This is a genomic window from Mycolicibacterium sp. ND9-15, assembly GCF_035918395.1.
In the GTDB taxonomy this organism is placed as follows: Bacteria; Actinomycetota; Actinomycetes; order Mycobacteriales; family Mycobacteriaceae; genus Mycobacterium.
In genome coordinates this window covers 4,429,650-4,487,320 of sequence record NZ_CP142362.1, presented here as the reverse complement: position 1 = coordinate 4,487,320, position 57,671 = coordinate 4,429,650, and the positions used below count along the sequence as shown (strand labels likewise).

Annotated in this window: 44 protein-coding genes, 1 tRNA gene and 3 pseudogenes (1 of these 48 only partly in view); 23 read left to right on the top strand and 25 right to left on the bottom strand. The window is 66.7% G+C overall.

Going from position 1 to position 57,671, the window contains the following annotated elements; translation table 11 throughout:
• The first annotated feature begins 456 nt into the window (after window positions 1-456).
• Both QGN32_RS21235 and QGN32_RS21230 read left to right on the top strand, forming a co-directional pair.
• Window positions 457-579: a helix-turn-helix domain-containing protein gene (locus QGN32_RS21235; protein WP_235629913.1), complete on the top strand. Its 123-nt coding sequence runs from the start codon at window positions 457-459 to the stop codon at window positions 577-579.
• Window positions 580-740: 161 nt separating this feature from the next.
• On the top strand, window positions 741-2,135 hold the full coding sequence (locus QGN32_RS21230; RefSeq protein WP_326546209.1) for a site-specific integrase: 1,395 nt from the start codon (window positions 741-743) through the stop codon (window positions 2,133-2,135).
• Window positions 2,136-2,833: 698 nt separating this feature from the next.
• Here the strand turns inward: QGN32_RS21230 and QGN32_RS21225 are convergent.
• The 4 genes from QGN32_RS21225 to QGN32_RS21210 all read right to left on the bottom strand — a co-directional run bounded on the left by QGN32_RS21225 (window position 2,834) and on the right by QGN32_RS21210 (window position 4,474).
• Window positions 2,834-2,905 (bottom strand) — tRNA-Val (locus QGN32_RS21225).
• A gap of 46 nt (window positions 2,906-2,951) precedes the next feature.
• Window positions 2,952-3,416, bottom strand: a complete 465-nt coding sequence (locus tag QGN32_RS21220; RefSeq protein WP_326546208.1) for a peroxiredoxin — start codon at window positions 3,414-3,416, stop codon at window positions 2,952-2,954.
• The gene (locus tag QGN32_RS21215) at window positions 3,413-3,838 is read right to left on the bottom strand and encodes a DUF3052 domain-containing protein (protein ID WP_326546207.1); all 426 of its coding nucleotides are present in this window, start codon (window positions 3,836-3,838) and stop codon (window positions 3,413-3,415) included. The genes QGN32_RS21220 and QGN32_RS21215 overlap by 4 nt, the downstream gene beginning before the upstream one ends.
• Before the next feature lie 135 nt (window positions 3,839-3,973).
• Window positions 3,974-4,474 carry an Rv2240c family protein gene (locus QGN32_RS21210; protein WP_326549193.1) on the bottom strand — a complete coding sequence of 167 codons (501 nt, stop codon included), beginning with the start codon at window positions 4,472-4,474 and terminating at the stop codon, window positions 3,974-3,976.
• 218 nt (window positions 4,475-4,692) lie between these two features.
• On the opposite strand from QGN32_RS21210, the gene aceE reads away from it, so the two are divergent.
• The 7 genes from aceE to QGN32_RS21175 all read left to right on the top strand — a co-directional run bounded on the left by aceE (window position 4,693) and on the right by QGN32_RS21175 (window position 14,327).
• Window positions 4,693-7,482 (top strand): pyruvate dehydrogenase (acetyl-transferring), homodimeric type, encoded by a 2,790-nt coding sequence (gene aceE / locus QGN32_RS21205; protein WP_326546206.1) that lies wholly within the window; start codon window positions 4,693-4,695, stop codon window positions 7,480-7,482.
• 127 nt (window positions 7,483-7,609) lie between these two features.
• On the top strand, window positions 7,610-8,899 hold the full coding sequence (locus QGN32_RS21200; RefSeq protein ID WP_326546205.1) for a PucR family transcriptional regulator: 1,290 nt from the start codon (window positions 7,610-7,612) through the stop codon (window positions 8,897-8,899).
• A gap of 182 nt (window positions 8,900-9,081) precedes the next feature.
• Window positions 9,082-9,954 (top strand): ACP S-malonyltransferase, encoded by an 873-nt coding sequence (locus tag QGN32_RS21195; protein ID WP_326546204.1) that lies wholly within the window; start codon window positions 9,082-9,084, stop codon window positions 9,952-9,954.
• A gap of 78 nt (window positions 9,955-10,032) precedes the next feature.
• The gene (gene acpM / locus QGN32_RS21190) at window positions 10,033-10,335 is read left to right on the top strand and encodes a meromycolate extension acyl carrier protein AcpM (protein WP_064420504.1); all 303 of its coding nucleotides are present in this window, start codon (window positions 10,033-10,035) and stop codon (window positions 10,333-10,335) included.
• A complete protein-coding gene (gene kasA / locus QGN32_RS21185) occupies window positions 10,332-11,582 on the top strand; it encodes a 3-oxoacyl-ACP synthase KasA (protein ID WP_326546203.1) in 1,251 nt (416 codons plus the stop codon). Before acpM ends, kasA begins: the two co-directional genes overlap by 4 nt.
• A 23-nt stretch (window positions 11,583-11,605) precedes the next feature.
• Window positions 11,606-12,859, top strand: coding sequence for a 3-oxoacyl-ACP synthase KasB (gene kasB / locus QGN32_RS21180; protein ID WP_326546202.1), 1,254 nt, complete (start codon window positions 11,606-11,608; stop codon window positions 12,857-12,859).
• A gap of 34 nt (window positions 12,860-12,893) precedes the next feature.
• Window positions 12,894-14,327 carry an acyl-CoA carboxylase subunit beta gene (locus QGN32_RS21175; protein WP_326546201.1) on the top strand — a complete coding sequence of 478 codons (1,434 nt, stop codon included), beginning with the start codon at window positions 12,894-12,896 and terminating at the stop codon, window positions 14,325-14,327.
• 34 nt (window positions 14,328-14,361) lie between these two features.
• Here the strand turns inward: QGN32_RS21175 and QGN32_RS21170 are convergent, their stop codons facing one another.
• Window positions 14,362-15,903 (bottom strand): glycerol-3-phosphate dehydrogenase/oxidase, encoded by a 1,542-nt coding sequence (locus QGN32_RS21170; RefSeq protein WP_326546200.1) that lies wholly within the window; start codon window positions 15,901-15,903, stop codon window positions 14,362-14,364.
• Window positions 15,900-16,481 (bottom strand): TetR/AcrR family transcriptional regulator, encoded by a 582-nt coding sequence (locus QGN32_RS21165; protein ID WP_326546199.1) that lies wholly within the window; start codon window positions 16,479-16,481, stop codon window positions 15,900-15,902. Before QGN32_RS21165 ends, QGN32_RS21170 begins: the two co-directional genes overlap by 4 nt.
• Window positions 16,482-16,540: 59 nt before the next feature.
• On the opposite strand from QGN32_RS21165, the gene QGN32_RS21160 reads away from it, so the two are divergent.
• Together QGN32_RS21160 and QGN32_RS21155 are read left to right on the top strand one after the other, a co-directional pair.
• Window positions 16,541-18,121: an FAD-binding oxidoreductase gene (locus QGN32_RS21160; protein ID WP_326549192.1), complete on the top strand. Its 1,581-nt coding sequence runs from the start codon at window positions 16,541-16,543 to the stop codon at window positions 18,119-18,121.
• Window positions 18,118-19,035 carry a diacylglycerol kinase gene (locus QGN32_RS21155; RefSeq protein WP_326546198.1) on the top strand — a complete coding sequence of 306 codons (918 nt, stop codon included), beginning with the start codon at window positions 18,118-18,120 and terminating at the stop codon, window positions 19,033-19,035. The genes QGN32_RS21160 and QGN32_RS21155 overlap by 4 nt, the downstream gene beginning before the upstream one ends.
• A gap of 115 nt (window positions 19,036-19,150) precedes the next feature.
• On the opposite strand, the gene QGN32_RS21150 is transcribed toward QGN32_RS21155, so the two are convergent.
• From QGN32_RS21150 to QGN32_RS21135, 4 genes and pseudogenes are all read right to left on the bottom strand, one after another.
• On the bottom strand, window positions 19,151-19,663 hold the full coding sequence (locus QGN32_RS21150) for a DUF3145 domain-containing protein (protein WP_326546197.1): 513 nt from the start codon (window positions 19,661-19,663) through the stop codon (window positions 19,151-19,153).
• A gap of 109 nt (window positions 19,664-19,772) precedes the next feature.
• Window positions 19,773-20,597 (bottom strand): serine hydrolase domain-containing protein, encoded by an 825-nt coding sequence (locus QGN32_RS21145; protein WP_326546196.1) that lies wholly within the window; start codon window positions 20,595-20,597, stop codon window positions 19,773-19,775.
• A gap of 49 nt (window positions 20,598-20,646) precedes the next feature.
• On the bottom strand, window positions 20,647-21,723 hold the full coding sequence (locus QGN32_RS21140; RefSeq protein ID WP_326546195.1) for a class I SAM-dependent methyltransferase: 1,077 nt from the start codon (window positions 21,721-21,723) through the stop codon (window positions 20,647-20,649).
• A 67-nt stretch (window positions 21,724-21,790) separates the two neighbouring features.
• Window positions 21,791-22,527 (bottom strand): annotated as a pseudogene (locus QGN32_RS21135) (dioxygenase family protein).
• A 37-nt stretch (window positions 22,528-22,564) separates the two neighbouring features.
• Between QGN32_RS21135 and QGN32_RS21130 the strand changes: the two are divergent.
• On the top strand, window positions 22,565-23,650 hold the full coding sequence (locus tag QGN32_RS21130) for an S-(hydroxymethyl)mycothiol dehydrogenase (RefSeq protein WP_326546194.1): 1,086 nt from the start codon (window positions 22,565-22,567) through the stop codon (window positions 23,648-23,650).
• Complete coding sequence (locus tag QGN32_RS21125) at window positions 23,647-24,276, top strand: MBL fold metallo-hydrolase (RefSeq protein WP_326546193.1); 630 nt, start codon at window positions 23,647-23,649, stop codon at window positions 24,274-24,276. Before QGN32_RS21130 ends, QGN32_RS21125 begins: the two co-directional genes overlap by 4 nt.
• A gap of 31 nt (window positions 24,277-24,307) precedes the next feature.
• Here the strand turns inward: QGN32_RS21125 and QGN32_RS21120 are convergent, their stop codons facing one another.
• A complete protein-coding gene (locus QGN32_RS21120) occupies window positions 24,308-25,051 on the bottom strand; it encodes an SHOCT domain-containing protein (protein ID WP_326546192.1) in 744 nt (247 codons plus the stop codon).
• Between the two features lie 136 nt (window positions 25,052-25,187).
• Between QGN32_RS21120 and QGN32_RS21115 the strand changes: the two genes are divergently transcribed.
• The gene (locus tag QGN32_RS21115; protein ID WP_326546191.1) at window positions 25,188-26,276 is read left to right on the top strand and encodes a class I SAM-dependent methyltransferase; all 1,089 of its coding nucleotides are present in this window, start codon (window positions 25,188-25,190) and stop codon (window positions 26,274-26,276) included.
• A gap of 7 nt (window positions 26,277-26,283) precedes the next feature.
• Here QGN32_RS21115 and QGN32_RS21110 read toward each other — a convergent pair whose 3' ends face one another.
• The 5 genes from QGN32_RS21110 to QGN32_RS21090 all read right to left on the bottom strand — a co-directional run bounded on the left by QGN32_RS21110 (window position 26,284) and on the right by QGN32_RS21090 (window position 32,658).
• A complete protein-coding gene (locus QGN32_RS21110; protein WP_326546190.1) occupies window positions 26,284-28,029 on the bottom strand; it encodes an acyl-CoA dehydrogenase family protein in 1,746 nt (581 codons plus the stop codon).
• A 27-nt stretch (window positions 28,030-28,056) separates the two neighbouring features.
• Window positions 28,057-29,808, bottom strand: a complete 1,752-nt coding sequence (locus QGN32_RS21105; RefSeq protein ID WP_326546189.1) for an Hsp70 family protein — start codon at window positions 29,806-29,808, stop codon at window positions 28,057-28,059.
• On the bottom strand, window positions 29,808-30,836 hold the full coding sequence (locus QGN32_RS21100; RefSeq protein WP_326549191.1) for an NAD(P)H-dependent amine dehydrogenase family protein: 1,029 nt from the start codon (window positions 30,834-30,836) through the stop codon (window positions 29,808-29,810). Before QGN32_RS21100 ends, QGN32_RS21105 begins: the two co-directional genes overlap by 1 nt.
• Before the next feature lie 124 nt (window positions 30,837-30,960).
• Window positions 30,961-32,061: a glycoside hydrolase family 183 protein gene (locus tag QGN32_RS21095; protein WP_326546188.1), complete on the bottom strand. Its 1,101-nt coding sequence runs from the start codon at window positions 32,059-32,061 to the stop codon at window positions 30,961-30,963.
• Window positions 32,062-32,658 carry a hypothetical protein gene (locus tag QGN32_RS21090; RefSeq protein WP_326546187.1) on the bottom strand — a complete coding sequence of 199 codons (597 nt, stop codon included), beginning with the start codon at window positions 32,656-32,658 and terminating at the stop codon, window positions 32,062-32,064.
• Between the two features lie 89 nt (window positions 32,659-32,747).
• Here QGN32_RS21090 and QGN32_RS21085 point away from each other — a divergent pair, with 89 nt between their 5' ends.
• The 5 genes from QGN32_RS21085 to QGN32_RS21065 are packed head-to-tail and all read left to right on the top strand — an operon-like array spanning window position 32,748 to window position 38,464.
• On the top strand, window positions 32,748-34,271 hold the full coding sequence (locus tag QGN32_RS21085; protein ID WP_326546186.1) for an ABC transporter substrate-binding protein: 1,524 nt from the start codon (window positions 32,748-32,750) through the stop codon (window positions 34,269-34,271).
• Window positions 34,268-35,236: an ABC transporter permease gene (locus tag QGN32_RS21080; protein ID WP_326546185.1), complete on the top strand. Its 969-nt coding sequence runs from the start codon at window positions 34,268-34,270 to the stop codon at window positions 35,234-35,236. The genes QGN32_RS21085 and QGN32_RS21080 overlap by 4 nt, the downstream gene beginning before the upstream one ends.
• Entirely contained in the window at window positions 35,233-36,102 is an 870-nt protein-coding gene (locus QGN32_RS21075; RefSeq protein ID WP_326546184.1) for an ABC transporter permease, read from the top strand. The genes QGN32_RS21080 and QGN32_RS21075 overlap by 4 nt, the downstream gene beginning before the upstream one ends.
• Complete coding sequence (locus tag QGN32_RS21070; RefSeq protein ID WP_326546183.1) at window positions 36,099-37,727, top strand: dipeptide ABC transporter ATP-binding protein; 1,629 nt, start codon at window positions 36,099-36,101, stop codon at window positions 37,725-37,727. The genes QGN32_RS21075 and QGN32_RS21070 overlap by 4 nt, the downstream gene beginning before the upstream one ends.
• Window positions 37,724-38,464: an SDR family NAD(P)-dependent oxidoreductase gene (locus tag QGN32_RS21065; RefSeq protein ID WP_326546182.1), complete on the top strand. Its 741-nt coding sequence runs from the start codon at window positions 37,724-37,726 to the stop codon at window positions 38,462-38,464. Before QGN32_RS21070 ends, QGN32_RS21065 begins: the two co-directional genes overlap by 4 nt.
• Before the next feature lie 50 nt (window positions 38,465-38,514).
• On the opposite strand, the gene QGN32_RS21060 is transcribed toward QGN32_RS21065, so the two are convergent.
• From QGN32_RS21060 to QGN32_RS21045, 4 genes are all read right to left on the bottom strand, one after another.
• Window positions 38,515-40,170, bottom strand: coding sequence for a DUF7800 domain-containing protein (locus QGN32_RS21060; protein ID WP_326546181.1), 1,656 nt, complete (start codon window positions 40,168-40,170; stop codon window positions 38,515-38,517).
• 59 nt (window positions 40,171-40,229) lie between these two features.
• Window positions 40,230-41,843 carry a hypothetical protein gene (locus QGN32_RS21055; protein ID WP_326546180.1) on the bottom strand — a complete coding sequence of 538 codons (1,614 nt, stop codon included), beginning with the start codon at window positions 41,841-41,843 and terminating at the stop codon, window positions 40,230-40,232.
• Between the two features lie 229 nt (window positions 41,844-42,072).
• The gene (locus QGN32_RS21050) at window positions 42,073-42,261 is read right to left on the bottom strand and encodes a hypothetical protein (protein ID WP_326546179.1); all 189 of its coding nucleotides are present in this window, start codon (window positions 42,259-42,261) and stop codon (window positions 42,073-42,075) included.
• A 174-nt stretch (window positions 42,262-42,435) separates the two neighbouring features.
• Complete coding sequence (locus QGN32_RS21045; protein ID WP_326546178.1) at window positions 42,436-43,716, bottom strand: acyl-CoA dehydrogenase family protein; 1,281 nt, start codon at window positions 43,714-43,716, stop codon at window positions 42,436-42,438.
• 130 nt (window positions 43,717-43,846) lie between these two features.
• On the opposite strand from QGN32_RS21045, the gene QGN32_RS21040 reads away from it, so the two are divergent.
• From QGN32_RS21040 to QGN32_RS21030, 3 genes and pseudogenes are all read left to right on the top strand, one after another.
• A complete protein-coding gene (locus tag QGN32_RS21040; protein ID WP_326546177.1) occupies window positions 43,847-44,149 on the top strand; it encodes a DUF732 domain-containing protein in 303 nt (100 codons plus the stop codon).
• A 110-nt stretch (window positions 44,150-44,259) separates the two neighbouring features.
• Window positions 44,260-45,129, top strand: a pseudogene (locus QGN32_RS21035) (lytic transglycosylase domain-containing protein); the annotation flags it as partial.
• Window positions 45,103-45,870 (top strand): DUF1460 domain-containing protein, encoded by a 768-nt coding sequence (locus QGN32_RS21030; protein WP_442791857.1) that lies wholly within the window; start codon window positions 45,103-45,105, stop codon window positions 45,868-45,870. The pseudogene QGN32_RS21035 and the gene QGN32_RS21030, both read left to right, overlap by 27 nt.
• Before the next feature lie 103 nt (window positions 45,871-45,973).
• Here QGN32_RS21030 and QGN32_RS21025 read toward each other — a convergent pair whose 3' ends face one another.
• From QGN32_RS21025 to QGN32_RS21015, 3 genes are all read right to left on the bottom strand, one after another.
• Window positions 45,974-47,284, bottom strand: coding sequence for a S1C family serine protease (locus QGN32_RS21025; RefSeq protein WP_326546176.1), 1,311 nt, complete (start codon window positions 47,282-47,284; stop codon window positions 45,974-45,976).
• Window positions 47,285-47,415: 131 nt separating this feature from the next.
• A complete protein-coding gene (locus tag QGN32_RS21020) occupies window positions 47,416-47,550 on the bottom strand; it encodes a hypothetical protein (protein WP_326546175.1) in 135 nt (44 codons plus the stop codon).
• Between the two features lie 91 nt (window positions 47,551-47,641).
• Window positions 47,642-47,818 (bottom strand): hypothetical protein, encoded by a 177-nt coding sequence (locus QGN32_RS21015; RefSeq protein ID WP_442791744.1) that lies wholly within the window; start codon window positions 47,816-47,818, stop codon window positions 47,642-47,644.
• Between the two features lie 59 nt (window positions 47,819-47,877).
• On the opposite strand from QGN32_RS21015, the pseudogene QGN32_RS24330 reads away from it, so the two are divergent.
• Window positions 47,878-47,925, top strand: a pseudogene (locus tag QGN32_RS24330) (hypothetical protein); the annotation flags it as partial.
• A gap of 91 nt (window positions 47,926-48,016) precedes the next feature.
• Here the strand turns inward: QGN32_RS24330 and QGN32_RS21005 are convergent.
• Both QGN32_RS21005 and QGN32_RS21000 read right to left on the bottom strand, forming a co-directional pair.
• Window positions 48,017-48,793, bottom strand: coding sequence for a class I SAM-dependent methyltransferase (locus QGN32_RS21005; RefSeq protein ID WP_442791743.1), 777 nt, complete (start codon window positions 48,791-48,793; stop codon window positions 48,017-48,019).
• Between the two features lie 266 nt (window positions 48,794-49,059).
• Window positions 49,060-57,671: the end of a non-ribosomal peptide synthetase gene (locus QGN32_RS21000; RefSeq protein WP_442791742.1), read on the bottom strand. 11,599 nt of this gene lie beyond the right edge of the window; only the last 8,612 of its 20,211 coding nucleotides appear in the window; its start codon lies beyond the right edge, outside the window; the stop codon is at window positions 49,060-49,062.

Here is a 57,671-nt window from a genome sequence, read left to right as displayed (position 1 = left end):
CTTAGATAAGTCCGATTATTCCTTGCAGGACAGGCACTTTCGCGTATCTACACCCTGTTTCGCACGGCATTTCACGAAAAATCTGGGCTAGAGCCAAATTCACCGCTCGTCGGGGACAAGCGAAGACGATTAGAGAATTTGCCACTCTGGCCGATCAAAGATGCCTCAGGTGGTGGACCGCGTTCCGCGCATCGGCATACGTTCAGGCGATGCGAAATCGTTCCAGGACCCCAAAGCCGAGTGGCGAGCCTGTCGCGTTGGGCCGGATTCTACCCTCGGTAATTATGGCACTCGCCTGGCGGCAGTCGACTCGAGGTTCTCTTTCGCCAGTCCTCGAACTGGGCCAAACTGCCCTCGCTCAAACACGTCGTTTTTCGATCGAGGGAGGTGATTCAATTGAAGAGCAATGCTTTTGACGGGCTGCCGCTACTGCTTGCAGTCCCCCGGGCAGCCGCCATGCTGGGAATCAGCCGAGCAGCAGCTTATCGTCTAGCCGCTGCCGGCGAACTGCCAGTGCGCAGGCTTGGTGGCCGGGTCTATGTCGTGACCGCGGAGCTGCAGCAGCTGATCGCTTCGTGAAGGCCGATCACTTTCCCAGGGCGCCCGACATCTGTTCACTAGAGCTCCGGTCCGCTGTTAGCTGACGTATGAATTCTGTCGCGGCGACGGCCATGTCACCACCCTCAGGCAGCATGGGGTGGAATCACTCGTATAGGACATTGGAGTCAACAGGAGGTTAGATGGCTAGCACCGATGAACCGGATCGGAAGCGCACTCGCCGCGCCGAGCCGATCACCCGCCGCAGCGCAAGGAACGGCGTGGTCACCTACACGTTCCAGGTAGATATCGGTTCTCGCCCTAACGGGACGCGGAGGAGGCAGCGATTCACCTTCTCGACGCTTGCAGAAGCGCGTCGCGAGTATCGGAAGATCACGACCGAGGTCGCCGCGGGGACGTTCGTTAGGAGGAATGACACGACCGTCGCCGACTTTCTCGCTCGATGGCTCGGCGGTAGACGCGACGTGCGGCCCAATACCCTTGCAGGCTACAAGCATTCATTGAAGCCTGTTATCGACCAACTGGGCAGAATGGGCCTGCAGCAATTAAGAACCGCCGATATCGACGCCTTGGTAACAATTCGATTGAACGGCACACCAGTAGCGGAGCGTGACAAGCGAGGCCGCCGCGCGGCTGAGGTACTCACGTACTTGCGGTCAAAGTCCGAGGGGGCGCAGTATTCCGAGATCCTCACTGCCCTTGGCGAGCCAGGCATTAAGGCCCTCGACCGGCTGGTGGCTTCCGGGGAGGTGTTACGGCCAGGCCGCGGCCGATACGTCGCCAAATACGGAGACGACCCCGCACAACCCAAGGTTCCCGGCAGCGTGAGCGCCCGAACTGTCGTGACCATGCTTGTGGTGTTGTCTTCGGCTCTCGACGACGCGATGCGGGAGGGGTTGGTGGCCCGCAACGTGGCACGCTTGGTAAAGCGCCCGGCGGTCAAGCACCACGAAATGGCGAGCTGGACAACAGAACAGGCTGGCCGATTCCGTGAGCATGTGCGCGATGAACGGCTCGCTGCGTGCTGGCTACTTACGCTGGCAGGTCTTCGCCGGTCCGAGATCCTCGGATTGCGATGGTCCGATATTGACTTCGATGCCGGTACCGTCTCTGTCGCGCAAGGCCGCGTAGTGGTCGAAGGCCGCGGGACCATCACCGGAGACCCGAAGTCGAAACGGTCTCGCCGGGCACTACCGATGCCTGCTGATGTGCTCGCTGCACTGCGAGCTTTGAGATTACGTCAGGCTGAAGAACGCCTCGCCCTTGGCGCTGAATACCTCGATAGCGGCCTCGTCGCCGTCAACGTGGACGGCTCTCTCATTCGCCCCGAGACATACTCGGCGGATTTTGCACGACACGCAAAAGATGCTGCGGTGCCGGTGATTCGGCTACACGACGTCCGGCATACGGCGGCCACCATGCTGCTCGACGTTGGTACTACCCCATCGGCAACGGCCAAGTGGCTTGGCCATGACCCTGCAATAACGCTGCGCGTGTACGGCCACGTCTACGACGACGCGCTGGCTGCGGCCGGCGATGCACTGCTCGGACGCTCGAGGTCGATCGGCGAGCAGTGACCGTGCCGTGAGCGACGGCAACATGCCGCTCGGCGAATCTGTGGATCTTCAAAGCCCACCCGCAACGAATGAGAGTTTCGGTAGTTTCTCTTTCGAGCCGGTCGCAAGCGCGCAACGATCCCTTGATCGACGTCGTGTTCATGGCCAAGGTTGGCATTGTGCGTCGCCATGATGTCTGTCGGCGCGCGCTGCGACTGAACGAGCCCATAAGTTCGAAGTAGACCGACTCGGAGTCTGTCCGTGGCAACGAAAAGGTATCTCCCGGTGGGCTACGAAGAGGTATCCACCTGCGGCCAAATAAAAGTATCGAACCCGCGTTTCAATCGTGTCGATAAGGACTGCGGGCCCGATAGTGACGGCGAATGCCGCCATGCAATCACCATCTTCATCGAGCTGTCCATTGGAATCTGCGAAGGGCCGCACAGACATCATTTCGGCCTATCGCCAGCTCGGTTCCCACCGGGCCGCCGCCGACGCGTGCGGCACCCACCCACCGGACCGTCAAGAAGGTGGTGGATATGTTCGAAGCCGGCCAGGCCGGCGTGCCGCCAGGCCGCGGGCCAAACGTGGGCTCAAGTACGACGCGGTGGCCGAGCTGGCCGGGTCAACAGTACCGCGGTGCACACGCTGGCACACTCTTGGCACAACGGGGGTTTGTCCGTTCGATGCAAAAAACGTCTGAACTGCAAATTTAGACGTGGGCGCGGACGGTATCGAACCGCCGACCGCTGGTGTGTAAAACCAGAGCTCTACCACTGAGCTACGCGCCCTTGCAGAGGCAAGCTACACGGCGATGACCTGCGACGGGAAATCACCTCAGCCCGAGCGCAGGGCCGTCAACGCGTCCGTCCACAGCGCGTGATCGCGAGCCTCCCCCGGCTCCTTCATCTCGGCGAACCGGACGATTCCGGTGCGGTCGACGACGAATGTGCCGCGGTTGGCGATGCCCGCGTTCTCGTTGAACACGCCGTACACCGATGCGACGGCGCCGTGTGGCCAGAAATCGGACAGCACCGGGAAAGTGAAGCCGCTCTGTGTCGCCCAGATCTTGTGGGTCGGGGGCGGCCCGACCGAGATGGCCAGCGTCGCGGTGTCGTCGTTCTCGTACTCGGGCAGCCGGTCGCGAATCTCGTCGAGTTCGCCCTGACAGATACCGGTGAACGCCAGCGGGAAGAACACCAGCAGCACGTTTTTCACGCCGCGAAAGTCGCTCAGCGTGACGGGCTGACCGTTCTGGTCCTTGAGCGTGAAGTCCGGCGCTTCCGTACCGACGTCGATCATCTTCTCCCCGCCGCCTTGCTCTTCGGTTGCACCAGCCTGCTTGCGATCCAGTCGCCCAGGTTGGCCGAGGAGGTCTGCATCAGGCCGGCGGTAGGGGCCGATTCGGCGATCTCGGCCGGCTGGACGTGGCCGGGTTTGCCCGTCTTCGGCGTGACCACCCAGATCACGCCGTCGTCGGCCAGCGGAGTGATGGCGTCCATGAGCGCGTCCACCAGGTCCCCGTCGTCATCGCGCCACCAGAGCAGCACGACGTCGATGACCTCGTCGGCGTCCTCATCGAGCAATTCGCTGCCACACGCTTCCTCGACGTCGGCTCGGATGTCGTCGTCGACGTCCTCGTCCCAGCCCAGTTCCTGTACAACCTGATCTTGCTGGATGCCCAGTCTGCGGGCGTAGTTCGGGGCGTCATCCGCCGCGACCACGGTCGGTCCTCCTTCAGCCGGCTCGGGCGCACGTTGCGCTCGGGATTGTCGTGGGGCTTGTCTTGGGCCCTATCGTCGCACGAAGGGCTGCGCCTGCACGCCACTGGCGGCAAGGTTGGTCAAATATGAAGATTTTCAGTAAAGAGCGTCACAGAGGTTGAGCGCGCTGGTCTTGGTGTCGTTGAGCCGGCTGATCGCCGCGTTGAACTCCTCGGGTCCGTAGTTGCCTGCGATCGCGGTCGCCACGTCCCTGGCCGCATCGACCCATCCGTTGAGCGCATCGGTGAGCTCGGGGCTCAGCACGTCGGAGATGCTGCGCGCGACCATGTCGGCGCTGTGGTTCAGGGCGTCGATCGCCGGACCGGCCTTGACCGGCGCGTCGGAGGCGTTCTGGTTGAACGCGTCGACATAGGCGTTGACCGCGGTGATCGCGTCGACGCTGCTCGAGCTGAGCGTCTCGCAGGACGAGTGGATCGCCTCCCTGGTGATCGACGACTGGCGTGCCGACTCCTTGGCGCTCGAGCTCGCGGCCGACTCCTCCAACGACGCCGATACCGACGCCCGGTACACCGGCGCCTCGGCGGTATCGACCTGCGCGGACCCTTCGGTGACGCTGCTGCAACCGACGACGACCATGGCCGCGGTCGCCGATATGCCGATTATCAGTGCGCCAACCTGCAGCGGTTTTTGCACAAGCGCACCGTTGACCACGGCTGCAGACGTTACCGGTTCGGACCGGGGATCGCCGGTTCATTCCAGTCGCCAACCCCACCGATGCAGGTGGGGCAGGATGGGAGAAGGATGGAATGTGTCGCCGACGCCCGGCACATGAACCGCCTACCGAGGAGCGGAAGTTGACCACCGAGTTCGTGCGCCAAGACCTGGCCCAAAGTTCCAGCACCACAGCCGAACACGAAAGAGTACGGGTAATCCGCGAGGGTGTGGCCTCGTACCTGCCCGACATCGACCCCGAGGAGACCGGGGAATGGCTGGAATCGTTCGACCAGCTGGTGGAACGGTCTGGCCCCGCCCGCGCCCGCTACCTGATGCTGCGGATGCTGGAACGCTCCCGGGAGAAGCGGGTGGCCATTCCCGCCCTGACGTCCACCGACTACGTCAACACCATCCCCACCGAATCCGAACCGTGGTTCCCCGGTGACGAGGATGTCGAGCGGCGCTTCCGGACCTGGATCCGGTGGAACGCCGCGATAATGGTGCACCGCGCACAGCGGCCCGGCGTCGGCGTCGGCGGCCACATCTCGACCTATGCGTCCTCGGCGGCGCTCTACGAGGTGGGCTTCAACCACTTCTTCCGCGGGAAGTCGCACCCCGGCGGCGGCGACCAGGTGTTCATCCAGGGCCACGCCTCCCCTGGCATCTACGCTCGAGCGTTCCTCGAGGGCCGGCTGACCGAGGACCAGCTCGACGGGTTCCGCCAGGAGCACAGCCATCCGGGCGGCGGGCTGCCGTCATATCCGCACCCGCGGCTGATGCCGGACTTCTGGGAATTCCCCACGGTCTCGATGGGTCTTGGGCCCATCAACGCGATATTCCAGGCCCGGTTCAACCACTACCTGCACAACCGCGGCATCAAGGACACCTCCGAGCAACACGTCTGGTGTTTCCTCGGCGACGGCGAGATGGACGAGCCGGAAAGCCGCGGCGCCGCACATGTCGCGGCGCTGGAGGGCCTGGACAACCTGACCTACGTCGTCAACTGCAACCTGCAGCGCCTCGACGGTCCGGTGCGCGGCAACGGCAAGATCATCCAGGAACTGGAGTCGTTCTTCCGCGGCGCCGGCTGGAACGTCATCAAGGTGGTGTGGGGCCGCGAGTGGGACGCGCTGCTGCACGCCGACAAGGATGGCGCGCTGGTCAACCTGATGAACACCACCCCGGACGGGGACTATCAGACCTATAAGGCCAACGACGGCGGCTATGTACGCGAGCACTTCTTCGCCCGCGATCCGCGCACCAAGCAGTTGGTGGAGCACCTGTCCGATCAGGAGATCTGGAACCTCAAACGCGGCGGCCACGACTACCGCAAGGTCTACGCCGCCTACCGCGCGGCGATGGATCACAAGGGCCAGCCCACCGTCATATTGGCCAAGACCATCAAGGGTTACTCGCTGGGCGCACACTTCCAGGGCCGCAACGCCACTCACCAGATGAAAAAGCTTGCGCTGGAGGACCTCAAGTATTTCCGTGACGCGATGCGGATCCCGATCAGCGACGAGCAGATCGAGGAGAACCCTTACCTGCCACCGTATTACCACCCCGGCCCGGAGGCCCCCGAGATCCGCTACCTGCTGGATCGGCGCCGCGCGCTGGGCGGCTTCGTTCCCGAGCGCCGCACCAAGTCCAAGTCGCTGACGCTGCCGAGCAGCGACGCCTACAAGGCGCTGAAGAAGGGTTCGGGCAACCAAGAGGTGGCCACCACCATGGCCACCGTCCGCACCTTCCGAGAAGTATTGCGCAACAAGGAGATCGGATGGCGAATCGTACCGATCATCCCGGACGAGGCGCGCACCTTCGGCATGGATTCGTGGTTCCCGTCGCTGAAGATCTACAACCCCAACGGTCAGCTGTACACCTCCGTGGACGCCGACCTGATGCTGGCCTACAAGGAAAGCGAAACAGGCCAGATCCTGCACGAGGGCATCAACGAGGCCGGTTCGTCGGCGAGCTTCATCGCGGCCGGCACGTCGTATGCGACGCACAACGAGCCGATGATCCCGATCTACATCTTCTATTCGATGTTCGGCTTCCAGCGCACCGGCGACAACCTGTGGGCGGCCGGCGACCAGATGGCCCGCGGGTTCCTGCTCGGCGCGACTGCCGGGCGCACCACGCTGGTCGGCGAGGGCTTGCAGCACGCCGACGGGCACTCGCCGCTGCTGGCGTCGAGCAACCCGGCGGTGGTCGCCTACGACCCGGCATTCGCCTACGAGATCGCCCACATCGTCGACAGTGGCCTACACCGCATGTTCGGCGAGAACCCGGAGAACGTGTTCTTCTATCTGACCATTTACAACGAGCCCTACAGGCAGCCCGCCGAGCCGGCGGATGTCGACGTCGAGGGCCTGTTGCGGGGCATCTACCGGTACCAGCCTGCGGAGAAGAAGGGCTCGCATTCCGCCCAGATTCTGGCGTCGGGGGTGGCGATGCCGTCGGCGCTCAAGGCGGCCGAGTTGCTCGCCGACGAATGGGACGTCGCCGCCGACGTCTGGTCGGTGACCAGTTGGGGTGAACTCAACCGAGACGGCGTCGAGATCGAGAAACAGCGGCTGCGTCACCCGGACCGGCCGGCAGGAACGCCTTACATCACCAAGACGCTCGCCGAGGCCGAAGGCCCGGTGGTGGCCGTCTCTGACTGGATGCGCGCGGTACCCGAGCAGATTCGGCCCTGGGTCCCAGGCACCTACATCACGCTGGGCACCGACGGCTTCGGCTTCTCCGACACCCGGCCCGCCGCGCGGCGTTACTACAACACCGACGGCGAGTCGATCGCCGTGGCGGCGCTGGAGGGCCTGGCCCGCGACGGCAACATCGATCAGTCCATCGCGGTCGAGGCCGCGAAAAAGTATGAGATAGACAATGTGATGGCTGCTCCGGAGCAGACGTCGGACCCCGGAGTGGCTTAAGGCCACGACATCGGCGTGAGAGTGGCTTAAGGCCACGACATCGGCGTGAGAGTGGCTTAGCGTTCGGCCGCTGCCCCAACGGGCGAACTTGGAGGTTTCCTCTATAGCGGTGGCGTAGCCTTTATAGGTGCCTGACAACCGGTTCATACCGCCGAAGTCGACGGTCGAGGTGTTGGAGACCGTGCCCGACTCCGTGCTGCGCCGGTTGCAGCAGTATTCGGGCCGGCTGGCCACCGAGGCGGTGCGGGCGATGGAAGAGCGCCTACCGTTTTTCGCCGAACTCGAGGCGTCGCAACGGTCCAGCGTGCAGTTGGTCGTGCAGACCGCGGTGGTCAATTTCGTCGAGTGGATGCGGGATCCGCAGAGCAACGTCAGCTACACCGCACAGGCCTTCGAAGTCGTACCGCAGGACCTGCGGCGGCGTATCGCGCTGCGGCAGTCGGTCGAGATGGTGCGCGTCACCATGGAGTTCTTCGAAGAGGTCGTGCCGCTGCTGGCCCGTTCCGAGGCGCAGTTGACCGCCCTGACCGCGGGGATCCTGCGCTACAGCCGCGATCTGGCGTTCGCCGCGGCCAGCGCCTACGCCGACCAGGCGGAGGCCCGCGGCGCATGGGACACCCGGATGGAGGCCAATGTCGTCGACGCCGTCGTGCGCGGTGACACGGGTCCGGAGTTGCAGTCCCAGGCCGCCGCGCTGAACTGGGATGCCACCGCCCCCGCCACCGTGATCCTCGGACTGCCGCAACCCGATCGGATCGATCTGGCCAGCGACGACGTGCACGACGTGGTGCGCCGCAACGGCCGCGCGGCGTTGTCCGACGTGCACGGCAACTGGTTGGTCGCGATCGTGTCGGGCGCGCTGTCCCCCACCGACCGGTTCCTCACCGAGATACTGACGGTGTTCGCCGACGGACCCGTGGTGATCGGTCCCACGGCCACCTCGCTGGCGAGCGCCCACCGCAGCGCAATCGAGGCCATCTCGGGCATGAACGCCGTGGCGGGCTGGACGGGGGCGCCCCGGCCCGTGTCGGCCCGCGAGCTCCTGCCCGAGCGGGCGCTGTTGGGCGACATGACGGCGATGGCTGCGCTGGAGACGGAGGTAATGAGGCCGCTGGCCGACGCCGGCCCCGCATTGACCGAGACTCTCGACGCCTACCTGGACTCCGGCGGCGCCATCGAAGCCTGCGCACGCAAATTGTTCGTTCATCCAAATACCGTCCGGTACCGGCTGAGGCGGATCGCCGACTTCACGGGCCGCGATCCCACGCTTCCTCGTGACGCCTATGTGCTGCGGGTGGCCGTCACGGTCGGCCGGCTCGGCCGGCAGGCTTACCAGACGAGCACAGCGAATTTGATCACTCCGGCACGTCCGGCGCTGGGACCAGCAGCGGTGGACACTCCGCAGTCCTGGCATTAGATCGCAAGCGCATATCGGTAGCGTCGCATCACAGACGGTTTTGTGGGGTTTCCACAAAAACATAAGACGAGGTTCATAATCTCTTACACCGCGCAAACAGCTCTTCACAGTGTTCTCTTAAATACGTGCCTCATAAAGCCGTTGCACTTCTCGCGCCCGGACAGGGCTCCCAGACCCCTGGCATGCTCGCCGCATGGCTGGAGTTGCCCGGCGCCGCCGAGCGGCTCGCGGCCTGGTCGCAGATCAGCGGGCTGGATCTCGCCCGACTGGGCGCCACCGCCTCGGCAGAGGAGATCACCGACACCGCCGTGACCCAGCCGCTCGTCGTGGCGGCGACTCTGCTGGCTCACGAGGAGCTGACGCGGCGCGGTCTGGTCTCAGCACAAACGGGCCAGGAGATCATCGTGGCGGGTCATTCCGTCGGCGAGATCGCGGCCTACGCGATCGCCGGTGTGATCTCGGCTGACGACGCGGTCAGGCTGGCCACCACGCGCGGTGCCGAGATGGCGAAGGCGTGCGCAGCGGAAGCCACCGGCATGGCGGCGGTGCTCGGCGGTGAGGAAACCGACGTGCTCGCGCGCCTGGAAGCGCTCGATTTGGTGCCGGCCAACCGAAACGCCGCGGGACAGATCGTCGCCGCCGGCGCGGTCGCGGCGCTCGACAAGCTGGTCGAGGACCCACCGGAGAAGGCGCGCGTGCGCAAGCTGGCCACTGCGGGCGCCTTCCATACCCAATACATGGCCTGCGCCCTCGACGGTTATGCCGCCGCGGCCGAAGGTGCGACGGCGCACGAACCGAAAACGACGCTTCTGTCGAACGCCGACGGCCAGCCGGTGGCTTCGGCCTCCGACGCCATGAGCAAGCTGGTGGCGCAGATGACGCGCCCGGTGCGCTGGGATCTGTGCACCGCGACCATGCGCAAGCTCAATGTGACCGCGATCGTCGAGTTCCCGCCCGCCGGGACGCTCGCCGGGATCGCGAAAAGAGAACTTCGGGGGGTGCCGACGTACGCCGTCAAGTCCCCCGCTGACCTGGACGGGCTTGCCGAGCTCTGATAAGCGCGCCTGTTCCAGATACAACCGCATAACGATCGTCAATCCCATCAAGTAACAACCCGATTAGAAGGAGCCCCCGTGCCCGCCAGCCAGGATGAAATTATCGCCGGTCTCGCCGAGATCATCGAAGAGGTCACCGGTATCGAGCCCTCCGAGGTCACCCCGGAGAAAAGCTTCGTCGACGACCTGGACATCGACTCGCTGTCGATGGTCGAGATCGCCGTTCAGACGGAGGACAAGTACGGCGTGAAGATCCCCGACGAGGACCTCGCCGGTCTGCGCACCGTCGGTGACGTCGTCACCTACATCCAGAAGCTCGAGGAAGAGAACCCCGAAGCGGCCGCGGCCATCCGCGCGCAGATCGAAGCCGATCGGGCATGAGTAGACCTTCCACTGCTAACGGCGGTTTCCCGAACGTCGTCGTGACCGCCGTCACGGCGACCACGTCGGTCGCGGCGGACATCGAGAGCACGTGGAAGGGCCTGCTTGCCGGCGAAAGCGGCATCCGCGTCCTCGAGGATGAGTTCGTCACCAAGTGGGACCTTCCGGTCCGCATCGGTGGTCACCTCGTCGACGCGATCGATGACCACATGACGCGACTGGACATGCGGCGGATGTCGTATGTCCAGCGCATGGCCAAGTACCTCAGTGGCCAGCTCTGGGAGACCGCGGGCAACCCCGAGGTCGACCCGGATCGCTTCGCCGTGGTCGTCGGCACCGGCCTGGGTGGCGGCGAGAAGATCGTCGAGACCTACGACGCGATGAACGAGGGCGGCCCCCGCAAGGTGTCGCCGCTCGCCGTGCAGATGATCATGCCGAACGGTGCGGCCGCGGTGATCGGACTGCAGTTGGGCGCCAGAGCCGGGGTCATCACCCCGGTTTCGGCGTGCTCATCGGGTTCGGAGGCGATCGCCCACGGCTGGCGCCATATCGTCATGGGTGATGCGGATATCGCCGTCGTCGGCGGCGTCGAGGGCGGAATCGAAGCGTTGCCGATCGCGGCGTTCTCGATGATGCGCGCGATGTCCACCAACAACGACCATCCCGAGGGCGCCTCCCGGCCGTTCGACAAGAACCGCGACGGGTTCGTCTTCGGCGAGGCCGGTGCGCTCATGATCATCGAGACCGAGGAGCACGCCAAGGCCCGCGGAGCCAAGCCGTTGGCCCGGCTGATGGGTGCGGGCATCACGTCCGACGCCTTCCACATGGTCGCTCCTGCGTCCGACGGCCTACGCGCCGGCCAGGCGATGAAGCGTGCAATGGAGACCGCGGGCCTGGAACCCAAGGACATCCAGCACGTCAACGCGCACGCCACCGCGACGTCGATCGGCGACGTCGCCGAGGCCAACGCGATTCGATCCGCGGGGGTCGAGCATGCGGCGGTCTATGCGCCGAAGTCGGCGCTCGGTCACTCCATCGGGGCGGTCGGCGCGCTGGAGTCGGCACTGACCGTGCTCTCGCTGCGTGACGGTGTCATCCCGCCGACACTGAACTACGAGACCCCTGATCCTGAGATCGATCTCGATGTGGTTGCGGGCGAGCCTCGTTATGGCGACTACCAGTACGCCATCAACAACTCGTTCGGATTCGGCGGACACAATGTCGCCCTGGCCTTCGGGCGCTACTGAGCGAAAGGAACTTTCGACCAGTAATGGCAGGGTTATCGACGGGGAACGGTTTCCCCAACGTCGTCGTCACGGGTATCGCCATGACGACCGCCCTGGCCACCAGCGCCGACGAAACCTGGAAGAAGCTGTTGGATGGCCAGAGCGGAATCCGCAGGCTCGAAGACCCATTCGTGGAGGAGTATGACCTGCCGGTTCGCATCGGCGGGCATCTCCTCGAGGACTTCAACCAGGAGTTGACGCGGGTCGAGCTGCGTCGACTTTCCTATCTGCAGAAGATGTCGACGGTGCTGGGCCGGCGAGTGTGGGAGAACGCAGGCTCACCCGAGGTGGACCCGAAGCGGTTGACGGTGTCGATCGGCACCGGCATGGGCTCCACCGAGGAGTTGGTGTTCAGCTACGACAACATGCGCGCCAAGGGCCTGAAGGCGGTTTCGCCGCTGGCCGTGCAGATGTACATGCCCAATGCGGCTGCCGCGGCGGTGGGCTTGGAGCGCAAGGCCCGCGCCGGGGTGGTCACCCCGGTCTCGGCGTGCGCGTCGGGGTCGGAGGGCATCGCGCACGCGTGGCGCAACATCGTGCTCGGCGAGGCCGACGTCGCGATCTGCGGTGGGGTGGAGACCAAGATCGAGGCGGTGCCGATCGCCGGCTTCGCCCAGATGCGAATCGTGTTGTCCACCACCAACGATGACCCGGCCGGCGCATGCCGGCCGTTCGACAGGGACCGTAACGGCTTCGTGTTCGGCGAAGGCGGTGCGCTGATCGTCATCGAGACCGAAGAGCACGCCAAAGCGCGCGGCGCGAACATCCTTGCTCGGATCATGGGCGCCAGCATCACCTCCGACGGCTACCACATCGTCGCGCCCGACCCGAACGGCGAGCAGGCCGGTCACGCAATGACGCGTGCCATCGAACTCGCCGGACTGCAGCCCACGGACATCGACCACGTCAACGCGCATGCCACCGGCACCAGCGTGGGTGACGTGGCCGAAGGCAAGGCGATCAACAACGCGATGGGCAGCCACCGGCCGGCGGTGTACGCACCCAAGGCGGCGCTCGGCCACTCGGTCGGCGCGGTGGGTGCGGTGGAGTCCATCCTGACTGTGATGGCGCTGCGCGAAGGCATCATCCCCCCGACGCTGAACCTGCGTAACCTCGATCCGGAGATTGATCTGGACGTGGTCGCCGGCGAGCCCCGGTCGGGCAACTATCAATACGCGATCAACAACTCGTTCGGATTCGGTGGGCACAACGTCGCGCTCGCATTCGGGAAATACTGACATCCCGAAATCCCAGCGCTACAGGAGGTTTTGAATGACGATCATGGCGCCCGAGACAGTCGGCGAATCGCTTGACCCTCGTGATCCGCTGCTGCGTCTGAGCACCTTCTTCGACGACGGCAGCGTCGAGCTGCTGCACGAGCGTGACCGCTCGGGCGTGCTCGCCGCCGCCGGGACCGTCAACGGCGTGCGCACCATCGCGTTCTGCACCGACGGCACCGTCATGGGTGGCGCCATGGGCGTCGAGGGGTGTGCCCACATCGTCAACGCCTACGACCAGGCCATCGAGGAACAGAGTCCGATCGTGGGAATCTGGCACTCGGGTGGCGCCCGGCTCGCGGAGGGCGTCAAGGCACTGCACGCGGTCGGCCTGGTGTTCGAGGCGATGATCCGGGCGTCCGGGTACGTTCCGCAGATCTCGGTCGTCGTCGGCTTCGCCGCCGGCGGCGCGGCGTACGGCCCCGCCCTCACCGACGTGATCGTGATGGCGCCCGAAAGCCGGGTCTTCGTCACCGGTCCCGACGTCGTGCGCAGTGTGACCGGCGAGGACGTCGACATGGCGTCGCTGGGCGGTCCCGATACCCACCACAAGAAGTCCGGCGTGTGCCACATCGTCGCCGACGACGAACTCGACGCTTATGAGCGCGGCCGCCGACTGGTCGGATTGTTCTGCCAGCAGGGCCATTTCGACCGGGCCAAGGCCGAGGCGGGCGACACCGACCTCCACGCGCTGCTTCCGGCGTCAGCGCGACGCGCTTACGACGTTCACCCGCTGGTCGAAGCCCTGCTGGATTCGAGCGCCGACGGCGCGGAGCCCTTCGAGGAGTTCCAGGGCAAGTGGGCGCCTTCGATCGTCATCGGCCTTGGCCGGCTGTCCGGCCGCAGCGTCGGCGTGATCGCCAACAACCCGCTGCGCCTCGGCGGGTGCCTGAACTCCGAGAGTGCGGAGAAGGCAGCGCGATTCGTGCGGCTGTGCGACGCGTTCGGCATTCCGATCATCAACATCGTCGATGTCCCCGGCTACCTGCCCGGTGTGGACCAGGAGTGGGGCGGCGTCGTGCGGCGCGGAGCCAAGCTGCTGCACGCGTTCGGTGAGTGCTCAGTCCCGCGGGTCACGCTGGTGACGCGAAAGATCTACGGCGGTGCCTACATCGCGATGAACTCGCGCTCGCTCGGTGCGACGAAGGTCTACGCGTGGCCCGACGCCGAGGTCGCGGTCATGGGCGCCAAAGCCGCTGTGGGCATTCTGCACAAGAAGAAGTTGGCCGCCGCTGCAGACCACGAGCGTGAGGAGTTGCACGAGGAGTTGGCTGCCGAGCACGAGAAGATCGCGGGCGGAGTGGATTCGGCGATCGAGATCGGCGTCGTCGACGAGAAGATCGACCCGTCGCACACGCGAAGCAAGCTGACCCAGGCGCTGGCTGAGGCGCCGGCACGCCGCGGCCGCCACAAGAACATCCCGCTGTAACTGTGGTTTCGGTGCGCTACTGGTCGCTGCGCGATCACCAGCGCGCCGAAGTCACAAATTCCTCGGCCGCCGGCCACACGCGTTCCCGGTCGGACTCCACCAGCCCGATACGCGTGCGACGGTCCACGATGTCGTCGACGGTCAACGCGCCCTCGTGTGTCACCGCGTATTCGAACTCCGCACGGATGACGTCGATTCCGTCGGCCACCGGTTCGGTGGGTCGGTCACAGCTCGCCGACGCGATGACGTTCGGCGCCTCGGCCCCGAAGCGAGCCACCAACGACCCCGGTAACTCGGACGGTGAGCGCAGCGTCGCAACGGGATTCGCGGGCGCACCGACCAACGGAAGGTTGCGGGTGCGGCAGGCACTCGCGGCCAGTCCCCGCAACTCGGTGGCCCGGTCGAGAACATCCTCGGCCATGTACCGGTACTCGGTGAGCTTCCCGCCGATCACGCTGATGACGCCCGACGGCGACTCGACGACGGCGTGCTCCCGTGACACGTCGGCCGTCCGTCCTGCCCCGGCGTCGATGAGCGGCCGCAGCCCCGCGTACGCACCGATCACGTCGGATCGGCTCAGCTTCACCGCAAGCGCGGTGTTGACCGTGTCGAGGAGAAACGCGATCTCCTCCGAAGTGGGCTGCGGGACATCGGGTATCGGGCCGGGCGCATCTTCGTCGGTGAGCCCGAGGTAGACCCGGCCCAGCTGCTCCGGCATCGCGAACACGAAGCGGTTGATCTCGCCGGGGATCGGGATCGTCAGCGCCGCAGCAGGATTGCCGAGCGTGGATGCGTCGAACACCAGATGCGTCCCGCGGCTGGGCCGCAGCTTGATCGACGGCTCCACCTCCCCCGCCCACACCCCGGAGGCGTTGATCACCGCACGCGCGGTGACGTCGAAAGAGTCACCGGTGAGCTGATCGGTCAGCCGCACCGACGTGCCTGTCGCGTTCGAGGCGCCGACCCGCGTCAGGATGCGGGCGCCGTGCTGGGCGGCGGTCCGCGCCACCGCGGTGACCAGCCGGGCGTCGTCGATCAACTGTCCGTCGTACGCCAGGTACGCCCCGTCGAGGCCGTCCCGGCGGACGGTCGGAGCCAGTTCGACGGCGCGTTGCGCATCGATCCGGCGCGAGCGCGGCAGCACGGATGCGGGGGTGCCCGCCAGCTTGCGCAGGCCGTCGCCGGCGGCGAAGCCGAACCGCACCAGGGCCCGCGACGCCGGGTTCATCGACGGCAGCAGCGGGACCAGCTGTGGCATGGCCTTGACCAGGTGGGGCGCGTTGCGTGTCATCAGGATTCCGCGCTCGGCCGCGCTGCGCCGGGCGATGCCCACGTTGCCGGTGGCCAGGTACCGCAGTCCGCCGTGTACGAGCTTGGAACTCCATCTGCTGGTGCCGAACGCCAGGTCGTGCTTTTCCACCAATGCGACGCTGAGCCCGCGAGTGGCCGCGTCCAGCGCGATCCCGGCGCCGGTGATACCGCCCCCGATCACGATGACGTCGATGCGCTCGCCGCCGGCCAGCACCCCGAGTTCGGAGGCGCGGCGGGTCTGGTTGAGGGCCGTGGAGCCGGTCATGGTGCGAGGTACCCGTCTAGGCAGCGCGCGAGTTCGATGTCGAGCGCTTCGATGTCGAGGATCGCGGCGACCACCTGCCACGACTGGATTGCCGAGCGACCGACGAGCAAACACATCGCGGCGAGTTCCCGTGGTTCGCCCGCGCGCACGCTGCCCTCTTCCTGCGCGAGCTTGATCTCGTTGGCCAAGGCGTCGACCATGATCTGTTGACTGGTGCCCAAGCGCTCGGCCGTGTAGACCATCGTCAGCTCGGGGGCATTGCGCAGTACCGACATGACGACCTCGTCGTTGCGCAGGCGTTTACCCACCTCGACGATCCGCTCCACGACGGCTTCGCGCCCGATCCCACGGCTCGGCACCGCGTCCAGAGCCCCGACGATCCGCCGCGTGAGCAGCCCCGCGAGCACCGACCGGGTGTCGGGCCAGCGGCGGTACACCGTCGGCCTGCTGACTCGGGCGCGGCGAGCAATCTCAGCGAGCGTGACCCGGTCGACGCCGTGCGCGGTGACGCAGTAGGCCGCGGCGTCTAGTATCCGGGCATCGACCGTCGTCGATAGCTCATTACGGATTGACGTCATGTGTAATACTGTAACGCATGACGCGTCCGGATGCCCAGCCGACTGCTCTCCTGCCACCGATGAAGTGGAACGCGTGGGGTGACCCCGCCGAGGCCAAACCGCTGTCCGACGGAATCCGGGCGCTGCTCGAACAAGCGCTCGGCGTGAAGACTTCGGCCGGCACCGAACTCGAGGCCGAGCAGGTGCGCTTGCGGCCGTCGGCGCTGTCGGAGGACGACCGAAACGCGCTGGTCGGCATCGTCGGCTCGGATTACTGCCGCGTCGATGATCAAGATCGGCTGCTGCGGGCCGGCGGCAAGTCGACCTTGGACCTACTGCGCCGCAAGGACTCCGAGGCGCAGGACGCGCCGGATGCGGTGGTGCTGCCGGGCAGTGAGGAAGAGATAGCGGCGATCCTGCAGCACTGCAGCGACCACCGCATCGCGATTGTGCCCTTCGGCGGCGGCACCAGCGTCGTCGGCGGCCTGGATCCCATCCGCGGGGACTCACCCGCCGTGATCTCCCTGGACCTGCGCCGCCTGAACGAACTGCACTTCCTCGACGAGGTGTCGGGCGAAGCGGAGCTCGGTGCCGGGATGACCGGGTCAGATGCCGAACGCCTGCTCGGCGAACGCGGCTTCTCGCTGGGCCACTTCCCGCAGAGCTTTCAGTTCGCCACCATCGGGGGCTTCGCCGCGACCCGGTCGTCGGGCCAGAACTCGGCAGGCTACGGCCGGTTCGACGACATGGTCCGCGGCCTGCGCGCGGTGACGCCGGTCGGCGTGCTGGACCTCGGGCGCGCCCCGGAATCGGCGGCTGGGCCCGATCTGCGGCAGTTGCTGATCGGTTCGGAGGGTGTGCTCGGCGTCATCACCCGCGTGCGGGTGCGCGTCCACCCGGTCCCGGCGGCCACCCGCTACGAGGCGTGGTCGTTTCCCGATTTCGCCACCGGCGCCGACGCGCTGCGTGCCGTCGTCCAGACTCAGACCGGCCCGACCGTGATCCGGCTGTCCGACGAGGCCGAGACCGGAGTGAACCTCGCGACCACCGAGAACATCGGCGAAAAGCAGATCACCGGAGGCTGTTTGGCGATCACGGTGTTCGAGGGCAGCGAGGCGCACGTCGCCAGCAGGCATTCCGAAACCCGAGCGGTGTTGGAGGCCGCGGGCGGCACATCGCTCGGCGAGGAACCCGCGCGGGCGTGGGAACACGGCCGGTTCGGCGCGCCGTATCTGCGCGACTCGCTGCTGTCCGCGGGGGCGCTGTGCGAAACGTTGGAGACCGCGACGAGTTGGTCCAATGTGCCGGCGCTGAAGGTGGCTGTCACCGAGGCCTTGACGAACGCACTGGCCGAAACGGGTACGCCCGCGCTGGTGCTGTGTCACATTTCGCACGTGTATCCCACCGGCGCGTCGCTGTACTTCACCGTCGTCGCCGGGCAGCGGGGCAACCCGATCGAGCAGTGGCACAAGGCGAAGGCCGCCGCATCCGACGCGATGATGCGCACCGGTGCCACCATCACCCACCACCACGCCGTCGGCGCCGACCACCGACCGTGGATGCGCGACGAGATCGGCGACCTCGGCGTCGCGATCCTGCGCGCCGTCAAGGACACGCTCGACCCGGCGGGAATCCTCAACCCGGGCAAGCTGATTCCATGACGTTCCAAGGTCGCGTCACGATGCTGACCAACCCGGCATCGGGGCACGGCAGCGCACCGCATGCGGCCGAACGCGCTGTCGCCCAGTTCCACCGGCGCGGTGTGGACGTCGTCGCGATAGCCGGCACCGACGCCGAACACGCGCGAAAACTCGTCGAAGGTGCGCTCGAACGCGGCATGGATGCGCTCGTCGTCGCCGGCGGTGACGGCATCATTTCCCTTGCGCTGCAGGTGCTTGCGCAGACCGACATCCCCCTCGGCATCATCCCCGCGGGCACCGGCAACGACCATGCACGCGAATTCAAGATCCCCGCTCGCGATCCCGCGGCCGCCGCCGACATCGTGGTCGACGGCTTGGTCGAGGGGACTGCCGAGACCATCGACCTCGGCCGTATCCGTGGCGCGGACGGCACGCAGAAATGGTTCGGCACGGTGATGGCCGCCGGCTTCGATTCGCTGGTGACCGACAGAACCAACCGGATGCGCTGGCCCCACGGTCGGATGCGGTACAACCTTGCGATGGTGGCCGAGCTGTCGAAGTTGCGGCTGCTGCCGTTTCGGTTGTCGTTCGACGGCGAGGAGATGACCACGGAGTTGACGCTGGCCGCGTTCGGCAACACCCGCAGCTACGGCGGCGGCATGCTGATCTGCCCCGACGCCGACCCGACCGACGGTCAACTCGACGTGACGATGGTGGCCTCGGCGTCGCGCACCAAGCTGATCCGGTTGTTTCCCACCGTGTTCAAAGGCACGCATGTGCATCTCGACGAGGTTCGCACGGCGCGCGCGAAGACGATCACGGTGGACTCCCCCGGCATCAACGCCTACGCCGACGGAGAGTACATGTCCCCGCTACCGGTCGAGGTGTCGGCGGTCTCCGGCGCGCTGCAGATCCTGACGCCCCGCCGAATGTGAAACCTTGGCTGTAAAAACCGGCCGATTCCCGCCATAGCTTCACACTCGGCGTCGGCTACCCGACTCCGCGGCTGGATGTCGTCGGCTACCCGACTCCGCGGCTGGATGTCGTCGGCTACCCGACTCCGCGGCTCAGCCAGCTCACCTCCGCGCCCGCACCGCCGTCGCGGTACGCCTCCAAAGCCTCATCCCATGCCGTGCCCAGCACCGAGTCCAACTCGGCGGCGAGAGTGTCGGCGCCGGAGGCCATCATGGCCCGCAGCCGCATCTCGCCGACGATCACGTCTCCGTTGGCGCTCATCGACCCGCTCCACAACCCGAGCTGTGGGGTGTGGCACCACCGGTGGCCGTCGACGCCGGGGCTGGGGTCCTCCGTCACCTCGAACCGCAGCACCGACCAGGAGCGCAGCGCACTGGCCAGCGCGGCCCCGGTCCCGACCGGCCCGACCCAGTTGGTGACGGCGCGCAGCTGTCCCGGCATGGCCGGCTGCGGGGTCCACTTCAGGTTCGCCCTCGCCTGAAGGGTCGACGACAACGCCCACTCGACATGCGGGCACACCGCAGCGGGTGAGGCGTGGATGTAGACCACGCCCGTCGTCGCTTCGGCGAACTGGTTCGACGCACGCATTTGCCACTCCTTCGGCTCCACGAGGGACGTCTTCCCCAAGCGGCCTCTCGAAACCGAAATTACAGCTGTGTCGTGCGTGTCTATTGTGCCTTGTGAGGCGCCTGTTGCGCTAGTCTGCGGAAAATTCTCTCAAGACTTCATCAGATAACGCACGCCACGCCTGGTACGCCCACTCCCCGAAATCCCGGTCAGTCAGCACGACCAGGGCCAGATCGGCCTGCGGATCGACCCACAAAAATGTCCCTGACTGGCCAAAATGCCCGAAGGTCCGGCCGGAGTTCACCTCGCCCGTCCAGTGCGGCGACTTCTGATCGCGGATTTCGAAGCCAAGCCCCCAGTCGTTCGGCCGCTGCACGCCGAATCCGGGTAGCACCCCATCCAAACCGGGAAACTGTACCGATATCGCCTCGGCATGCAGTTCCGCGGACACCGTGACAGGCCGCAGCAGGTCACCGGCGAACGTCGCCAGGTCGGCCACCGTGGACGTCGCGCCGTACCCCGCAGCCTCCGCGCCGCCGTCGAGCGCGCTGTCGGCCATGCCCAGCGGCTCGAACACCGCTTCGGCCAGGTATCGCTCGAACGCGATGTCGGTCGCCTTCTCGAGTGTCTCGGCGAGCACCCCGAACCCATAGTTCGAGTAGACGCGACGGGCCCCGGGCTCGGCCATCGTCTCCGCCGAGTGCATCGAGTAGCCGGCCGTGTGCGCGAGCAGATGACGCACCGTCGCCCCCGGCGGGCCCGCCGCGGTGTCGAGCCCGACGGCGCCCTCCTCGACCCCGACCTGTACCGCACGGGCGGCCAGCGGCTTGGTCACAGATGCCAACCCGAACCGGCGCCGGACATCGCCGTGCTCGGCCAGCACACCGGACGGCCCCACGACGGCCGCGGCGGCATTCGGGACGGGCCAATCAGCGATGGCATCCAACGCGCTCATCGCGCCGATGTTAATCTCCGGGTCGCAATTCACTCCTGCCCGCCGGACGTTACTTGCGCGCGATGTAGTAGTTGTTGATCGGATCGGTCTCGATCTCCCGCATCTGCACGTCGGCAAACCCGGCGTCGGCGAGCATCGACGTGGCAAGCTGGTGGCCCCAGCAGGTGCCCAGCCCGGCGCCGTCGAGACCGAGCGACACGGTCATGCAGTGCATGGTCGACACCGTGTACAGATACGTCGCCAGCGGGGCGCCGACGTTGTCCTCCAGTTGGCTGGAGGCCTTGACGTCGACCATGAGCAGGTAGCCGCCCGGCCGCAGCGCGTGGTACATGTTCGCCAATACGGCGGCGGGTGCGGCTTGATCGTGGATCGCGTCGAAAACCGTGATCACGTCGAAACTTTCGGGCAGGTCGAGCGTTGCCACGTCCGCGGCGAGGAAGGTGGCGTTGGTCAGGCCGAGCCGTTCCGCCTCCGCTCGGCCAGCGCCGAGGCCCTCGTCGGAGAAGTCGATCCCGGTGAACCGGCTCGCCGGGAACGACTGGGCCATCACGTTGATCGCGTGGCCACTGCCGCAGCCGATGTCGGCTACGTCGGCCCCTTCGCGCAGCCACTCGGTCAGGCCGTCGGCCATCGGCAGGATGACATCGACGAGCGCGGCGTCGAACACCTCCCCGCTCTCCTCGGCCATCAGGGTGTGGAATCGCGGATACTCGCTGTAGGACAGCCCGCCGCCGGCGCGGAAGCAGTCGATGATCTTCTGCTCGACCTCGGCCAGCAGAGGGATGAACTGCGCCACCCGCGCGAGGTTGTCCGGACCCGCGGCGCGAGTGAGCACTGCGGCGCGATGCGGCGGCAGCGTATAGGTGCCCGCTGCCGGGTCGTAGTCGACCACCCCGGCCGCAGCCACACCGCCGAGCCATTCCCGCACGTAGCGTTCGGACAGGCCCGCGGCCGAGGCGATCTGGGCGCTGGTGGCCGGCGGCGAATCGGCCATGGTGTCCCACAGCGAGGTCTGGTGGCCGATCGACGACAGCAGGGCCAGGCTGGCGTTGTCGATCGCCGACACCATCCGCGCGGCGAAGTCCTCGGTGGTGTCCTCGGCTGGTTTGTGATCGATGTTCGTCATTGCGTTCCTTTCGGTGGCCGACGTCCCTGCATTGCACAACGTGTCCCCGGGCCGGAGGGTTCAACCGCTAAATCAGCTCGATCGATCTCTTGGCCAGCACCATCCAGTAGCCGTCGATCACCTGCCGCGCCGACTGCCGCGGATCTGCGGACGCACCGAGCGCGACGAACAACGGCGACCAGTGCTCGATCGTCGGGTGGGCGTAGGGCATGCCCGGTGCACGACGTCGGAAGTCGATCAGGGCGTCGACGTCACCGGCGGCGAAGCGCTCGTCGGCCCACGCGTCGAACTCCGTCGACCAGTCGGGCGGAACCGCGTCCGTCGACCAGTCCTCGAGGAAGGGCAGCCCGTGCGTGGTGAACCCGGATCCGATGATCAGTACGCCCTCGTCGCGCAGCGGTCGCAGTCGCTCGCCCAGCAGCACCGGGATGTCGGCGTCGGGGTACATCAGGGTCAGCGGGACGTAGGCACCGTGGTCGAGCCTGCGGTCCGGATGGTGCCGCCACGGATTGCCGGCCCGACAGCAGCGCCTCAACGCGGGCGGCAAGGTCGACGGCGCCCGGCGCGTCGTAGGTCGTCTCGTAGTAGCGGTCCGGGAAACCCCAGAAGTCGTACGTCAGCGGTGTGTCCGACGATGTCGAACCGATCGTCAGCGGCGCGGACTCCCAGTGCGCCGAGACAATCAATGGCTTGCGGGCGCGGCAGCTCGTTCGCCCACGCCGCCAACTGGCTGACCCAGAGTTCGTCGTCGACGAGGGGCGGCGCGCCGTGGGAGAGAAACAGCGCGGGAAGCGATTCAGCCATATGACGGGTGTGCCCCGTCAGACGTTAAGTTGGACGCATGAGCCAAACGGTGCGCGGAGTGATCTCACGGAAGAGGGGCGAGCCAGTCGAGGTCGTGGATGTGGTGATCCCCGACCCGGGTCCGGGCGAGGTGGTGGTCGACGTCACCGCGTGCGGCGTCTGCCATACCGACCTCACCTACCGCGAGGGCGGGATCAACGACGAGTTCCCGTTCCTGCTCGGCCATGAGGCCGCCGGCACCGTCGAGTCCGTGGGGGCCGGAGTCACCAACGTCGAGCCCGGCGACTTCGTGATCCTGAACTGGCGCGCGGTCTGTGGTCAGTGCCGGGCCTGCAAGCGGGACCGTCCGCACCTGTGCTTCGACACCCACAACGCCGCGCAGAAGATGACGCTGACCGACGGTACGGAACTGACTCCCGCCCTGGGCATCGGCGCGTTCGCCGACAAGACGCTGGTGCACGAGGGCCAGTGCACCAAGGTCGACGCGTCGGCTGACGCGGCAGTGGCCGGGCTGCTGGGCTGCGGCGTGATGGCCGGCCTGGGGGCGGCGGTCAACACCGGCGCGGTGAGCCGTGACGACACTGTCGCGGTGATCGGCTGCGGCGGCGTGGGCGACGCGGCCATCGCCGGTGCGCGACTGGTCGGCGCCAAGCGCATCATCGCCGTCGACACCGACGACAGAAAGCTCGACTGGGCCCGCGACTTCGGCGCCACCGACACCGTCAACGCGCGCGAACAGGACCCGGTGGAGACGATTCAGGACCTCACCGAAGGGTTCGGCGCCGACGTCGTGATCGACGCCGTCGGCCGACCGGAGACCTGGAAGCAGGCGTTCTACGCCCGAGATTTGGCGGGAACGGTTGTGCTGGTAGGGGTTCCGACGCCGGACATGGCACTGGAGATGCCGCTGATCGACTTCTTCTCCCGTGGCGGCTCGCTGAAGTCGTCGTGGTACGGCGACTGCCTGCCCGAACGCGACTTCCCCACCCTGATCAGCCTCTACCTGCAGGGCCGATTACCACTGGACAGGTTCGTCACCGAACGCATCGGCATCGACGACGTCGAGGAGGCGTTCGGAAAGATGCACGGCGGGCAGGTGCTGCGCTCGGTGGTGATGTTGTGAACGGCGGACCGATCGGCCGGGTGGTAACCCACGGCACCTTCGAACTCGACGGCGGTAGCTGGGAAGTCGACAACAACATCTGGGTCGTCGGCGACGACTCCGAGGTGGTGGTGTTCGACGCGGCGCACGTCGCGGCGCCGATCATCGATGCCGTCGGAGGCAGGCATGTGGTGGCGGTCGTCTGCACGCACGGGCACAACGACCATGTGACGGTTGCACCCGAACTCGGCCAGGCACTCGACGCCCCCGTGCTGCTGCATCCGGCTGACGACATGCTGTGGCGGATGACTCACCCGGACAGCGACTTTCGCACGGTGTCCGACGGCGACGCCCTGCGGGTGGCCGGCACCGAGTTGCGTGCCCTGCATACCCCGGGCCATTCGCCCGGGTCGGTGTGCTGGCATGCGCCCGAGTTGAACGCGGTGTTCTCCGGTGACACCCTCTTCCAGGGCGGACCGGGTGCGACGGGGCGGTCCTTCTCGGACTTCCCCACCATCCTCGAGTCGATATCGAGCCGGCTGGGCAAGTTGCCCGGCGATACCGTCGTCTACACCGGCCACGGTGACTCCACCACCATCGGCGACGAGATCGTGCACTACGACGAGTGGGTGGCCCGCGGCAGCTGAGCTGCCTATCGGCTCGAGCCACTAGCCCGGGCTAGCCGTCCAGAAGGCGGCGCTTCTCGGCTTGGAACTCCGCCTCGGTCAACGCACCCGAATCGCGAAGTGCGGCCAGCTGCTTCAACTGCTCGAACCGCACGCCCCGGTCGTCCGGCGAATGACTCGACGCGGGTGCGGGCACCGCGTGCAGCGACCGCGGTCCATCGGCGTCGGGCACCTCGTGTGGCGCCTGCTGTTGTGCGGCCTTGGCGGTGCGCGCCGACCAGATCAGGGCGGCGACCAACAAGAGCAATCCGAGCCCTGCCACTCCCCCGCACAGCCGCGGCAGCCAGCCGTAGGAACTACCGTGTCCGAAGGCCAACCGCGGGTTGATGTATCCACTCGTGTCGCCGTCTGTCGTCACGCGATAGGCGCCCGCGTCGGCGACCTGCACCACCCAGACCCGCACATGGGTGTCGTCGTTCACCGTGGTTGTCGCGCCGATACTTTCGGTCACCACCGGATCGGCCGCACCCTCGGGCGACTCGATGTTGATGCTGATCGCCGGGATCGGAAAGCCACTCGTCGGTTGGCCGGCGGTCACGGTGCGAAAACTGACGCTCACCCGCCCGGTCGGCAACTCGATGCTGCCGGTCCCGGGAATCGGCACCTCGCCGTAGGCATCGAACTCATCGAAGACGAAGGCGTTGAGTACCAGCGTGACGATGAACCCGACGAGGGCCACCACGAGGGTCACCACGGAGACGACGACAGCGACTCGCGGGGCGGCCCTTCCGCTCATGGCCAGAGTTTGTCACGGCCGGGTGCGCTGGGCGCGCCGTTGCAGCGGATAAACCGGCCTTCGTCGGCGTCGATGCCGGGCGGGGACTACGGTCGGAGGCGACCGAACCTGTTGTCCGCACGTCACGGAGGTCGCGATGCCCGAGTCCAGCATCGTCGTGCGGCCCGAGCCGATGGAGAGCGGGTCGTACACCGCCAGTTCGCGCCTGCAGGCCGCCGGATTGCGCGACGCAATCAAGCTCTTCGAGGAGGCGGCGGCGGCCGTGCCGGTCCCGCGGCTTCCACAACCGTTCGTCATCGCCGACTACGGCGCCTCGACCGGCCATAACTCGCTGCTGCCCATCGGTGCGGCAATCGCGGTGCTGCGCAAGCGTACCCGCACCGATCACCCCACTCTCGTCGTGCACACCGACGTGCCGGGTAATGACTTCACCGCATTGTTCCGTACCCTCGCCGAGGACCCGGATACCTATCTGAGCAAGGACGCGGCGGCCTTCGCTTCCGTGATCGGCCGGTCGTTTTACTCGCAGATCATGCCGTCGAGCAGCGTGAACCTGGGGTGGAGTTCATGGGCGATCCACTGGCTCAGCCGTGTTCCCGGGCCGATCCCCGACCACCTCCACGTCGCCTACAGCAGCGACGAGCGCGTGCGGGACGCGTACGCCAGACAGGCCGCCCAGGACTGGCAGGAGTTCATCGCATTCCGTGGCCGGGAGTTGTGTCGCGGCGGTCGCCTGCTGGTGGTGACGGCCGCGGTCGACGAGGACGGCGACAGCGGTTACCGCCCGCTGCTCGGCGCATTGATCGACACGATCGACGAGCTGGTCGCCGAGCGGCTCTTGACGACGGACGAGGTGTACCGGATGGGCATCCCGATCGTCGGCAGGCGTGAGTCGGATTTCTTGGCACCGTTCGCGCCGAAGGGCCGCTTCGAACAGCTCGAGATCGAGCACCTCCAGATCTTCGATGCCGGGGACCGCTTCTGGCAGCAGTATGAAGTCGACGGCAATGCAGATGTTTTCGGCGCGCAGTGGGCGGCGTTCTGCCGGGCAGCGGTGTTTCCAACCTTGGTCGGCGCGCTCGAGTGCGCTGCCGGCGACCCTCGGCCGACGACGGTCATCGACCGTTTGGAGGCGGGACTCGCCACCCGGCTCGCCGCTGCACCCGAAAAGACGCGGATCCCGATGGCGTACCTGGTATTGGCCAAACGGCCGAAGACCACCTGATCCGTCCTCAGGGGTTCATCTCGTAGGCGCCGTCGTAGGCCTTCACCCGTTCCCACACCCGGTCGAAACGCCCCGCGTCGTGTTTCGGCTTGCGGATCGCGTCGAGCGCCCATGACTGCTGGTCGGCGGTGGCGGTCGGCTTACCGTGCAACGCAACGGCATACGTGTTGTAGTCGCGGATCTGGAAGTCGAAGATCTGGTCCACAAGATCGGAATCCAGGCCGGTGATTCCGGCCTGCTCGAGGATCAGCTGACCGTAGACGACCAGTGAGAACAGGTGGCCGACGTTGAGCAGGAAGTCGAGGTCCTTTTGCTGTTCGGCGTCGGGCGCCGCGGTCAGCAGCAGCTGGCGAAACGCCTTGGCCTGGTCGTAGAACACCGCGACGTTTCCGATCTCGAGGTGCCGCTCGTATACCGGCGCCCAGTCCGCGAATTGCACCTTCCCGGCTCCACGGGTCGGGCCCTGATTCCAGAAGAACGTGTCGTCGGCGGCGTCCCCGCGCGTCGGGATCTCGGGATACTGCGTGGGATTGAGCATGTAGTTCGGCATGAACTTCAGCACCAGGCCCACGTTGACGTGCACCGTGCCTTCTAGTCGCGGCAGCGTCCCGATGAGTTGCGAAACCTGGCGGAACATCGTGTTCTTCTCGTAGCCCTTGGCGGCGACGACGTCGTGCAGCGCCCGCAGCACGGTTTCACCCTCCATCGTCACTTTCGCCTTGGTCATCGGGTTGAACAACAGATAGCGCCGGTCGTCGAGGCCGGCGCTGCGGAAGTAGTCGACCGCGCGCCCGCTGAACAACTTCATCGCGACCAGTCGGGAATACGCGTCGACGAAGTTCGACCGTACGTGCGAGAAGTCGGTGACCGGGTTGCCGTAGAGGATACGGTTCTGCGCGTGGGTGATCGCTTCGTAGAACGCGTGCTCGGCCATCCCGATCGAGCACGTACACAGGTTGAACTTGCCGACGTTGACCGTATTCAGCGCTGCGGCAAAGGCTTCGACTCCGGTGTGCAGGATGTCCTGTTCACGCACCGGGTAGTTCTCCAGGCGGAACGTGCTCACGTAGATCTGCATGTGCACGACGTTGTCGATCAGGTGGTAGTTCTCGTGGCGGCTGTCGGCGGCGAAGAACACGTATGAGTCCTGGCCGGGCACGTTGTCGCGCCGGCCGAACACCGACACCATGCTGGCCACGTTGCCGTTGCCGATGTAGTACTTCTCTCCGGTTGCGCGGTACAGGATTCCGTCGGCGCGGTCCTGGTCACCGGCGGGTGTGAGCACCATGTCCGTGTTGTAGACGTCGGCCCCGTGAGCGCGCTCGGACAACCCGAACGCCATCACCTCGCCCGCCTCGAGGTCGTCGGCGGCCCGCAGCTTGGCGTCTTTGTTCTCGCTCTGCCAGATTGGCCCGAGCCCGAGGATCGTGACCTGCTCGGTGTACCAGTACGTCAACCCGTAGAAGCCGAGGATTTCCGACAGCGCGGCGTTGCGAGCGGCGTCCCAGCGCTTGTCCGGGTTGCCTGCGGCGAATTCCGAGGGCGTCAGAAAGGTGGCGAACAACTTCTCCCGCTTGACGAAATCGAGGAAGTCGGCGGGCCACTGAGCGGACAGGTCGTCGTCGAGGATGCGCTTTTTGCCCAGGTCCTCGAAGAAGTCGATGGTCGCGCGCAGCAGCCTGCGGGTCTCGGTGTCGAACTGCTGCGGATCGTAGGTATGCGGGTTGAACAGCAAGCCGTCCGTCTGCGTCATTGAGCAAGCGTAGGGCCCGGCCGGGCGCTACGGAGCGGGTTGCCCGGGTAGTTGCGGCGCCGGCACCCACGGCAGACCCGGGATGGTCGGGTACGGCGCGGTCGGACTCCAGGGCGGCGGGGTCGACGCCGGCGGTTCCGTCGTGGTCGGCGGCGGTTGGGTCGTCGGTGGCGGCGGCGGCTCCGGTGAAGGAGGCGGCGGTGGCTCCGGTGAAGGAGGCGGCGGCTCGGGCGACGGCGGCGGCTCGGTGATGGTCCGGGTCACCGGTGGAGGGGCCTGGACGGTCTGCGGCGGGGCCTGGATCGCCGGCGGCGGCTCGGCGGGGGACGGCGTCGGCGTGGCCGGTCGCGGGGTGGCCGTCATGGGCGGCGCGGTGGTCGATGCGGGTGCGGGTGCGGACTCGTCGCCGGTCACCACCCACAGCACCGCGGCCACCAGCGCGGCCAGCACCGCGAGGACGCCCCCCGCGAGCGGTACCAGCGGCCTGCGGTACCAGGGCGTCGGTCGCGGTGGCAGGTCGTCCCAGGAGTCGTCCCCGAACTGCATCTGCGGGCGCACGTCGGCGGCGCCCGGCGGGTAGTGGTCCGGGTCGGTGGCCATGACTTCGGGGACCTCGGGTAACTCCTCGGCGTCCGACCACGCCAAAGCACCGAAGGCGTCCGACTGCGGGGCGGCCTCGGGAGCCGTGGCGGTCACCGCGGCCGCGGCCGCGGGAGCCGCGGACAAGGCGGTCATACCCTCTTCGACGGTGCCTCGGACGGCCGCCAGGCCGCCGCCCTCGGCCGCGGCCAGTTCGGGGTGGCCCGTCGTGACGACTGGCACTCGCAACCGCTCCGACAGCGTGGTGGTGACGGCCGGGATCCGCGCTCCTCCGCCCACCGATGCCACCGCCGACAGTTCTCGGACACCGTTGCGCTCCAACGTTTCCTGCAGCACATCGGTGAATGCGGTGAGCGGACCGCGCAACACTTCGTCGAGTTCGGTGCGGGTCAGGCGCACGTCGCTGCGGTGCCCGGACAGGTCGGCCACCAGCGACGTGACCGCCGCCGTGGACAGTCGCTCCTTGGCGCCGCGGCACTGCGCGCGCAACCGCGACAACGATCCCATCGCCGAGGTGCTGGACAGGTCGATGCTCCCGGCCGCGGACAGGTCGTCGAGGACGTGGGTGAGCAGCGCCTGGTCGACCAGATCGCCGGACAGATCTGTATCGCGGACGGTCTCGCCGACCCGCGTGTAGCCGCTGTCCGCGTCGAGCAGGGTGATGCTGGTGCCGGTGCCGCCGAAGTCGCAGAGCGCGATGACGCCGCGGGTGGGCACCCCGGGCTCGTTCTGCAGCGAGGTCAGGGCGGCCACCGCGTCGGAGACGACCGGTGCCGGCTGGGGGCGCTGGAACTCCGGAATCGCAGCCAGTGCGCGACGCAGGGCGTCGACGGCGGCGGGCCGCCAGTGCGCGGGATGCGTCACCGCCACCGGGCCGGCGGCCGGGCGACCGCCGCAGACCGCGTAAAGCATGGCCCGCAGCGCGTCGGCGAGCACGGCTTCGCCCCGGTGCGTGGAGCCGTCGGCGGCGACGATGTCGACCGGATCCCCGACCCGGTCGACGAAATCGGTGAGGATCAGACCACGTTCGTCGAGATTGCGGTTCTCGCTGGGCACGCCGACCTCCGGCGGCCGGTGCGCGAACCGGGTCAGCACCGACGAGCGGGTCAACGCGGATCTACCCGGCACGACGGCCGCGAAATTGGTGGCGCCAACCGACAGCCCGACACCGTGCGCCATCAGCGGATGGTTCCTGCGCCCGGAATCAATGGCAGATCCAGCGCCGTCACCCACCCCGGCGAGAGGTCGTTGACCGCGGGCACCGCATTGAGCGCGCGCAGGCCGGTCGCCAGACATCCGGCGGCGGCGGCGTCGCGGCCCGAACCGTCGGTGAACCGGAACGCCGTCTCCTGGACGATGCTCGGCGTGCCCTCGATCTCGACGCGGTAGACGTCGTTCTCGTTGCCGGACGGCCAGTCCGGCGCCGCGTCGGCGCCGATCCGGTTCACGTGCTCGAGTTGGATTCGCGTCTCGCCACGGTAGACGCCGTTGATGGTGAACCGCACCGCGGCGACGTTGCCGGGGGCGATGACACCCTTCGCGGTCTTGCGTTCCGTCGGGGTCACCCACTTGTCCCATGTCGTGGTGATTTCGTCGAGCATGATGCCCGCGGCATGTGCGATCATCGGAACCGTTGCACCCCAGGCGAATACGAGAATGTCCGGGTTCTCCAGCAGTGGCCGGTACTCGGGCGGCTTGCCGATGCCCATCTCGCGGTCGTAGTCGCCCTCGTAATTGGTGTAGTCGAGCAGTTCGCAGGCACGAACCGTGCGCACCTCCGAGCACAGCCCCATCAGGGTCATCGGGAACAGGTCGTTGGCGAACCCGGGGTCGATACCGGTGGTCAAGCACGACGATTCGCCGAGTTCGCAAGCTTGGGTGATGGGCTCGATCCAGTTCGGCGGGTTGAGGTGCATGGTCGGCCAGATCCACGGCGTCATCGCGGTCGAGCAGACGTCGATACCGGCCCGCAGGAAACGCGTGATCAACGCGATGTTGTCGTCGGCGTGGTTGGCCGTGGGCCCGTAGTGCACCAGCGCATCGGGCTTCAGCGCGATCAGCGCGTCGACGTCGTCGGTCGCGGTCAGCCCCAACGGGGCGGCCAGGCCGCAGATCTCACCCACGTCGCGGCCCGCCTTGTCCGGGTTGCTCACCCCGACGCCGACCAACTCGAACAACGGGTGCTCGACGATCTCGGGGATCACCATCCTGCCCACGAAACCGGTGCCCCAGACCACCACTCGTTTGGCGCCAGATTTGCCAGTCACAGCCCGCCTTCCACTCGATCCGGCCTCCACCTTAGGGGCGCTCGCGGTGGCTGCGGATCGGAAGCTACAGGTTGACCGGATCCGGCGGCGGCACCGTCTTGGTGCTGTCTTTGAGCGCCGACTTGAATTGCATTGCGCGGTAGGGCCACCCGGTGGCCGTATTCCATTGCGACACCACCAGCCCGACACCTCCGGCGATGTCGAAGCGCGACCCGGGCAGCAGGTAGCCGCCGTACAGTTGAGCAACCCGGCTGTCCCCATGATCCTCTGCATTCCATGCCGATCCGACGATCGGTGTCTGGATCGGTGTGGTGTGCATGTTCGCAACGGGTGAGGCCACCACCCGATAGCCCAGCGCGTACCTCGACGCGAGGAACCCGCCGAGCACCCACTTGCCGGGCCCGATGCGACGGAACGCAAGCTCGCCCCATCGCTCGCCGGCTGGGGTGATGGGTGTCGCAGAGGTACCCCACGACCACCGTCCACTCTTGAAACCCCAACTGAGGTAACGGGTCCGGTTTCCGATGTGTTCGGGGCGGACCCGCATCAGGATGATGCCCTTGTCGCGCTGAAAGCCGGTGGCCGCCACGTACACCCAGTCGTCCTCGGGACTGTAATCCCACGCCCAGCACTGCGCGTGACCCCTGTGCAGGTGGGCGGCGAACTTCGCCCTCCTGCCCAGGTGCGTCCAACTGACACCACTGTCACGCGAGCGCCAGATCTCGGTCCAGACGACGGTGCCGAAGCCCCGGTTGACGATGGCGTGCAGGTACATCGAATCGCCGACGGTCAGCAGGTCCGACGGGATCACGGTGCTGATGCCGCCGCGGCGCCACCCGGTGCCCACGTCGTCATGCTCGTAGGGCCACAGCTGACGCGCGTAGTCGGGGTCGTCACCGCCGGCGCGTTCGTAGACGATCTCGTGGTCGGCGTCACCGGTACCGATCAGCAAGACAGGTGAGCGCCAATCGCCCTCGCCCACCTTGCGGCCCGAGAAGGTGTCGCCGAACACCGACACCAGCTTGCCGTTCGGCGCGATCACCGAGGCGCCGAGATCGGTGCAGGTGACGCCCCAACGGTCGGTTCGGCCGGGACCGGTCAGGTCGGCGGCCTTGCCGCCCCGCAGCGGCAAGCGGACCCGGCCGCTCAAGGGACCGTCAGTCACTCAGAAGCAGCGCCGCAGACCGCCGGGCTCGCAGATCAGCGGGTACGGCGTGACGGGGATCGACAGCGGCTCCTTGAACGTCAGCGTCAGCGGAAGGTTGACCATGCCGGGCTGCTCGCCGCACACCTCACCGTGGATGATCTTGGCGTTACCGACGAGCGTGCTCCCGTTGAACGAATAGATCTCTTTCTGAAGCGCGGTGCTGCCGTCCGGGCAGTTGCGGATCGAGTCGAAGGTGTTCGCCTGGAAGGTCCACTCGCCGCCGACCAGGTTGGCTTCGGCGCCACCGCGGCCCGCCGGGGTGACCTTCAACCGGCACCCGACGGGAAGGATCAGCGGCTCGCGCAGGTCGCCTACGGTCGGCACGCAGATCGGGTAGATCTCCCAGGTGGTCTCGGCCTGCCCGGCGATCTTGACGGTGTAGACGCCTTCCGGGGTGTCCGGGGACTTGACGTCGCCCTGGCCGGCCGCGGTGGCCGCACCGGCGAGTGCGGCCGCGGCGAGCATGATGGCGGCGGTGAGCACCCGCGTGATCGTCTTCCTCAACCTCGTGCCCTTCCAGCCGTCTACGGTGGTCTCGAGTATCTCAGTGTGCACCTGGCATCGTCACGGGTTTACTCGGCTCCGAATTTCGGTGGCCGCGACCGACGGGTAGAGACGATGCACACGAGCGGCGGGATGAGGGCATGAAGCGACTGGTTGGGTGGGTCGCCGTCACCGCAGTCCTCATTGCGCTGACCGCCTGTTCGACCGGGCAGCGGGTCGACCTCGGTGACGCATCGAACAACTTGATCGCCGCGATCGCCGGCGAGCCCGACCAACTGGACCCCCACAAGACCAGTGCCTATTTCTCGTTCGAGGTGCTCGAGAACGTCTTCGACACACTCGTCGAACCCGACGCCGACCTCGAGATGCGCCCCGCGCTCGCCGAGTCCTGGGAGGTGAGCGCCGATCAGCTGTTGTGGACGTTTCGGCTCCGACCGGGGGTGACGTTTCACGACGGCAGCCCGTTGACCGCCGATGACGTCGTGTTCTCCTATCGACGCATCATCGACGAGCGATTGGCCAACGTCGACAAGTTCAGCGCCGTCACCGACGTGCGCGCCGTCGACCCGCTGACCGTCGCGATCCGGGTCGAGCAGCCGACGCCGAACCTGTTGACCAACATCGGCGGGTTCAAGGGTATGGCGATCGTGGCGCGCCACAACGTCGAATCCGGTCAGATCGCCAGGCACCCGGTCGGCACGGGCCCGTTCGCGTTCCAGTCTCAGAAAGGCGGCGACTCGATCACGTTGACGGCGAACCCGTCGTACTGGGGCGGCGCCCCCAAGCTGCCGGGTGTGACGTTTCGCTTCATCTCCGAACCGTCGACCGCGCTGTCGGCGTTGCAGGCCGGCGAAATCGATTGGACCGACTCCGTCCCGACCCAACGGGTTGCGCAGCTGCGCGACGACGACTCGCTGCACCTGGCGGTGACCACGAGCAACGACTACTGGTATCTGGCGCTCAACGAGGCCCACGAACCGTGGGACGACGTCCGCGCGCGCCAAGCGGTCGCCTACGGCATCGACCGCGACGCGATCGTTGCCGCCACCAGCTACGGCACAGCGGCCGCGAACCAACTCGCCATACCCGAGGGCAACCCGTGGTACACCGACTACGACCGGTACCGCCACGACCCCGACACCGCCAACCGGCTCCTCGACGAGGCTGGGGTCGGTGACGTCGACCTCGACATGCTGGTCACCAGCGAGTACCCCGAAACCGTGACCACCGCCCAGGTGCTCGCCGATAACCTTGCGGCACTGGGCATCACGGTTCACATCCGCACCGTCGACTTCGCCACCTGGCTCGACGAGCAGAACTCCGGCAACTTCGACATGCTGATGATGGGGTGGCTCGGCAACATCGACCCGGACGACTTCTACTACGCCCAGCACCACACCGACGGAAACAGCAACGCCCAGAGGTTCTCCAACCCCGAAGTGGACCGGCTGCTCGACGCGGGACGAGTCGAGACGGACCGCCATGCGCGTTTCGAGGATTACCGCCGCGCCGCGACGATCATCGCCGACGAGGTGAGCTACATCTATCTGTACAACCCGTCGGTGATCCAGGCTTGGGTGACCAACCTGTCCGGTTACACAGCCCGCCGCGACGGCGCCGTGCGGTTCCGCACCGCCAGCCTCACCGGGGACGAAACCCCTTGACGGGCTTGCTCGCTCATCCGACCGCACGCTTCCTGGCACGCCGGTTGGTGTACTCGGCGGTGGTGCTTCTCGGGGTGCTGATCGTGAGCTTCGCGCTGGTGCATCTGGTGCCCGGCGATCCGGTGCGCATCGCGCTCGGCACGCGCTACACCCCACAGGCGTACGACGCGCTGCGGTCGGCCAGCGGCCTGGACAAGCCGATCGTCGAGCAGTTCTTCGCCTACCTCGGTTCGGCGCTGACCGGCGATCTCGGGGTCAGCTTCCGCAACGGTGACCCGGTGACGGCGGTCCTGCTCGAGCGACTGCCCGCGACGGTGTCGCTGGCGTCGGCCGGCATCGTGATCGCGCTGCTGATCGCCGTCCCCGCCGGGATCTGGGCCGCCTTGCGCGAGGGCAGGCGCAGCGATGCGATCGTGCGGGTGGTTAGCCAGTTCGGCGTCTCGATCCCGGATTTCTGGATGGGCATCCTGCTCATCGCGCTGTTCGCCTCGACGCTGCGCTGGCTGCCCACGTCGGGATACCGCCCGCTGCTCGACGACCCGGCTGGCTGGCTACGCCACCTCGTGCTTCCGGCCCTGACTGTCGGCCTGGTGGCGGGGGCGATCTTGACGCGCTATGTCCGCTCGGCGGTGCTCGAGGTCGCCACGATGGGATACGTTCGCACCGCGCGATCGAAAGGGCTTGCGCCCCGGGTGGTCACATTGCGTCACACCGTGCGCAACGCGCTGATCCCCATACTGACCATCACCGGTATCCAGCTCGCCACGATCCTGTCCGGCGTGATCGTCGTCGAGGTGGTGTTCGCCTGGCCCGGACTGGGTCGACTCGTCTACAACGCGGTCGCCGCGCGCGATTACCCGGTCATCCAGGGCACGGTGCTGCTGATCGCGGCGCTGTTCCTGTTGGTCAACCTGATCGTGGACGTGCTGTACGCGGTCGTCGACCCGAGGATCCGGTTGTCGTGAGGGCGCCTGCCAGGACGTCGTCGCTGCGGCTGCTGACGGGCAACCCGGTGACGGTGGTGAGCGCGGCCCTGCTGGTCGCGGTCGCCTTCGTCGCCGTCACCGCGAATTGGATTGCACCGTACGGCATCAACGACGTCGACGTGCCGAACGCGCTGCGGCCGCCGAACGGTGCGCACTGGCTCGGCACCGACGAGCTGGGTCGTGACGTGTTCTCCCGGGTGCTGGTGGCGACGCAGGCGTCCATGCGTGTCGCCGTGATCAGCGTGGCGTTCGCGGTGGTGGTCGGCGTGACGGTCGGCGTGGTCTCCGGTTACCGCGGCGGTTGGCTCGACACCGTTTTCATGCGCGCGGTCGACGTGATGTTCGCGTTCCCGGTGCTGCTGCTCGCGCTTGCCGTGGTGGCGATCCTGGGTCCCGGTGTGACGACGACGATCCTGGCGATCGGCATCGTGTACACGCCGGTCTTCGCCCGGGTGGCGCGGGCCAGCACCATGAGCGTGCGCGTCGAACCGTTCGTGTCGGTGTCGCGGAGCATCGGCACCGGGCACCTCTACATTCTCGGCCGGCACATCCTGCCGAACATCGCCGGACCGCTGGTCGTGCAGACGTCGCTTTCGCTGGCGTTCGCGATCCTGTCGGAGGCGGCGTTGTCGTTCCTCGGGTTGGGCATTCAGCCGCCGCAGCCGTCGTTGGGGCGGATGATCTTCGATTCGCAGGGCTTCGTGACGATGGCGTGGTGGATGGCGGTGTTCCCCGGCGCCGCGATCTGCGTCGCCGTCCTGGCTTTCAACCTGCTGGGTGACGGTATGCGCGATGTGCTCGATCCCAGGCAGCGCACCATGATCGAGGCCCGGCGAGAGCGGTGACCGAACCCGTGTTGAGCGTGCGCGACCTGCGGGTCGGTATCGGCCGGCGCGAGATCGTGCACGGGATCTCGTTCGACGTGCACCGAGAACAGACACTGGGCATCGTCGGCGAATCCGGCTCGGGCAAGTCGATGACCGTACTCGCTGCGACGGGCCTGCTCGACGCCCCTGGGGCGACGGTCTCCGGAACCAGCACGCTGACAACCGAATCTGGCCGGACCCAACTGGTCGGCGCATCGGCACGGGTACTGCGCAGCGTGCACGGCGGTCAGATCGGTTTCGTGTTCCAGGATCCGGGCACCTCTCTGAACCCGCTGTTGACGCTCGAGCGGCAGATCACCGAATCGCTCGAGGCGCACCGCCGCATGACCCGGCGGCAGGCGCGCGGCCGCGCCGTCGAACTGTTGGAGGCTGTGGGCCTTCCAGATCCGGAGTCGCGATTGCGCGTTTATCCGCACCAGCTCTCGGGCGGCCAGAAGCAGCGGGTGATGATCGCGATCGCGATGGCGTGCGACCCGGCACTGCTGATCGCCGACGAGCCGACGACCGCGCTCGATGTGACCACCCAGGCCCAGATCGTCGAGCTCGTGGCCGAACTGCAGCGCGACTTCGGCACCGCGGTGGTGTGGATCAGTCATGACCTCGGAGTGATCGGTCAGGTCGCCGAGGACGTCACGGTGCTGCGCAGCGGCGAAGCCGTCGAGCAGGCCCCGGTCAACGACGTTTTCGACCGGCCTCGGCACGACTACACGCGGGAGTTGCTCGCCGCTCGCCCCTTGATCGGGCGGTCCGGGCCGCCCTCGGTGCCCGACGCACCGGTGCTGCTGGACGTCGACGGTCTCGACGTACGGTTCGACGTCAGCACGCCGGCCGGCAAGTCGACCGTGCACGCCGTCACGGATCTGTCGTTCCAGATCCGGCGGGGCACCACACTGGGTCTCGTCGGGGAGTCCGGGTCCGGTAAGTCCACCGTGGCGGCCGCGCTCACGGGACTGCTGCGGCCCGGCGCCGGCACCGCGACGCTCGGTGATGCCGATGTGTTCGGTGTGCGCGGAACGGCCGAGAAGGCGCTGCGCAGGCGGATCGGCCTGGTGTTCCAGGACCCGTACTCCTCGGTGAACCCGCGTGCCCGCGTCGGCGCGGCGATCGGCGAACCGCTGATCGTGCACCGACTGGCGAAAGGCCGACGCGCTCGCGCGGCCAGGGTCGGCGAGCTGCTCGAAATGGTCGGCCTCCCAACGTCGTTCGCGTCGCGGTATCCGCACGAATTGTCCGGCGGCGAACGCCAGCGGGTGAGCATCGCCCGCGCTCTCGCCGGCGAACCCGAGCTGATGATCCTCGACGAAGCCACCGCGGCGCTGGATGTTTCGGTGCAGGCCCGGGTGCTCGACCTGTTCGCCGACCTGCAGCATGACCTCGGGCTGACTTTCCTGTTCATCGCGCACGACCTCGCGATCGTGCAGCAGGTCAGCCATGACGTGCTGGTGATGCGCGAGGGTGCGGCGGTCGAGTACCGCCGCGCCGCCGATCTGTTCGCCTCGCCGCGCGACGAGTACACCCGCGCCCTGTTGGCGGCCGTGCCACCGGAGCGGCCCCGGTCAGCGCGTGAGAAAGTCGAGCGATGACACGACTCAGCGGCAAGGTCGCATTGGTGACGGGCGCATCGGCGGGACTCGGCGCCGCGGTCGCGCAGTTGTTCGCGCAACGCGGTGCGACAGTGTTCGGGATCGCACGCGACGCCGAGCGGATGGCGTCGGTGTTCGACGAGGTTCCCGGCGGCCGCTTCGTGTCGGTGGACGTCACGTCGCCGCAGGCGTGCCGCGACGCGGTGGCGGAGTGCGTCGAGGCGTTCGGGCGACTCGACGTGCTGGTGAACGTGGCCGGCTTCCACCAGATGCGGCACACCACGACGGTGACCGACGAAGAGTGGGACCGCGACCTCGCCGTGAACCTGAACGGCCCGTTCTATCTGTGCCGCGCCGCGCTGCCCCACCTTCTGGAGACTGCGGGCAACATCGTCAACGTGACGTCGATCGCCGGGGTGGAGGGCGAGGTGTACTCGGCGGGATACTGCGCGGCCAAACACGGTCTCGTCGGCCTGACCCGCGCGCTGGCCGTCGAGTACACCAAGGAGAAGATCCGGGTGAACGCCGTCTGCCCCGGCGGGATGCCGACCGCACAGACCACCGAGTTCACCGCGCCCGACAACGCCGACTGGGACCTCATCATGCGGATCGCGTCGCCGCGCGGGTTCTCCGACACCATAGACGTCGCCAAGGCGATCGCGTTTCTCGCCAGCGACGACGCCGCCGCGGTCCACGGCGCCGTGTACCGCGTGGACAACGGCAAGGGCGCTGGCTAACGGGATTTCGGCGCGCTACCAATCGCTGATCGATCGGAAGCGCACCGAAATCACAGCAGTTTGTGTTCGATGACGGTGGCGAGTTGCGGCTTGCGCCAGCCGCCGGTGACCTTCTCGATGCGCACGCCCATCTCGCCGCCCGCGATCTCGAGGGTCCCGATCTGATTGCGGAAGTGCGGCATGGTGACGGGTCGCCATCGAAGCCGCGGCATCGGCACCTTCGCGGTTTTCGCCAGCGTTCTGCCGACGGCCTCGACGAACCCGGTGTGACCCAGCCGCAGGATGATTCGTTCGACCGCCGACGTCTCCTTGCGCAGCCCCGAACAGACCACCTGCCAGATCTTCGTGCCCGCATTGACCGCGTCGTCGGGCACAGCGTTCTCCAGCGAGACCTCTGAGACCCAGCAGTGGTGCACGTCGCCACCGAAGAGCACCATCGAGTCGGGCGCCGGGCCCCGCTTACCGCTCGTCACGTCGATGACCAGATCTTCCAGGCGCCGATAGCTGTCCTGGAAGCATGCCCAGTGGTCGAGGTTCGCGGTGATGCGCACCTTCTCGCCCAGCCCCGACAGCCATCGGCCCCAGGCGCCGTCACCGACGGCCTCCGACCAGGCTTCGATGTGGTGCATACCGTAGGGCAGCAGGATCGGCAGCGAGCTGGCGAACAGCAGGTGCTGGTAGCTTCCGTCGACGTTGGCGGTGATCCAGTCCCATTCCTCGTCGGTGGTGATCTGGCGGCGCCCAGGGGCGAGCTGGCGGCCGGTGCGGGCGTCGACGACGATCAGTCGTGCCGCGCCGAGGTCGCGGCACATGCTGAAATGCGAGACCCCGTCGTCCTTTTCGGCCAGCTGCGCGAGTTCGCGAATAGGGCCGGTGCCCTGTCTGGTCTCGATGACCTTCTGGAAGGTCTGATCTTTGGCCAGTTCGTCGGGCGACATGTTGCCAATGTGCTGATAGATCCAGTAGGCCATCAGCCCACCGATGATCCGGGTCTGGTACCAATCGGTCTCGCGCTTCTCGTCGAGCCAGGCCTGCGAGGTGTTCCACTTGTCGTTGATCTCGTGGTCGTCGAACATCATCGACGTCGGGATTGTCGAGAGCATCCACCGCACGACCGGATCGCTCCATGCGTCCCAGTAGCCGATGCAGTACTCCTCGAAGTCCTCGAGCACCTCGACCGGGCCGTTGGCGTGCACCTCGCGGTCGGCGACGAGGTCCTTGATGGTGTCGTTGACCTGGTCTGCGTACAGTTGATCGCCCATCATCAGCAGGGCATCGGGCCACAGCGCCGACGGCTGGCGCAGCATCCGCATGCCGTACGCGCGCAGCACGTCGATGCCCTTGCCCCGAGGATGCCACCAGTGTTGGTAGGTGTAGGGCGGGTGATGGGGAGCCGACGCGCGGCACGACCCGAACAGCAACCGTAGCGAGCCGTCGCGCGGCATCAGCCGTACCCTCGGCTCCGGAAAATCGTAATCTTTTGGCGGCCAAGCCTTCTGACCGTCGAGGTCGACCCGATAAGGATGCTCGCTCTCCGGATCGAGATCCGTCACGCAGACAATCGCGAAGTGGTGGCCTTCGACCTCGAAGGTATCCGCGCGATGGCCCAGGATCTGGACCTCGCACGGTTTGTCGGTCTCGACCCAGATGGTCGCGTCGGTCTTGCCGACGTGGCGAAGCAGGGGTCCCACGCGAACCTCGGCCATCGCCCCATCATGCACCCTTGTCGGCCGCGGCGCGCCCTTCTCGCTGCGGCGGCGGCCGCTCAGTGCTCCGGCCGCCGGCGTCCGAGGAAGAACGCCAGGCCGATCGCGCCGAAGCCCAGCGTGCCGATCACACCCGCCGCCACCATCAGGAAGATGTCCCTGCCGGTGAGGCCTCCCGTCGATGCCTCGTCGGACGCCAGGCGCAACCGGTAGTCGCCCGGCAGCGGGCCCTCGGCCGGTTCACCCAGGCCGGGGAACTGCTGGGTCCTGCGCACCTCGAATTGCCGCTCACCGCTAGCGGTCTGGGTCCATTCGCCCCAAACCGGCGTCGCACCGTCGAGCAACACCTTGCGGCCGCCGTAGACACGGTCCTCGCCGACGTCGACGATCTGGCGTACCCGGAACGGCTCGTACCGCGCGTTCGAGTAGTTCACCAGCACGGGCACGTTGTCGTAGCGCAGCACCGGCGGCGGAGGCGGCGGCAACGGAAGGCCGGCGCCCGGGTAGTAGCCACCGCCGAAGAAGCTGCCGACCGCGATGTTGGTCGCCGCCTGCACGAAGTCGGCCGCCGCGACGACCGGGCGCAGCACGGCCGCCGTGAAGCTGTAGGCCCCGAATCGGGCCGCTTCCAACACCAGCCGCGTCAGCGGCGGGATGTATGCGATGCGGGGCCGCATGTCGTACACGTAGACGATGCGCACCGGCGCCCGGAACGGGTTCGTCAGCACCGGGCGGTAGTACTCGTCGTAATCGATCCACTCCGGCCGCCACTGGCGCACATTGCTGACCAGCTCGAAGTCGCGGTCGCGCTTGGCTTTCAGCTCTGCCTTCGCGTTGGCGCTGGCTTCGTTGCCGTTCAGCCCGACCGTCAGGTCGACCGACTCTTTGAACGCGTCGATGTCCTGTTCGGGTGCGGGCGGGGGCTGCGGTTCGAAGACCGGTTTCGCGTCCTTGGCGAGCCGGACGTCTTCGGCCGGCGCCTCGAGCGTTTCGGGCGCCAGTGTCTCAATCTCCTTGGCGGCCCGCTCGATCGACACCGTCGGGGTGTCGGACTCCACAGCGGTCTGCTCACCGGCGGCAGTCTCCGCCACGGTCTTCTCGCTGGTCTTGTCGCTGGAGCTCGGTGTTTCGCTGTCCGTAGCCGGCGCAAGCGCCGCGGACCGAGCGGTGGACGTCATAGCCGACTCGGGGGCCTCGGTCGACTCCTCGGTTTCGCGAGTGATCGCCGGGGCAGCACCGGTGGTAGAGGGCGCGGCCGATGTCGCCGGGGTGCGCTCTACCATCGGGGGCCCGGGGGGCGGGGTGCCCTGCACCGCGACGCTGGTCTTCGGCGGAGCGACGGTCGGCGACTCGGGTTCAGGTTCGGCGACCTGCGTCTGCGGTGCCTGCCTCTGCGGTGCCTGCGTCCGCGGCACGACCTGGGTGACCGGAGCTTCGCGCTCGGGAGACGGGGCCGGCCGCTCGGTGGCTACCTCCGGCTCGGGAGAGCTCGCTTCGGATTTCGGCTGGGATTTCGGCTGGGGTTTGGGCGCAACCGTCGTGACGACGTCGTCGGAATTCGGCTCCGCAACGGCCGGCACGACCCCAGCCGTCAGCGCGGTCAGCGAAATCACGACTCCCGACGCCAACACGGCGACGCCTTGCTTACGGTAATAATCCAGCGGAGCACGCATCGTGCATCCACTCCCTTCTTTGCCTGGTTGGCGCATCGCGCGCCTGCGACGGGGGGGGTGTCGTCGCCGAGACGGAAGCGAGCGCTACGAGGCGCTTCCCCAACGCTCCGGTCTCACAGAATTCATCGCGCGGACTACCGAGGTGTTACACCCGGCGGCCGTACCCGCCACGGTTCAGCGAAGTCAACTCAAAACTAATGGCGCGGAAGACGGGCCCCCGTTTCGCGAGTCATGGCTTGCGGCGACGGAAACCACCCACCGCCAGGGCGAGACCGAACAACGCGATGATCGGCCCGAGGATCGACCAGGTGGTCGTGTTGCTCATCGGGCTACCGCCGACGACGCCGAAGCCCTGCAGCGTGAACAGCAGGCCGAACAACGCGACAATCACACCCAAAATGGCGATGGCAATCCGCATGACTTCACCCTAGGCGCGACTTACCGTCATTCGGTGGTTTACGGATGGCTGGTGCGCAAGGGGACGCGAGCCTGGGGCAGGCTACCCGAAGAGCGCATCCAACCCGACACGCAGATGATCGCGGCGGCGTTGACGCGCCTCGATAACTGACTACTGGGGACCGCTGCACGTGCGCTATCGGCGTCGCGACAGATACTTCTGGTACGCGTCGGCGGCGGCCGCCAAGTCAGGGCGGGCGTCGAGCACGGGCTGCATCTTCTGGCGCGCCTGCTCCCGCTTGTACGGCAGGAACTCGGTCGGGAAGTCACCGTCGTGCGGGGTGTAGTCCCGCAGCACGCGGCGAGCGACGGTGGCCTTGTGCACCTCGTCGACACCGTCGGCGATGCCCATCGTCGGCGCCGCGGCATACATCGCCTGAATCGGGGTGAGATCGGTGGTGCCGAGCGATCCGAGGATGTGCAGCGCGTTGAACGAAACCTCGCGCAGGACCTTCGCCATCGTGAACTTGACGGCGGCGATCTCCGTGCGGGCCTCCTGCGTGGAGCTGTTGTCGATCTTCCACGCCGTCTCGAGGACGAACAGGCGCAGCATCTTGATCATCGCGTAGGACTCGGCGATCTTCTCCTGCACCATCTGGTGTTCGGCGATGACCTTGCCGTGCGATTCGCGGGACAGCGCTCGCTCGCACATCATGTCGAAGGCCAGCGTGCACTGCGCGATCGTACGCATGGCGTGGTGGATGCGTCCGCCCCCAAGACGCCGCTGCGCCAACACCTTTGCGCCGTTCTCCGGCCCGAGAAGGTGGTCGAGGGGCACCCGCACATCGCGGTAGACGATGTGGTTGTGGTTGCGCGGCTCGGGCATGATCTCCACACCCGGCGTGTTGCGCGGGACCACGAACATCCCGTTGGTGCACATGACGAACAGGATGTCGGCGACGCGGCCGGCCGAGGTGAACCACTTCTCGCCGTTGATCACCCATTCACCGCCGTCGCGGACGGCGTGGGTCCTGAACAGGTTCGGATCGCTGCCGCCCTGCGGTTCGGTCATCGAGTACGCCGAGAACATGTCCTGGTTGAGCAGCGGCTTGAGCCAGCGTTCCTTCTGTTCCTCGGTGCCGTAGGCGGCCAGCATCTCCATGTTGCCGGTGTCCGGGGCCGAGGCGCCGAACATGTGCGGGGCACCGGCGTAGCGGCCGATGATCTCGTTGAGCAGGCCGAGCTTGAGCTGCCCGAAGCCCGGTCCGCCGAGTTCCTCGTCGAGGAAGATGGCCCACAGTCCCTGGTCCTTGACCTCCTGCTGCAACTCGCGCACGTAGGCTTTGACCGCCGGGTCGGGTAGGCGCACAGCATGCGGGAACACGTGGTCGAGCGGCTCGACCTTCTCCTCGCAGAACCGCTTGACCCAGTCCAGCTTTTGTTGAAACTCCGGTTCGGTGCTGAAGTCCCACGCCATGATCGCAGTCTGTCATCCCGCCACTGACGTGACGCAGCAATCGGGCTCGGTAACGCCCCCGTCTCAATCTGCATCCGATCCTGCGTGCCGCGGCCCGAACGGGGTAATGGAGCGATAGGAAGGACCTGACATGACCACGCTTGCGCGACTTACAGCACTGTTGGCGGCAGTAGTGGGCTCACTACTGGCCGCACCGCACGCCACCGCATCACCGGAGGACGACCTCTGCCGCAGCATGACCTCGGTGGGTTTCACGGGTGACTGCGCAACCTTGACCACGCTCGCCCGCGACGTATGCGCTCAGCTCGAGCGTGGTGCCGATCCGGCTGCCGCGGCCGAGAAGTTGGACCTCACGACGAACGACGAAACGCTGTCGAACTTCATCGTCGCCGGTGCCCGGCTGTACCTCTGTCCGGATCCGCTCCAAACCTGAACCGCTGACGCGAGTACTCCGCGGGCGGGCCGCGCTAGACTCCGACGGCAATGATTGCCCGCGCGCCCCGTCTCGACGCCGCCAGGATTGCTGCTGTCGCGGGCATCGCGATGATCTTGTTCGCCCTCGTCGGATGCTCAAGCCCGGACGGGCCGGGCACAGCGACCACGACGACCGCCGCGCCGGCTGCCGCGCTTCCGTCCCCGCCCGCCCCCGAGTCGCCGCGCCGCGAACTCGCGTCCGACCCGATACACATCGCCAACGATCTGGTGGCCGACGAGGGCGCGTTGCGAGACCCGTCGTCGTCCGAGGCGGTGCTGACGGCGGCGGCGCAACGGCAGCAGGCGGCCTACCGCGCCATCGGACGGCATCCCGAATGGGATCCCGTCGTTCGCCCGCGGATTCCGTCCGAGCTCTTGACGATCTACGACCACAATGTCGACGCGCGCCGAGAACTCGGCGTGATGAGCAGGCCGAAAGACACGCTGCCGGCCTGGCGGATCGTCGCGCCCACACCGGCGGCCGAATTGATGGGTTACTACCGCCAGGCCGAATCGGAGTTCGGCGTCCCCTGGAACTTTCTGGCTGCGATAAACCTCGTCGAAACCGCCTTCGGGCGGGTCGCCGGGGTGAGCACCGCGGGTGCGCAGGGCCCGATGCAGTTCATGCCCTCGACATTCGCCGCGTTCGGCGCCGGCGGGGATATCCACTCGCCTCGCGACAGCATCATGGCGGCGGGACGCTACCTCGCCGCCAACGGGTTCGCCAGGGACCGCGATTACGCCCTATACCGGTACAACAACTCGAACAACTATGTGCGAGCGATCACCGACTACGCCGACGCGATGGCCGCCGACCCCGCCGCGTTCGGCGGCTATCATCGGTGGGACGTTCACTACCTGACGACGGCGGGCGACGTGCTGCTACCGGTCGGCTATTCGGAGGACTTCGTGATTCCTGTCACGAAATACCTTGCTACGGTTTCCAAGTCATCGGCCGATGTGCAGATCTCCGACCAGAGCGCGCAGATCCTGGAGAAGTTGCTCACCATCAGGAACGGCGCGGCCGGCGCGGGACCGCCTGAACAGGCCGACGTGATCTCGCGGCAGTTCCTCGGGACACCTTATGGCGCAGACACTCTCGTCGGTTCAGCGACTCAGCCCGAGAAGCTGGTGGTCGAGTTGTCGACGGTGGACTGTTTCACGTATGCCGATTACGTCGAGGCGCTCAAGCGGGCGGGCAACCGCGACCAGTTCATCACCGCGTTGATGGAGGTGCGTTATAAAGACGGTGTCGTGGGCTTTGCGAACCGCAGACACTTCTTCACGGACTGGGCTGCGGCAGCGCCTGCGGTCGCAACCGATATCACTACGACTCTGAGCGCCAACGCGATCCAAGTACAGAAAAACCTGAACCAGAAGGACTCCGGCGGTGAGTACCTGCCCGGCCTGCCGGTCGTCCCTCGAACCGTCTCGCACATTCCGAGCGACCATTTCGACAACACGGCTTTGAGCGAATTGCGCACCGGTGACTACATCGGAGCGTATGCCGAGGACGGCGGGCTGGACGTCACGCATGTCGGCATCTTCATCGACACGCCTGACGGGCCGGTGCTGCGCAACGCGTCGTCATTGCAGTCCGACGGCAAGGTGGTCGACACCCCGTTGTTCGACTATCTGCAGACTGTCCCCGGGGTAGTCGTGCTCCGACCGGTTCGGTAGCCGCCCCGACTGTGAGCGGTGGCGCCGCGGTCGATCCGGCTCCTAATGGACGCCCGTAACTTCTGACGCGGCTCTCCGACAAGGCCCAATCGGTCCGCGGAGATTACGCCTCGCCCAGGGTCACCTGAGCGGTCTGAGCCGCGCCCGAGGCGATGCGATAGGTGACAGAAACGGTGTCACCGGGCGCACGCGACCGAATCGCCGCGACGAGCGCTTCCGGGCCGTCGATCACCTGGTTGTCGACCTTGGTGATCACCGCTTCGCTCGGCAGTCCGGCTTCCGCTGCGGGGCCACCGTCGACGACAGCGACGACCGCACCACCGCTCTTGGCGCCAGCCGTGCCGAGCTTCACCCCGAGCGCACCATGACTGGCGGTGCCCGTGGTGACCAATTCCTGGGCGACGCGCTTGGCCTGATCGACAGGGATCGCGAAACCCAGTCCGATCGAACCGCTTTGACCGCCGGGCCCGCTGCTGCCCATGCTTGCGATCGCGGAGTTCACGCCAATCAACTCACCGCCCATGTTCACCAGCGGGCCACCGGAGTTTCCAGGATTCACCGCGGCGTCGGTCTGGATCGCGTTGAGCACGGTGACATCTCCGCCCGACCCGTCGCCGGCGAACACCGGCCGGTTCAGCGCACTGACGATGCCGGTGGTCACCGTCCCCTGCAGACCGAGCGGAGATCCGATCGCGACGACCTGCTCGCCGACCTTCACATCGCCCGAAGATCCCAGGGCGATGGGGGTCAATCCGGAGACACCCTCGGCGCGAACGACCGCCAGGTCGCCCGATGGGTCAGTCCCGACAACGCTGAACGGTGCGGTTTGGCCGTCGGAGAACGCCACGGTTGCCGTGGGTTCGCCGCGCAGCGAGGAGGGGTATGTTCCGCGACCGCTGTCGGCCACGGGAGCCACCACGTGGTTGTTGGTGAGGATGAGCCCGTCGTCGCTCAATACGATTCCCGAACCCGAAGGGCCCTCACCTCCCAGGTCGATCTTCAACTGGACGACGCTGGGCAGCACCCTGGCCGCGACCTCCTCCACCGTGCCCGCGGGCGCAGCGGCGGCCGCGCGAGGTGTGACGGGCGCCTCGGCGATGGGTGACTGCATGGGGGTCGCGTCGTCCGTGCGGTCATCGATGCCCGCGACGGCGACACCGAGCCCGCCGCCCACCACCGCAGCGGCGACAGCGCCGGCGACAATCGCGCCGCGCCGAGACTTCTTCAGTTGAACCCTCGGGATTGGAACCGTATCAGCCTGCCCCGCAGAATGATTCGAGCCATAGGGCTGCTGATGGCCGTAGCGCCACTCATAACGCAGATGCGAGGGGACATGAGTCTGGGCTCCCAGATACGGCTGTCCCGCAGCGAAGCTCGGGGGCTGATCCGTGGAATACCGCGGAGTGTTGGTCATTTGTTCTTCTTCTCTTTCTGAATCGTCGATCAGCCCACATGGCCTCAGCACAGGGTTCCTGCATTGGCTGAGAGTGAACTGAGAACTGACTCAGCAAATTCCGAGATATCGAATCGTGACCGTCAGTGGATTCAGGCGATGCCGCCCAGTCCGATTTCGAGGACGCTACCGGTGATGACCCCTTGGTCGGTGATCAGATACATCAGCCCGCGACTGACGTCCTCAGGCATGATCCACGGCCGAGGGATCGGATTGGCCTTCATCATGCGACCAACCAACTCGGCGGGTACGTCGTCCTCGCCTTCGGGCTGCTATTGTTGTCGTGCACTGTCTTTCGCACTGTTCAGGTCTTTCGCATTATCCGGGGCCGGCGAAGACGGGCGACTCCCCCGTCATCCCGGCCCTGACAGCCACGATCCGGTTGGGTTGCCGATCAGTCATCTCAGCGGTGGGGTGGGTCTCCAACAGCATGCGCGACAACCCGCCGAGACCGCATCCGAGTTCGAGGATCTTCGGGCCGGGAACATCGGCCACTTCTCGCACTGCGCTTCGGCGACTACATCGCTGCGTATGGCGAAGACGGCGGTGTCGACGTGACGCATGTCGGCATCTTCATCGATACGCCGAACGGCCCGGTGCTACGCAACGCGTCATCACGGCCCGCCGACTGCAAGGTCGTCGACAGACCGCTGTTCGACCACCGTCGCGGCGCTGTCGGGGAAATCAAAAGGCCTATGCGGATTGGCCGGTTTGCTGGGCTCGACTGGCAACCATCGCCGTCGCGCCCCGCGGTCGGGTGCGGAACTCGACCGCAATCGCCGGATCGGCATGCTGGGCAAGCGCTCGCAGCGCCGACCGGCTATAGGCGCGTAGCGAGCTGATGACCCCATCGTGTAACAGCGGGCTCAGCCTGGTGAACGGCCGGGCCGCCGCCAGCTTCATCAAGTGGACCGGCGGCGAGGGCCTGCGCAGGTCGATGATCAGCAACTTGTTCGCTACCCTGGTCCCTTCCGCGAACACTCGCGCGGCCTGTTCGGGCGGTAGGTGATGCAATGACAACGCAAACACCGCGAGGTCGTAATATCCGTCGGGGGCGTCGATTGCGGTGGCGTCCATTTCCCGCACCGTGGCACGGGGGTGACTACCGAGGTCACTAGCGGCGATCTCGGCCACGAACGCGGGATCGATGTCGGTGACCGTCATCTGGGCAGTGGAGTGCCTCTCCAGCAGTCGGCGCGACAGCCCGCCGAGGCCGGAGCCGAGTTCGAGGATCTTCGGTGAGGGGACATCGGCGACCTCACGAAGCACGGTTCGAGCGCACAACTCGTAACCACCGATCCACCGGCGCCGACCGCTGCGGTCGAGTGCTCGCACGACTCTCCGCTTCAACTCGTCGACGTCGTCGCGGTCCAGGTATTCCAGCCGATCGGTCTGCAGCCGGCGGGACAGCCGGGAGGCGTCCGGTCCGCCCCGGGGCATGCTCACAATGTCGCGAGTTGCCTCGTCCATGTAAACCATGATGGAGGACGCCGCAATGCTCCGCGCGACATTCACGAAAGTCACAGCAATTGCGGCGACTTTGGTTGTGCCAGCGGGCGGTAGCTTCGTCGACGTCCCAGTTGATCCGTCGACATCGGTCACGAAACACCGAGAGCGAATAGCCGACACCAGTCCGGTGGAATCACCGGCATCATTCCTGACAAGATCACTGCACTGAATCCGGAACGCCGGCAGAAACCGCTGACAGACAGCGACTTTCCGATGGCAGTGCCACCTTACGCTTCTAACGAGAGTTTGAGTTGTTGGCCAAACAGGCTGACCGACTCGGCAGTCAACATGTCTTCATGTGTGCAGTCCACCGAGTACTCCGTCATGTCGCCGGCAATGTAGGGCCGCCAGCTCTGCAGAGGGGACGAACTGCTGGCGTTCTCATCCCGTACCGCAGAGAAAACGGTCATATCGCCGTGGAAGACGCCGGGTTCGTGAGCTCCATACAGCTCCATATTGGTATTGATGTTATGGAGTACCAGATCCCGAAGTTGCTGGTATTGCGCAAACTGTACGGGTGCTCGATCGCGAACGAGTTCTTCCACCTGCTCGCGGGTAAGCGGCTCGTCGTGTTCCGGAATATCGACACCGCAGAATCGCAAGGCAGCTTCCAACATGTCCTTCTCGCCCAAGGCACGGTCGGGTAAGTGGACGCTGCCGTCCATGCCTGGTCGGGCGTCGAGAAGGATGAGGTGCGCGATTTCACCCCCGCGACGCTGAAGTTCGATGGCGACTTCTTGGGCGACGACGCCTCCGAAGGACCAGCCGAGAAGGTTGTATGGCCCTGTTGGACAAGTGTTCTGGATTCTGTCGGCGTAGTTTCTCGCCATCTCGCGAATTGACCGCGGTTCGGTTTCTCCGTTCTGCGGGACTTGTTGGATCCCGATGATCGGACAGTCCACATAGATGCCGAGAGCGTGGTACGCCCAGCTCACCCCGCCCCCGGCGTGGATGCAGAACAGCGGAGTACCGGTGCCGGCTTTCAGAGTCTGAACCGGCGCTACTTCGACAGAAACCGAATTTGTGTCCAACCGCTGACTCAAGCTCTTGACCGTGGGCGCTTCGAACACGGTGGGCACGGAAAGATCAGTCCCGAGTGAGGTTTTGATCGCCGCGATCAGGCGCATCGCCGACAGTGAGTCTCCTCCGAGGGTGAAGAAGTCGTCGTCGAGTCCGGCGCGGTCGAGGCCGAGGACGTCGGCAAAGATTTCGGCGACGATCTTTTCGGTCGGTGTCTGGGGGGCGCGGAAGGAGGTGGTGGTAAACACCGGCGCGGGCAGGGCCCGGCGGTCGATCTTGCCCGAGGAGGTCATCGGGAACTGCTCGAGCACCAGGATCTGGGTGGGCACCATGTAGTCGGGCAACCGTGCGCTCAACTGCTGGCGCACCGCGCTGATCTTGGTGTTGGTCTGCGGGTCGTTGGCATCACCGCTGCGCTCGGCGGCCCGCGGCAGGTACAGCTCGGTCAAAGCGCCCCGCGGCCCCTGGGCCACGGAGACGAAGACCGCATCCAGGGTGCCCGGGGAAGACCCCCAGGTGACCGCCACGCGATAGCCGGCCGCCTCGCCCAGTTCGTGCAGCTGCTCGGGGTCGACCGCATCCGGGATGGGTTGGGCCAGCGCCTCGGCCAGCCCCAACCCGGCGGCCAGGCCCTGTTCGACGCCCACGTCGACGATCAGCCCGGCGCGCGGGATCTCGCTGACTCGCACCACCTCGGGACGTTGGGCAACCAACTCGGCGTGCAACCCGCTCAGCCCGGCGCATCGGGTCCAGGCCCATGTGGGCGCCTCGGCCATCGAGCACACCGCACCGGGACTGGTGTAGATCACCACGTCATAGCGGTACCGGGTCAGCTCGTTGTCCGCCGATGCCCGTTTGACCTGGATGTCCAACCCGGCCACCGCCGCATTACCGGCCGCCCAGGTAGTGAAAAACTCAGGGGCCAACAACAATTCAGGTTCACCCACGATGGCGCGCTGCACCCGCTGGCGGATCTCGGCGGCGTCGGCGCGCTGGCTGCGCGCCAATGCCACACCGGTGTGAAACGCCCCCAACAGACTGTGATTGCGCACATCACCGATGACCAACACCCCACCCGGGGCCAACAACTGCACGGCGTCGTCGATGACCTGACGCAGATAGGCCGCACTGGGGAAGTACTGCACCACCGAGTTCACAATGACGGTGTCGAAATACCCCGCCGGCAGACCCTCGGTGACATCGGCGGGCTGCACCTGCAACCGCACCCGATCCCCCCACGACTGCGCGGCCACCTCGGCCTGCAACCTCTCAATCGTGGGCGCGGAAAAGTCGGTGCCCCAATACTGCTCACACCGCGCAGCGATCTGGGACAACACCAACCCCGAGCCCACCCCGATCTCCAGCACCCGCCGCGGACCCAACGCCGAAATCCGATCCACGATCGCCGAACGCCACTGCTGCATCTGCTCAACCGGAATCGGCTCACCAGTATAACTACTGTTCCAACCCCGAAAATCCATCCCGAAACCCGGCACCTCCACCCGGGCGTCATACAACTCGTCATAAACCTGATGCCACTGCTCAACAATCTCAGCATCATCACCAGCACTACTGCGGTGCCGGAGGGTCACGTAAGCCACCAGGTGTGAGCCGGCAGCGCCGTGATGGAGAGCGGCTGCGGCGTGGGTGACCTGGGGGCAACCCAGCAGGCTGTTCTCGATCTCGCCCAACTCGATGCGTTGGCCCCGCAGCTTGACCTGAGTGTCGGCGCGGCCCAGATACTCCAGCGTGCCCTGCGCCGTCCAGCGCACCAGATCCCCGCTGCGATACATCCGCTGCCCGGGCCCCCCGTACGGACTGGCCACAAACCGCTCAGCGGTCAACCCCGCCCGCCCCACATAACCACGCGCCACCGCCGGCCCACCCAGATACAACTCACCGACCACCCCGACCGGCGCCGGGTACAACCGCGCATCCAACACCAACGCACACACCCCCGCGATCGGAGCACCGATGCGTACCGGTTGCCCTGCGGACAGCGCACTGCACGTGACCCAGATGGTGGTTTCGGTGGGGCCATAGCCGTTGTACATCCGCCGATCCGGCGCCCACGCGGCCACCACCTCCCCCGCACAGGCCTCCCCGACGGCGACCAACGTGCCCAAATCGTCCAGCCTTGCGCGGTCAAGTGTCGACAGCACCGTCGGAGTCAATATCGCCGCGTCGACCCGCTGACCCTCCAGCACCGCAGTCAAGGCTTGCCCGGCATAGGCATCCGGCCCGGCCACCACCAACGCCGCCCCCGAGGCCGCCGCCAACAGCAACTCGCCGATTGACGCGTCGAAGGTGGGCGCGGCGACCATCAACACCCGTGCCCCGGCGGCCAACCCGAACGTCTGGCGCTGGGCCGCGGCCCAACCCAGCAGGCCGGCGTGGCTGACCGCCACCCCCTTGGGCACGCCGGTCGAACCCGACGTGAAAATCACATAGGCGGCGCTGTCGGCCCCCAGCGGCCCCAGCCGATCAGCATCGGTGATCGGCTCGGCGCTGCGCCCCGACAACTGCAGCCCGTCGATGCGCAGCACCGGACGCGACCCCGCCCCCGAAACCGCATCAGCGCCAACAGTCAACACACACACCGCATCCGCGGCGTCCAACACCGTGGCGATGCGCTCCACCGGATGAGCGGTATCCACCGGCACATACACCCCACCGGCCTTGACCACCGCCCACCACGCCACCACCAACTCCGCACACCGATCCATCCCCACGCCCACCGCGCGCTCCGGACCCACCCCCGCCTCGATCAACACCCGCGCCAACCGCGTCGAAAGCTCATCCAACTCCCGATACGACAGCACCCGGCCACCATCGATGACCGCCGCCGCACCCGGATCGGCGGCCACCGCCGCGGCCAGCACCTGCGGCGCAGTCCCCACCGGGCCCGCCACCTGCACACCCGACCACTGCGACAGCACCAGATCACGCTCGCCGCGATCCAGCAACCCCACCTCGCCGATCACCACCGAGGCATCGGCCACCACCGCCTCGACCACCCGACCCAACCAACCCACCAACCGCTCGATCGTGGAACGCTCGAACAAATCGGTGGCATACGTCACGGTTCCCGCGGCCATCGGCGCGTCCGGATCCTCACCCGGCACCTCACCGAGTTGGATGTCCAAATCGAACTTCGCCGAACAGGTCGATGCCGCCAGCGGTTCGACGCTGATCCCGTCGAAGGACACCATCTCGGGGCGCACGTTGTTCTGCAAGACCATCAGCACCTGGAACAGCGGATGATGTGAGGTCGAGCGCACCGGGTTGAGTTGCTCGACCAGCCGCTCGAAGGGCACATCCTGATTGCTGTAGGCATCCAACGCCTTATGGCGCACCTGCTCGAGCACCTCGCAAAACCGCAGCCCCGACCGCACCCGCACCCGCAACACCCACGTGTTGACGAAAAACCCGACCAGCTCATCCAACGCCGCATCCATGCGCCCGGCGATCGGGGTACCCAACGCCACGTCCTCACCGGCCCCAGCCCGATGCAACACCACCGCCACCAGCGCCTGCATCACCATCGAGGCCGTCGCGTTATGCGCCGCGGCCACCCGCTTGAGCCCCGCCCACAACGGCGCATCGATACGCAGCCCCACCTCATCACCGCGGTAACTGGGCACCGGCGGGCGCGCCCGATCCGTCGGCAACGACACCACCTCGGGCAGATCGGCCAACTCCTGACGCCAATAGGCCAACTGCCCGGCGATCACACTATCGGGATCCGACTCCACACCCAACGAATCATGTTGCCACAACGTGTAATCGGCGTACTGCACCGCCAACGGCGCCCAACCAGGGACCTGGCCCTGACGGCGCGCCCCATACGCCTCGGCCACATCACGCACCATCGGAACCGTCGACCAGCCGTCAAAAGCGATGTGGTGCACCACAATCACCAACACATACCGCTGCGGGCCCACCGCAAAGATCTGCGCACGAATCGGGATCTCGTTGGCCAGATCAAACCGATACCCCGCCAGCGCCACCACCTCACCGACCACATCCCCCTCGGCCAGCGACACCACCACCGCACCCCCGCGCCGCCACATCCCCGCCCGCACCGGCAACACCCTCTGGAACGGCACCCCATCAACATCGGGAAAAACCGTGCGCAACGACTCATGCCGCGCGATCACATCATCGAGCGCCGCGCCCAACGCATCCACATCCAGCGCCCCGCCGATCCGCAACGCAATGGGGATGTTGTAGGTCGCCACCCCGCCCTCGAACCGGTTCAAAAACCACAACCGGCTCTGCGCGAACGACAACGGGATCCGGTCCGGGCGCGGCATCACCCGCAGGGGCGGGCGGGCAGGGCTGCCGCGATGGCGATGCAGATATTCCGCGAGGTCCCCGACGGTGGACGCATCGAACAGATACCGGACCGGCACTTCGCGCCCGAGCGCCAACTGCAGTCGAGTGCTGACTCGGGTGGCGATCAGTGAGTCTCCTCCGAGGGTGAAGAAGTCGTCGTCGAGTCCGGCGCGGTCGAGGCCGAGGACGTCGGCAAAGATTTCGGCGACGATCTTTTCGGTCGGTGTCTGGGGGGCGCGGAAGGAGGTGGTGGTGAACACCGGCGCGGGCAGGGCCCGGCGGTCGATCTTGCCCGAGGAGGTCATCGGGAACTGCTCGAGCACCAGGACCTGGGTGGGCACCATGTAGTCGGGCAACCGTGCGCTCAACTGCTGGCGCACCGCGCTGATCTTGGTGTTGGTCTGCGGGTCGTTGGCATCACCGCTGCGCTCGGCGGCCCGCGGCAGGTACAGCTCGGTCAAAGCGCCCCGCGGCCCCTGGGCCACGGAGACGAAGACCGCATCCAGGGTGCCCGGGGAAGACCCCCAGGTGACCGCCACGCGATAGCCGGCCGCCTCGCCCAGTTCGTGCAGCTGCTCGGGGTCGACCGCATCCGGGATGGGTTGGGCCAGCGCCTCGGCCAGCCCCAACCCGGCGGCCAGGCCCTGTTCGACGCCCACGTCGACGATCAGCCCGGCGCGCGGGATCTCGCTGACTCGCACCACCTCGGGACGTTGGGCAACCAACTCGGCGTGCAACCCGCTCAGCCCGGCGCATCGGGTCCAGGCCCATGTGGGCGCCTCGGCCATCGAGCACACCGCACCGGGACTGGTGTAGATCACCACGTCATAGCGGTACCGGGTCAGCTCGTTGTCCGCCGATGCCCGTTTGACCTGGATGTCCAACCCGGCCACCGCCGCATTACCGGCCGCCCAGGTAGTGAAAAACTCAGGGGCCAACAACAATTCAGGTTCACCCACGATGGCGCGCTGCACCCGCTGGCGGATCTCGGCGGCGTCGGCGCGCTGGCTGCGCGCCAATGCCACACCGGTGTGAAACGCCCCCAACAGACTGTGATTGCGCACATCACCGATGACCAACACCCCACCCGGGGCCAACAACTGCACGGCGTCGTCGATGACCTGACGCAGATAGGCCGCACTGGGGAAGTACTGCACCACCGAGTTCACAATGACGGTGTCGAAATACCCCGCCGGCAGACCCTCGGTGACATCGGCGGGCTGCACCTGCAACCGCACCCGATCCCCCCACGACTGCGCGGCCACCTCGGCCTGCAACCTCTCAATCGTGGGCGCGGAAAAGTCGGTGCCCCAATACTGCTCACACCGCGCAGCGATCTGGGACAACACCAACCCCGAGCCCACCCCGATCTCCAGCACCCGCCGCGGACCCAACGCCGAAATCCGATCCACGATCGCCGAACGCCACTGCTGCATCTGCTCAACCGGAATCGGCTCACCGGTATAACTACTGTTCCAACCCCGAAAATCCATCCCGAAACCCGGCACCTCCACCCGGGCGTCATACAACTCGTCATAAACCTGATGCCACTGCTCAACAATCTCAGCATCATCACCAGCACTACTGGCATGCTCCAACCCGATGTAGGCAACGAGTTGAGTGCCGGTCTCGGTGCGGTGCATCGTGGCTGCGGCGTGGGTGACCTGGGGGCAACCCAGCAGGCTGTTCTCGATCTCGCCCAACTCGATGCGTTGGCCCCGCAGCTTGACCTGAGTGTCGGCGCGGCCCAGATACTCCAGCGTGCCCTGCGCCGTCCAGCGCACCAGATCCCCGCTGCGATACATCCGCTGCCCGGGCCCCCCGTACGGACTGGCCACAAACCGCTCAGCGGTCAACCCCGCCCGCCCCACATAACCACGCGCCACCCCCGGCCCACCCAGATACAACTCACCGACCACCCCGACCGGCGCCGGGTGCAACCGCGCATCCAACACCAACGCACACACCCCCGCGATCGGAGCACCGATGTCCACACGCTGTCCCGCCGACAGCGGTGCGGTGCATGTCGCCCAGATGGTGGTTTCGGTGGGGCCATAAGCGTTGTACATCCGCCGATCCGGCGCCCACGCGGCCACCACCTCCGCCGCACAGGCCTCCCCGGCCGTAATCAGCGTGCCAAGCCCGTCGAGGCGGCCGCGATCCAGCGTCGACAGCACCGTCGGGGTCAGCACTGCCGCGTCGACCCGCTGACCCTCCAGCACCGCGGTCAAGGCTTGCCCGGCATAGGCATCCGGCGCGGCCACCACCAACGCCGCCCCGGGGCCCGCCGCGAGGATCATTTCGAACACCGAGGCGTCGAAGGTGGGCGCGGCGACCATCAACACCCGTGCCCCGGCGGCCAACCCGAATGTCTGGCGCTGCGCCGCGGCCAGCCCGAGGAGGCCGGCGTGGCTGACCGCCACCCCCTTGGGCACGCCGGTCGAACCCGACGTGAAAATCACATAGGCGGCGCTGTCGGCCCCCAGCGGCCCCAGCCGATCAGCATCGGTGATCGGCTCGGCGCTGCGCCCCGACAACTGCAGCCCGTCGATGCGCAGCACCGGACGCGACCCCGCCCCCGAAACCGCATCAGCGCCAACAGTCAACACACACACCGCATCCGCGGCGTCCAACACCGTGGCGATGCGCTCCACCGGATGAGCGGTATCCACCGGCACATACACCCCACCGGCCTTGACCACCGCCCACCACGCCACCACCAACTCCGCACACCGATCCATCCCCACGCCCACCGCGCGCTCCGGACCCACCCCCGCCTCGATCAACACCCGCGCCAACCGCGTCGAAAGCTCATCCAACTCCCGATACGACAGCACCCGGCCACCATCGATGACCGCCGCCGCACCCGGATCGGCGGCCACCGCCGCGGCCAGCACCTGCGGCGCAGTCCCCACCGGGCCCGCCACCTGCACACCCGACCACTGCGACAGCACCAGATCACGCTCGCCGCGATCCAGCAACCCCACCTCGCCGATCACCACCGAGGCATCGGCCACCACCGCCTCGACCACCCGCCCCAACCAACCCACCAACCGCTCGATCGTGGAACGCTCGAACAAATCGGTGGCATACGTCACCATGCCGACGGCCATCGGCGCACCGGAGTCTTCGCTGGGGATCTCCCTCATGTCGAAATCGAGGTCGAACTTGGCGGTGCGCGTCAACGCTGACAGCGGTTCGACGCTGATCCCGTCGAACGTGGCTATCTCGGGGCGCACGTTGTTCTGGAAGATCATGGCCACTTGGAACAGCGGATGATGTGAGGTCGAGCGCACCGGGTTGAGTTGCTCGACCAGCCGCTCGAAGGGCACATCCTGATTGCTGTAGGCATCCAACGCCTTATGGCGCACCTGCTCGAGCACCTCGCAAAACCGCAGCCCCGACCCCACCCGCACCCGCAACACCCACGTGTTGACGAAAAACCCGACCAGCTCATCCAAGGCCGCATCCATGCGCCCGG

What these genes read in the sequence shown, in the direction of transcription:
- kasB (WP_326546202.1), top strand. Translation starts at nt 11,606, where the DNA reads ATGGCAGGGTTATCGACGGGGAACGGTTTCCCCAACGTCGTCGTCACG.
- QGN32_RS21210 (WP_326549193.1), bottom strand. Translation starts at nt 4,474, where the DNA reads ATGGTCGTCGTCGGTTGCAGCAGCGTCACCGAAGGGTCCGCGCAGGTC.
- QGN32_RS21120 (WP_326546192.1), bottom strand. Translation starts at nt 25,051, where the DNA reads ATGAGCGGAAGGGCCGCCCCGCGAGTCGCTGTCGTCGTCTCCGTGGTG.
- QGN32_RS21045 (WP_326546178.1), bottom strand. Translation starts at nt 43,716, where the DNA reads ATGGCGTGGGACTTCAGCACCGAACCGGAGTTTCAACAAAAGCTGGAC.
- QGN32_RS21060 (WP_326546181.1), bottom strand. Translation starts at nt 40,170, where the DNA reads ATGGCCGAGGTTCGCGTGGGACCCCTGCTTCGCCACGTCGGCAAGACC.
- QGN32_RS21085 (WP_326546186.1), top strand. Translation starts at nt 32,748, where the DNA reads ATGAAGCGACTGGTTGGGTGGGTCGCCGTCACCGCAGTCCTCATTGCG.
- QGN32_RS21155 (WP_326546198.1), top strand. Translation starts at nt 18,118, where the DNA reads ATGACGTTCCAAGGTCGCGTCACGATGCTGACCAACCCGGCATCGGGG.
- QGN32_RS21110 (WP_326546190.1), bottom strand. Translation starts at nt 28,029, where the DNA reads ATGACGCAGACGGACGGCTTGCTGTTCAACCCGCATACCTACGATCCG.
- QGN32_RS21055 (WP_326546180.1), bottom strand. Translation starts at nt 41,843, where the DNA reads ATGCGTGCTCCGCTGGATTATTACCGTAAGCAAGGCGTCGCCGTGTTG.
- QGN32_RS21050 (WP_326546179.1), bottom strand. Translation starts at nt 42,261, where the DNA reads ATGCGGATTGCCATCGCCATTTTGGGTGTGATTGTCGCGTTGTTCGGC.
- QGN32_RS21140 (WP_326546195.1), bottom strand. Translation starts at nt 21,723, where the DNA reads ATGACGAACATCGATCACAAACCAGCCGAGGACACCACCGAGGACTTC.
- QGN32_RS21235 (WP_235629913.1), top strand. Translation starts at nt 457, where the DNA reads ATGCTGGGAATCAGCCGAGCAGCAGCTTATCGTCTAGCCGCTGCCGGC.
- QGN32_RS21115 (WP_326546191.1), top strand. Translation starts at nt 25,188, where the DNA reads ATGCCCGAGTCCAGCATCGTCGTGCGGCCCGAGCCGATGGAGAGCGGG.
- QGN32_RS21100 (WP_326549191.1), bottom strand. Translation starts at nt 30,836, where the DNA reads ATGGTGATCCCCGAGATCGTCGAGCACCCGTTGTTCGAGTTGGTCGGC.
- QGN32_RS21165 (WP_326546199.1), bottom strand. Translation starts at nt 16,481, where the DNA reads ATGACGTCAATCCGTAATGAGCTATCGACGACGGTCGATGCCCGGATA.
- QGN32_RS21025 (WP_326546176.1), bottom strand. Translation starts at nt 47,284, where the DNA reads ATGACCAACACTCCGCGGTATTCCACGGATCAGCCCCCGAGCTTCGCT.
- QGN32_RS21065 (WP_326546182.1), top strand. Translation starts at nt 37,724, where the DNA reads ATGACACGACTCAGCGGCAAGGTCGCATTGGTGACGGGCGCATCGGCG.
- QGN32_RS21020 (WP_326546175.1), bottom strand. Translation starts at nt 47,550, where the DNA reads ATGATGAAGGCCAATCCGATCCCTCGGCCGTGGATCATGCCTGAGGAC.
- QGN32_RS21105 (WP_326546189.1), bottom strand. Translation starts at nt 29,808, where the DNA reads ATGGCGCACGGTGTCGGGCTGTCGGTTGGCGCCACCAATTTCGCGGCC.
- QGN32_RS21005 (WP_442791743.1), bottom strand. Translation starts at nt 48,793, where the DNA reads ATGGACGAGGCAACTCGCGACATTGTGAGCATGCCCCGGGGCGGACCG.
- QGN32_RS21195 (WP_326546204.1), top strand. Translation starts at nt 9,082, where the DNA reads ATGCTCGCCGCATGGCTGGAGTTGCCCGGCGCCGCCGAGCGGCTCGCG.
- QGN32_RS21170 (WP_326546200.1), bottom strand. Translation starts at nt 15,903, where the DNA reads ATGACCGGCTCCACGGCCCTCAACCAGACCCGCCGCGCCTCCGAACTC.
- QGN32_RS21160 (WP_326549192.1), top strand. Translation starts at nt 16,541, where the DNA reads ATGAAGTGGAACGCGTGGGGTGACCCCGCCGAGGCCAAACCGCTGTCC.
- QGN32_RS21130 (WP_326546194.1), top strand. Translation starts at nt 22,565, where the DNA reads ATGAGCCAAACGGTGCGCGGAGTGATCTCACGGAAGAGGGGCGAGCCA.
- QGN32_RS21145 (WP_326546196.1), bottom strand. Translation starts at nt 20,597, where the DNA reads ATGAGCGCGTTGGATGCCATCGCTGATTGGCCCGTCCCGAATGCCGCC.
- QGN32_RS21040 (WP_326546177.1), top strand. Translation starts at nt 43,847, where the DNA reads ATGACCACGCTTGCGCGACTTACAGCACTGTTGGCGGCAGTAGTGGGC.
- QGN32_RS21150 (WP_326546197.1), bottom strand. Translation starts at nt 19,663, where the DNA reads ATGCGTGCGTCGAACCAGTTCGCCGAAGCGACGACGGGCGTGGTCTAC.
- QGN32_RS21230 (WP_326546209.1), top strand. Translation starts at nt 741, where the DNA reads ATGGCTAGCACCGATGAACCGGATCGGAAGCGCACTCGCCGCGCCGAG.
- QGN32_RS21175 (WP_326546201.1), top strand. Translation starts at nt 12,894, where the DNA reads ATGACGATCATGGCGCCCGAGACAGTCGGCGAATCGCTTGACCCTCGT.
- kasA (WP_326546203.1), top strand. Translation starts at nt 10,332, where the DNA reads ATGAGTAGACCTTCCACTGCTAACGGCGGTTTCCCGAACGTCGTCGTG.
- QGN32_RS21220 (WP_326546208.1), bottom strand. Translation starts at nt 3,416, where the DNA reads ATGATCGACGTCGGTACGGAAGCGCCGGACTTCACGCTCAAGGACCAG.